The sequence below is a fragment of the Kitasatospora sp. NPDC048715 genome (assembly GCF_043198905.1).
Taxonomy (GTDB): domain Bacteria; phylum Actinomycetota; class Actinomycetes; order Streptomycetales; family Streptomycetaceae; genus Kitasatospora; species Kitasatospora lactacystinica.
On sequence record NZ_JBICVH010000003.1, the window covers coordinates 110,220 to 160,202 of the forward strand.

The 49,983-nt window shown below is 73.7% G+C and carries 40 protein-coding genes (1 of these 40 cut by a window edge); 19 read left to right on the top strand and 21 right to left on the bottom strand.

Annotated elements, in window-relative coordinates:
- The 5 genes from ACGFSC_RS07220 to ACGFSC_RS07240 all read left to right on the top strand — a co-directional run.
- Positions 1–1,794, top strand: the 3' portion of a protein-coding gene (locus ACGFSC_RS07220; protein WP_359898770.1) for a M9 family metallopeptidase. It extends 498 nt beyond the left edge of the window; the window shows 1,794 of its 2,292 coding nt (coding positions 499–2,292); its start codon lies beyond the left edge, outside the window; the stop codon is at positions 1,792–1,794.
- 558 nt (positions 1,795–2,352) lie between these two features.
- Entirely contained in the window at positions 2,353–3,399 is a 1,047-nt protein-coding gene (locus ACGFSC_RS07225) for a cytochrome P450 (RefSeq protein WP_359898772.1), read from the top strand.
- Positions 3,400–3,458: 59 nt separating this feature from the next.
- Complete coding sequence (locus ACGFSC_RS07230; protein ID WP_359898774.1) at positions 3,459–4,505, top strand: JmjC domain-containing protein; 1,047 nt, start codon at positions 3,459–3,461, stop codon at positions 4,503–4,505.
- Positions 4,506–4,665: 160 nt separating this feature from the next.
- Entirely contained in the window at positions 4,666–5,130 is a 465-nt protein-coding gene (locus ACGFSC_RS07235; protein WP_359898776.1) for a DUF6193 family natural product biosynthesis protein, read from the top strand.
- Positions 5,131–5,211: 81 nt separating this feature from the next.
- Positions 5,212–5,757, top strand: a complete 546-nt coding sequence (locus ACGFSC_RS07240; RefSeq protein ID WP_359898778.1) for a histidine kinase — start codon at positions 5,212–5,214, stop codon at positions 5,755–5,757.
- A gap of 79 nt (positions 5,758–5,836) precedes the next feature.
- Here the strand turns inward: ACGFSC_RS07240 and ACGFSC_RS07245 are convergent, their stop codons facing one another.
- Complete coding sequence (locus tag ACGFSC_RS07245) at positions 5,837–8,218, bottom strand: FtsX-like permease family protein (protein ID WP_359898780.1); 2,382 nt, start codon at positions 8,216–8,218, stop codon at positions 5,837–5,839.
- Entirely contained in the window at positions 8,215–8,916 is a 702-nt protein-coding gene (locus ACGFSC_RS07250; RefSeq protein ID WP_359898782.1) for an ABC transporter ATP-binding protein, read from the bottom strand. The genes ACGFSC_RS07245 and ACGFSC_RS07250 overlap by 4 nt, the downstream gene beginning before the upstream one ends.
- 210 nt (positions 8,917–9,126) lie before the next feature.
- Here ACGFSC_RS07250 and ACGFSC_RS07255 point away from each other — a divergent pair, with 210 nt between their 5' ends.
- Both ACGFSC_RS07255 and ACGFSC_RS07260 read left to right on the top strand, forming a co-directional pair.
- Positions 9,127–10,365: a histidine kinase gene (locus ACGFSC_RS07255; protein ID WP_359898863.1), complete on the top strand. Its 1,239-nt coding sequence runs from the start codon at positions 9,127–9,129 to the stop codon at positions 10,363–10,365.
- Complete coding sequence (locus ACGFSC_RS07260) at positions 10,362–11,066, top strand: response regulator transcription factor (protein ID WP_359898784.1); 705 nt, start codon at positions 10,362–10,364, stop codon at positions 11,064–11,066. Before ACGFSC_RS07255 ends, ACGFSC_RS07260 begins: the two co-directional genes overlap by 4 nt.
- A gap of 58 nt (positions 11,067–11,124) precedes the next feature.
- Here the strand turns inward: ACGFSC_RS07260 and katG are convergent, their stop codons facing one another.
- A complete protein-coding gene (katG, locus tag ACGFSC_RS07265) occupies positions 11,125–13,341 on the bottom strand; it encodes a catalase/peroxidase HPI (protein WP_359898786.1) in 2,217 nt (738 codons plus the stop codon).
- A 299-nt stretch (positions 13,342–13,640) separates the two neighbouring features.
- Here katG and ACGFSC_RS07270 point away from each other — a divergent pair, with 299 nt between their 5' ends.
- Both ACGFSC_RS07270 and ACGFSC_RS07275 read left to right on the top strand, forming a co-directional pair.
- Positions 13,641–14,054, top strand: a complete 414-nt coding sequence (locus tag ACGFSC_RS07270) for a Fur family transcriptional regulator (protein WP_359898788.1) — start codon at positions 13,641–13,643, stop codon at positions 14,052–14,054.
- A gap of 179 nt (positions 14,055–14,233) precedes the next feature.
- A complete protein-coding gene (locus ACGFSC_RS07275; RefSeq protein ID WP_359898790.1) occupies positions 14,234–14,854 on the top strand; it encodes an L-threonylcarbamoyladenylate synthase in 621 nt (206 codons plus the stop codon).
- A 133-nt stretch (positions 14,855–14,987) separates the two neighbouring features.
- On the opposite strand, the gene ACGFSC_RS07280 is transcribed toward ACGFSC_RS07275, so the two are convergent.
- Complete coding sequence (locus ACGFSC_RS07280) at positions 14,988–17,240, bottom strand: MMPL family transporter (RefSeq protein WP_359898792.1); 2,253 nt, start codon at positions 17,238–17,240, stop codon at positions 14,988–14,990.
- A 254-nt stretch (positions 17,241–17,494) separates the two neighbouring features.
- Between ACGFSC_RS07280 and ACGFSC_RS07285 the strand changes: the two genes are divergently transcribed.
- Positions 17,495–18,763: a sensor histidine kinase gene (locus ACGFSC_RS07285; RefSeq protein WP_359898794.1), complete on the top strand. Its 1,269-nt coding sequence runs from the start codon at positions 17,495–17,497 to the stop codon at positions 18,761–18,763.
- On the top strand, positions 18,760–19,527 hold the full coding sequence (locus ACGFSC_RS07290; protein WP_359898796.1) for a response regulator transcription factor: 768 nt from the start codon (positions 18,760–18,762) through the stop codon (positions 19,525–19,527). The genes ACGFSC_RS07285 and ACGFSC_RS07290 overlap by 4 nt, the downstream gene beginning before the upstream one ends.
- On the opposite strand, the gene ACGFSC_RS07295 is transcribed toward ACGFSC_RS07290, so the two are convergent.
- Positions 19,524–20,927, bottom strand: a complete 1,404-nt coding sequence (locus ACGFSC_RS07295) for a cytochrome P450 (protein ID WP_359898798.1) — start codon at positions 20,925–20,927, stop codon at positions 19,524–19,526. The genes ACGFSC_RS07290 and ACGFSC_RS07295 overlap by 4 nt on opposite strands.
- Before the next feature lie 35 nt (positions 20,928–20,962).
- Between ACGFSC_RS07295 and ACGFSC_RS07300 the strand changes: the two genes are divergently transcribed.
- Positions 20,963–21,172: a hypothetical protein gene (locus ACGFSC_RS07300; RefSeq protein ID WP_359898800.1), complete on the top strand. Its 210-nt coding sequence runs from the start codon at positions 20,963–20,965 to the stop codon at positions 21,170–21,172.
- A 124-nt stretch (positions 21,173–21,296) separates the two neighbouring features.
- A complete protein-coding gene (locus tag ACGFSC_RS07305) occupies positions 21,297–23,372 on the top strand; it encodes a tetratricopeptide repeat protein (protein WP_359898802.1) in 2,076 nt (691 codons plus the stop codon).
- On the opposite strand, the gene ACGFSC_RS07310 is transcribed toward ACGFSC_RS07305, so the two are convergent.
- Positions 23,300–24,136: a helix-turn-helix transcriptional regulator gene (locus ACGFSC_RS07310; protein ID WP_359898804.1), complete on the bottom strand. Its 837-nt coding sequence runs from the start codon at positions 24,134–24,136 to the stop codon at positions 23,300–23,302. The genes ACGFSC_RS07305 and ACGFSC_RS07310 overlap by 73 nt on opposite strands.
- 74 nt (positions 24,137–24,210) lie before the next feature.
- Positions 24,211–25,071, bottom strand: coding sequence for a glucose 1-dehydrogenase (locus ACGFSC_RS07315; RefSeq protein ID WP_359898806.1), 861 nt, complete (start codon positions 25,069–25,071; stop codon positions 24,211–24,213).
- Between the two features lie 154 nt (positions 25,072–25,225).
- Here ACGFSC_RS07315 and ACGFSC_RS07320 point away from each other — a divergent pair, with 154 nt between their 5' ends.
- Entirely contained in the window at positions 25,226–25,888 is a 663-nt protein-coding gene (locus tag ACGFSC_RS07320) for an NAD(P)-binding domain-containing protein (protein WP_359898808.1), read from the top strand.
- 33 nt (positions 25,889–25,921) lie between these two features.
- Here the strand turns inward: ACGFSC_RS07320 and galK are convergent, their stop codons facing one another.
- Together galK and galT are read right to left on the bottom strand one after the other, a co-directional pair.
- Positions 25,922–27,049 carry a galactokinase gene (galK, locus tag ACGFSC_RS07325; protein ID WP_359898810.1) on the bottom strand — a complete coding sequence of 376 codons (1,128 nt, stop codon included), beginning with the start codon at positions 27,047–27,049 and terminating at the stop codon, positions 25,922–25,924.
- Complete coding sequence (galT, locus tag ACGFSC_RS07330; RefSeq protein WP_359898812.1) at positions 27,046–28,152, bottom strand: galactose-1-phosphate uridylyltransferase; 1,107 nt, start codon at positions 28,150–28,152, stop codon at positions 27,046–27,048. Before galT ends, galK begins: the two co-directional genes overlap by 4 nt.
- Positions 28,153–28,266: 114 nt before the next feature.
- On the opposite strand from galT, the gene ACGFSC_RS07335 reads away from it, so the two are divergent.
- On the top strand, positions 28,267–29,094 hold the full coding sequence (locus ACGFSC_RS07335; protein WP_359898814.1) for a DeoR/GlpR family DNA-binding transcription regulator: 828 nt from the start codon (positions 28,267–28,269) through the stop codon (positions 29,092–29,094).
- Here the strand turns inward: ACGFSC_RS07335 and ACGFSC_RS07340 are convergent.
- The 5 genes from ACGFSC_RS07340 to ACGFSC_RS07360 form a co-directional block, all read right to left on the bottom strand.
- A complete protein-coding gene (locus ACGFSC_RS07340; RefSeq protein WP_359898816.1) occupies positions 29,091–30,257 on the bottom strand; it encodes a LacI family DNA-binding transcriptional regulator in 1,167 nt (388 codons plus the stop codon). The two genes, ACGFSC_RS07335 and ACGFSC_RS07340, sit on opposite strands and share 4 nt — an antisense overlap.
- A gap of 136 nt (positions 30,258–30,393) precedes the next feature.
- On the bottom strand, positions 30,394–32,211 hold the full coding sequence (locus tag ACGFSC_RS07345; protein WP_359898817.1) for a glycoside hydrolase family 36 protein: 1,818 nt from the start codon (positions 32,209–32,211) through the stop codon (positions 30,394–30,396).
- Positions 32,212–32,213: 2 nt separating this feature from the next.
- On the bottom strand, positions 32,214–33,164 hold the full coding sequence (locus ACGFSC_RS07350; protein ID WP_359898819.1) for a carbohydrate ABC transporter permease: 951 nt from the start codon (positions 33,162–33,164) through the stop codon (positions 32,214–32,216).
- Positions 33,161–34,075 carry a sugar ABC transporter permease gene (locus ACGFSC_RS07355; RefSeq protein WP_359898821.1) on the bottom strand — a complete coding sequence of 305 codons (915 nt, stop codon included), beginning with the start codon at positions 34,073–34,075 and terminating at the stop codon, positions 33,161–33,163. Before ACGFSC_RS07355 ends, ACGFSC_RS07350 begins: the two co-directional genes overlap by 4 nt.
- Positions 34,072–35,418 carry an extracellular solute-binding protein gene (locus ACGFSC_RS07360; protein WP_359898823.1) on the bottom strand — a complete coding sequence of 449 codons (1,347 nt, stop codon included), beginning with the start codon at positions 35,416–35,418 and terminating at the stop codon, positions 34,072–34,074. The genes ACGFSC_RS07355 and ACGFSC_RS07360 overlap by 4 nt, the downstream gene beginning before the upstream one ends.
- Before the next feature lie 423 nt (positions 35,419–35,841).
- Here ACGFSC_RS07360 and ACGFSC_RS07365 point away from each other — a divergent pair, with 423 nt between their 5' ends.
- Positions 35,842–36,435 carry a hypothetical protein gene (locus ACGFSC_RS07365; RefSeq protein ID WP_359898825.1) on the top strand — a complete coding sequence of 198 codons (594 nt, stop codon included), beginning with the start codon at positions 35,842–35,844 and terminating at the stop codon, positions 36,433–36,435.
- Between the two features lie 71 nt (positions 36,436–36,506).
- On the opposite strand, the gene ACGFSC_RS07370 is transcribed toward ACGFSC_RS07365, so the two are convergent.
- The 5 genes from ACGFSC_RS07370 to ACGFSC_RS07390 form a co-directional block, all read right to left on the bottom strand.
- On the bottom strand, positions 36,507–37,733 hold the full coding sequence (locus ACGFSC_RS07370) for a radical SAM protein (protein WP_359898827.1): 1,227 nt from the start codon (positions 37,731–37,733) through the stop codon (positions 36,507–36,509).
- Positions 37,734–37,753: 20 nt separating this feature from the next.
- Positions 37,754–38,488, bottom strand: a complete 735-nt coding sequence (locus ACGFSC_RS07375; protein WP_359898829.1) for a hypothetical protein — start codon at positions 38,486–38,488, stop codon at positions 37,754–37,756.
- A gap of 205 nt (positions 38,489–38,693) precedes the next feature.
- Entirely contained in the window at positions 38,694–39,518 is an 825-nt protein-coding gene (locus ACGFSC_RS07380; protein WP_359898831.1) for a DUF2785 domain-containing protein, read from the bottom strand.
- A gap of 104 nt (positions 39,519–39,622) precedes the next feature.
- On the bottom strand, positions 39,623–40,987 hold the full coding sequence (gene lysA / locus ACGFSC_RS07385; RefSeq protein WP_359898833.1) for a diaminopimelate decarboxylase: 1,365 nt from the start codon (positions 40,985–40,987) through the stop codon (positions 39,623–39,625).
- 76 nt (positions 40,988–41,063) lie between these two features.
- Complete coding sequence (locus ACGFSC_RS07390; protein ID WP_359898834.1) at positions 41,064–41,237, bottom strand: hypothetical protein; 174 nt, start codon at positions 41,235–41,237, stop codon at positions 41,064–41,066.
- 308 nt (positions 41,238–41,545) lie between these two features.
- Here ACGFSC_RS07390 and kdpB point away from each other — a divergent pair, with 308 nt between their 5' ends.
- The 3 genes from kdpB (at position 41,546) to ACGFSC_RS07405 (ending at position 45,567) form a co-directional block, all read left to right on the top strand.
- Positions 41,546–43,717: a potassium-transporting ATPase subunit KdpB gene (gene kdpB / locus ACGFSC_RS07395; protein ID WP_359898836.1), complete on the top strand. Its 2,172-nt coding sequence runs from the start codon at positions 41,546–41,548 to the stop codon at positions 43,715–43,717.
- 274 nt (positions 43,718–43,991) lie between these two features.
- The gene (locus tag ACGFSC_RS07400; RefSeq protein WP_359898838.1) at positions 43,992–44,477 is read left to right on the top strand and encodes a universal stress protein; all 486 of its coding nucleotides are present in this window, start codon (positions 43,992–43,994) and stop codon (positions 44,475–44,477) included.
- A 628-nt stretch (positions 44,478–45,105) separates the two neighbouring features.
- Positions 45,106–45,567 (top strand): hypothetical protein, encoded by a 462-nt coding sequence (locus ACGFSC_RS07405; protein WP_359898840.1) that lies wholly within the window; start codon positions 45,106–45,108, stop codon positions 45,565–45,567.
- Here the strand turns inward: ACGFSC_RS07405 and ACGFSC_RS07410 are convergent, their stop codons facing one another.
- Positions 45,568–46,191 (bottom strand): hypothetical protein, encoded by a 624-nt coding sequence (locus ACGFSC_RS07410; RefSeq protein ID WP_359898842.1) that lies wholly within the window; start codon positions 46,189–46,191, stop codon positions 45,568–45,570.
- Positions 46,192–46,282: 91 nt separating this feature from the next.
- The gene (locus ACGFSC_RS07415; protein ID WP_359898844.1) at positions 46,283–49,960 is read right to left on the bottom strand and encodes an ATP-binding protein; all 3,678 of its coding nucleotides are present in this window, start codon (positions 49,958–49,960) and stop codon (positions 46,283–46,285) included.
- Positions 49,961–49,983: the final 23 nt, after the last annotated feature.

Genomic DNA, 49,983 nt, shown 5'->3' on the forward strand with positions numbered 1-49,983 from the left:
GCCGCCACCTACCCCGGCGACAACTCCACCTCCGCCGGGCAGCTGGTGCTCTTCCTGCGGGCCGGCTACTACGTGCAGTGGAACAACAAGGACGTCGTGGGCCCGTACGGCGACGGCCTCAAGAGCGCCATCCGCGGCGCGCTGGACGCCTTCTACGCCGCCCCGCACAGCAAGGACGCCACCGACGCCAACGGCGCCACCCTCGCCGAGGCCGTCACCCTGATCGACAGCGCCCAGGAGAACGCCCGCTACACCGGCGTCGTCAAGCGGCTGCTGAACGACTACACCGGCAGCTGGCCCGCCGCGATGACCAGCGCCGTCGCCAACACCGAGACCGTCATCGAGCGCGGCTTCGACCTGCCGGAGTTCGTCTCCGCCCTCCAGGCCGACCCGTCCTTCGCCACCACCGCGGCGTCCTTCGTGACCCGCAACAGCAGCCTGATCAACGGCGGCGACCTGGTCACCAAGATCGGCATCCAGCTCGGCAACCTGGTGGCCAACGACGCGCTGCGCGCCCAGGGCCGGCCGATCCTCAAGGACCTGATCAACCGCTACCCGCTGGTCGGCAACACCGGTCCGCTCACCATGAACCTGCTCTGGTTCGCGGAGAAGAAGGACGAGGGCAACTGTTCCCTCTACGGCACCTGTGACGTCCCGGCCAAGCTGGTCCCGCTGGTCCTCACCGTCGACCACACCTGCAACGCCAACCTGCGCATCCGCGCCCAGGACATGACCGCGCAGCAGCTCGCCGACACCTGCACCAGCCTGATCAACCAGGACGCGTTCTTCCACAAGGTCGTCAAGGACGGCGGCCCGGTCGCCAACGACAACAACACCAACCTCGAGGTCGTCGCCTTCGACGACTACTACAACTACAGCCTGTACGCCTGGGAGATGTACAAGATCGAGGTCGACAACGGCGGCATGTACGAGGAGGGCGACCCGGCCAAGGCCGGCAACCAGGCCCGCTTCATCGCCCACGAGGCCTCCTGGCTGCGCCCCCAGTTCCAGATCTGGAACCTCAACCACGAGTACACCCACTACCTCGACGGCCGCTACGACATGTACGGCGACTTCGAGGCCGGCATGACCACCCCGACCATCTGGTGGGTCGAGGGCCTCGCCGAGTACGTCTCCTACAGCTACCGCGGCGAGCACTACGACGCCGCGGTCGCCCAGGCCGCCAAGGGCACCTACACCCTGAGCACCCTGTTCGACAGCACCTACGACAACGCGGACTCCACCCGCGTCTACAACTGGGGCTACCTGGCCGTCCGCTACATGCTCCAGTCGCACCCGCAGGACGTCGACGCGCTGCTCGCCAAGTACCGCGCCGGCGACTGGAACGGCGCCCGCACCCTGCTGAAGACCACCATCGGCACCTCGTACGACGCCGACTTCGCCACCTGGCTCAAGCAGTGCGGCGCCGACAACTGCGGCTCGCTGCCCACCAACCAGGCCCCCCTGTGCACCGCCGCCGACGCCCGGCAGTTCGACAAGAACTGCCGCCGCGACAACGTGGCCGCCACCACCGGGAACTACAGCTACAGCTTCCTGAACCTGCCGGCCGGCGTGAAGCAGCTGACCATCACCACCAGCGGGGGCACCGGCAACGCCGACCTCTACTACAACGCCGGCTCCTGGGCCACCACCGGCTCCTACACGGCCAAGTCCACCACCAGTGGCAACGGTGAGACCCTGACCATCACCAACCCGCCGGCCGGTTACGTCTTCTTCAGCCTCTACGCCCAGCAGGGCTTCGGCGGCGCGACCGTCACCACGACCTACAACTGACCGACCGCGTCACAGGCGCCGTACGCACCGTACGCGCGCACCGTACGCACGGAAGGGCCCCGCGGCTTCGCGGGGCCCTTCCGCGTTCCCGTCCCCTCCCCCTCCCCCGCCGCGAATATCCACGGGTTATAACGATTCGACCATCGAATAGATCGTCAACACCCCGTAAGAGATCGCATATTCCTCTGTCGAGGGGGTGTCCGGACGGCGAAGTTTCGGTTAGTGTCCATGAACAGATCAACCGGTTCGGCCTCCGGCAACGGAATGCCGAATATTTCTGACGGCTCGGGTGCGGCATTCTCGCCGTACCCGCCAATCCCCGGAATGGAGAGTTAGTCATGAAGATGGTCAAGGCGCTCGTCAAGAAGTTCAAGAAGAACGACGACCTCGCGAACCACGCGTGGGTGCTGCACGTTATCTAACGTGGCCAGCCGCTGGCGGGGGCCCGGGTCGGCCGTGCCCCCGCCGGCGCCACGGCGCGTCCGGGATTCCCCCGCGCGCCGTACCGAACGCACTGACCAGCCATTTCGCATTGGAGGCCGGATTCCCGTGGAAGAAATGGCGACGGCAACCGCGCGCAGCCATTCCATCGTGTTCGCCCCGAGGATTCAGGAGCTGCTGGCCAGGGACGAGAAGGTGTTCCGGATCGACCCGGCGAAGGTCGGCGTCTCGGACTCCCGGCTGATGGCCGAAATCGTCGCGGCCCGCCCCGTCCTTTCCAACGAGCGCTCGGTCTACAAGCCCGCCGCCGGCTCCGACATCCCCCACGACAGCGCGACGCGCACCATCCGCGCACTGGGGCAGGACGCCATGGCGGGCATCCGCAAGCCCCCGCCGCCGGCGCGCGGCATGTCCGGCTCCTGGCCCTACGCCGGCACCTCCTACCTGCGCCGCTGGCTGTTCTCCGCCGACCCGCTGCCGGTCTCGCTGCTGTGGAAGCGCGGCGTCACCCGCTCCGACACCCTCTCCCGGCTCGCCGACCGCGCCGTGACCCGCTGGCCCGGCTCCGCAGACCAGGACGGCCGCACCGCACTCGCCGGGCTGATCCGCGACGCCGACGACCCGCTGGAGCGCAAGCAGGCCGTCGCGATGTACCGGCGGGCGACGGCCACCCTCTGCGACGGCGTGGCCGCGCTGACCGGCAACGCCCTGTGGCTGATGGGCCCGGAACGGGAACGGCCGGAGCACCGCGCCGACCTCACCGATGTCCTCTGGGAGACGCTGCGCCTGCTGCCGCCCGCCTGGATGCTGTACCGCAACGGCGGCGCGGCGTACACCGAACTCCACCCCGAGATCCGGCCCGAGGACGACGTCGCGCTCTTCCCGCTGCTGATGCACCGCCACCCGGACTACTGGTCCGACCCGCTGGAGTTCCGCCCCGGGCGCTGGGACGGCGTCACGGACCCGGAGAAGACGCCCGGGTTCATGCCCTTCGGCTTCGACGGCGCCCGCTGCTGGGCCAAGCACCTGATCGTGCCGCTGGCCGAGCAGCTGCTGACCGCGGCCCTGGACAACCGGCTGGTCGTCCGCAGCCCGCAGCAGGACGCGCAGGTGCCGCTGCGCTCCCTGCTCTCCGTACGGTTCGAGGCGCGGGTCGAAGCCTGACGCCCCGGCATCCCGGCATCCCGGCGCCACCGAACACCCCTGACACCACGGGACACACCATGGAATCGCCCACTCTGGCCGACTGGGTCGGCGACGTCGACGGCTTCACCGCCCGCCAGTGGCAGCGCGAGCCCGCGCTCTTCCCCCGGAAGGCCCCGGAGACCCCGGGGGCCCCGGCCGCGCCGGCCGGGCCGTTCGACCTCGACGAACTGGACGCCGCCTTCGACAGCGGGCTGCTGCGCACGCCCTACCTGGAGATGGTCCGCTCCGACAAGGTGACCATCCCGCCCGAGGCCTTCACGACCTCGCGCACCGTCAACGGCACGACGCACCACGGCTTCGCGGACCGCGCGAAGGTGCTCGCCCAGCTGCACCGCGGGGCGACACTGCTGCTGCGCTGCGTCGACCAGTGGCACCGCCCGACCGGCGAGCTGGTGGCCCGGCTGTCCGAGGAGCTCGACCGGCGGGTGGAGGCCTTCTTCTTCGTCACCCCGGCCGGCGGCCAGGGCCTCGCGGTGCACCGCGACGACGCCGACGTGTTCGTCCTCCAGGCCGCCGGGCGCAAGACCTGGTACGTCCACGACGCGCCGACGGCGGCGGACTGGCGGCTCGGCGAGCTCCCGGAGGACGAGCGCTCCCCGCTGCGCCTGCACGGCGTGCTCGAACCCGGCGGCGTGCTCTACATCCCGCGCGGCTTCGCGCACCGGGCGGTCGGCGCCGGGGGGCTGTCCGCCCACCTGTCGCTGACCGTCCGCGACCTCTCCGTGCAGGACCTGCGCACCACCCTGGAAGGGCAGTTGGCCGAGGGCCTCGACCTGCCCGCCCGCCCACTCGGTGAGGCCGCGATCGCCGACGCCTGCGCCGCCCTGCTCGACCACGCCCGGGCGAGGCTCGACGCGCTCGGGCCGGCGGACCTCCTGCGCGCCGCCCGCGCCGCCCGGACCGGCACCACCCACGCGCCGGCGGCACCGGCGGCACCGGCCGAGACCGTGGAGACCCTCGCTGCGGCCGCCCGCACCTGGGAGTCCGGGGCACCCGCCGACGGACGCACCGGACTCGCCGCCGTCGGCCGCACCTGGCGCCGGCTGCGCGGCGCCGCCGAGTAGCCCACGGCGGCGACGACGACCGCCCGGCGCACGGAATCCACTTCGATGATCCGACTGTCCGTCAGGAGTGGTCGGACCGGTCGAGGTTCGACCCGGGGATCCGGCCCGGCCCCGACGACCGTTTCCCTTCTGCGGAGGGCGCTGGGGCAGACTGCCCACCATGCGATCAGATGATCAGAGAGGCGCCCTGCCCAAGCCCGTCCTGCCGGACCTCGCCGCCGCCCGTGCGATCGGCCCCGAGGCCGCCACGGAGGCCCGCTGGGAGGGGCTCGTCCTGTCGTGGGAATGGATCCAGCACGACATCGGGCACGGCCCCGGAAGCTGCAACGACGGCCTGGTGCGCCTGCTGAAGGCCGCCCGCGCGGAGCCCCGGCTGCGCCGGCTCTTCCCCTGGACCAGCCACTACAACCTGCACTTCAGCCTGTCGACCTCGTTCCCGTGGGCAGCCGCGGGCGTGCCCTTCGCCGTGCCGCAGGACGGCGGCGGCTACCGGATCCACGGCCCGGGCGGCTCCGGGGTGCTCGGCACGCCCGCCACCGCGGAGGAGGCCGTCGCCCTGCTGGTCGAACACCTCCCGCCGGACCTCGGGCCGGTGTTCAACCACCCGGCGGACGGGCCGCGCTGAGGCCGCCGGGGTGGCAGCGCCCCGCACCGGGGGTCACGATGAAAGCCCGGCCACCTCCGGCCCCGGCCCGATCGGAGCGCGATGAGCGACCAGCACAACGTCGTCCTGCTGACCTTCCCCGACGCCGCCGCCTGGCGCCCGGCCTTCGACGAGGCGCAGCACCTGCCGGGCCTGCGGATGGTGGCGGCGATGGAGCGCAGCGCCGACGGGCTGCTGGAGGTCGCGGACACCTTCACCAGGGGCGCGGGGGTGGCCACCGTCGGCTCGGGTGTGCTGGGCGGCCTGATCGGGCTGCTCGGCGGGCCGGTCGGCGTGCTGCTGGGCTTCGCAGCCGGCGCGGCGATCGGCAACGCGGCCGAGGAGCACCAGGCGAGCGAGGGCGGCGCCGGGCTGATCCTGCTCTCGCCCCGGGTGCCGGACGGCGGGGCGCTGCTCGCGCTGGAGGTCCGGGAGTCCTCGCCCGCCCCGGCGGACGAGCTGGCGGCCCGGCACGGGGCCTCGGTCGAGCGGATCGACGCGCGCGAGTTCGCCGAGCAGGTCCGGGCGGCCGAGCAGAAGGCCGACGAACGGAAGGGCGACAAGCAGAAGGGCGACGAGCGGAAGGCGGACGGCGCGGGGGCCTCCTGAGCGCACCGGCCTCGCCGTCACTACCCCGCGCCGTCACACCCCGCCGTCACACCCCCGCCCGCCGTCACTCCGCCCGCCCTCACTCCGCCCGCAGCGCGTCCACCGTGCGCGCCCGCGCCGCCCGTACGGCCGGGAGCAGGGCGCCGGCCAGGGCGATCAGCACGCCGCCGAGGGCGAGCAGGACCAGCACCGGGGTGCCGAACACGTCCAGCGCGGAGGCCGGGAAGGTCAGCCCGGCGCTGCGGCCCATCGCGGGCACCGTCAGGCCGTGCAGCAGCAGGCCCGCCGGCAGTCCGACCGCGCCGCCGACGGCCCCGACCGGGACCACCGAGGCGAGGACGGCGCCCACGGTCTGCGCCGGGGTCATGCCGAGCGCCTTGGTGACGCCCGTGTCCCGGGTGCGCTCGCGGATCTCCAGGACGACGGTGTTGAACACCCCGAGCCCGGCGACCACGAGCAGCAGCGCGGTCAGGGTGGCGGTGAGCGAGTTCAGTGCGGCGATCGAGCCGCTGGAGCCGTGCGGCCCGCCGGTGTCGGCGGTCATGTGCTCCGGGGCGAGCGCGGCGCCGAGGGCGGTGGCGTAGGCGGTCCGGTCGGTGCCGGGCTTCAGTTTGACGGCCCAGAAGTCCGGTGTGGGGGCCGTGCCGGGCGGGTAGCTGGCGGCGTCGGTGAACAGCTCGTTGGTCTGCACGTGCGGGTCGAAGACCTCGCCGACGATCCGGACGGTGACCGGCCGGCCGTGGCTCGTGAAGGTCACCCGGTCGCCGAGCCCGACGGAGGCCTCGGTCAGGAAGGTGGCCGGGGCGACGGCCTCGCCCGGGCCCCGGTACCAGCGCCCGGTGACCATCCGGTAGCCCGCCCAGGAGGAGTCGCCGTCGAAGGCGGTCACCGTGGTGCTGCCGGCCACCCCGGGGACGGTGACGTCCTCGGTGCCGTTGCCGAAGTACGCGGCGGTGCCGGGCCGGGCGTCCAGCGCCGCGGTGACGACGGCCCGGTCGGCCGGGACCGGCCTGCCCGTCGGAACCGCCCCGGGCGGGCCGTCCGGGCGTGTCGGGTGCACCACGAGGTCCCCGGCGTCCCGTGTCTTCGCCTGCTGCACCCAGCTCATCGTCCCGCCCATGCCCACCGCGAAGACGGCCGCCGCCGTGCCGAACAGCACCGCCGCGAGCATCCCGGCCGCGCGGGCCGGGCGGGCGAAGGGCTGGGCGAGGCCGAGGGTCAGCGGGCGGGGCAGCGGCAGCCGGGCGGCCAGTGCGGCGGCCCGGGTGGCGAACGCGTCCCGCCGGGTGCCGCCCGCCGTACGGCCGACGGCGAGCGCGTCCACCGTGCGCAGCCGTCCGGCCCGGGCCGCGGCGGCCCAGGCGACCAGGGCGACGGCGGCCAGGGTGCCGCCCGCCACGGCGGCGTCGACCCGGGGGGAGAGGCCCGAGGCGGTGGTGCCGTAGAGCGATCCGGTGGTGGCGAGCACCGGGACGGTCAGGGCGTTGCCCGCGACCACCCCGAGCAGGGTGCCGGCGCCGGCCGGGATCAGCGCCTGGGCGACGTACGCGCGCACCACCTGGGCGGGGGTGCAGCCGAGCGCCTTGAGCACGCCGATCCGTCGGGTGGCGGTGCCGACGGCGCCGGCCACCACATTGCCCGCGACCAGGACCGACATGGCCGTCCCGAGCAGGCCGAAGGCGACCATGAAGGGCAGGAACAGGGCGGTGTTGCGGTCCGAGCCCTGCTTGGCGGTGAGCCAGGACTGCGCGCCGGTGAGCGCCCCGCCGGGGGCGGCCGCGGCCACGGCGGCCCGGTCGGCGGCCATGGCGTCGGCGCTGCCGGTGTCCGTGAAGCGGTAGAGCATCTCGTAGCCGGGGGTGCTGCCGGGTGCGGTGAGGGCGGCGATGCCGTCCGGGGTCACCCAGGCGTCCGAGGTCCGGCTGACGGAACGGGCGAAGCCGACGACCCTGAGGGTGGGCGCGCCCGGCAGGCCGGGCAGCCGCAGGGTGCCGCCCGGTTGCCGGGGCTTGTCGCCGTACCCGGCCTCGATCACCACCTCGCCCGGCTGCTGCGGCCAACTCCCTTGGAGCAGAGTGACGTCGTCGACCCCGACGGTGGCCGCGGCGCGGCCGGTGACGGTCATCGGCGCCATCGTGATCCCGGGCGGCAGGTCCGTGCCGGAGCCGGGCTCGGGGTCGACGGTGACGGTGCGGTACGGCCCGGCGGCGGCCGTCACCCCGGGGGCGTGCGCGGTGGCGGCGAGCTGGTCGGCGCTCGCCCGGGCGCCGTCGAAGCGCGCGGTGAGGTGGGCGCCGTGCTGGCCGTCGAAGGCCTGCTCGAAGGGGGCCCGGGAGGCGACCAGCAGCGAGCCGCCGAGGACGGAGCAGGTGGTGGCCACCAGCGCGGCCAGTCCGACGGCGACGGACTGCGTCCGGCGCCTGCGCACACCCGCGCGCACGACCCTGCCGAGCGCGGTCATGACGCCACCGCCGAAGCCGAAGCCGAGTCCGCCTCGACCCGGCCGTCCCGCATCCGGACCGTCCGGGTGGCGCAGTCCTCGGCCAGGGCCAGGTCGTGGGTGACGAGCAGGACGGTCTGCCCGTCCTCGTGCAGGTCCCGGAACAGCTCCTTGACGTCCTCGCCGGCGGCCGAGTCCAGCGCGCCGGTCGGCTCGTCCGCCAGCAGCAGGGCCGGCCGGTTCATCAGCGCCCTCGCCACCGCGACGCGTTGGCGCTCGCCGCCGGAGAGCCGGCCCGGGTGGGCGCGGGCGTGCCGGTCGATGCCGAGCGCCTCCAGCAGTTCGGCCGCCCGGCGCCGGGCCTCGGCGCGCGGGACGCCGGCCAGTTCGCCGGCCAGCACCACGTTGTCGGCCACGGTGAGGTCGTCCAGCAGGTTGAAGAACTGGAACACCATGCCGATCGTGCCGCGCCGGTAGCGGGCCGAGGCCGCCTCGCCCAGTCGGTCCACCCGCACCCCGGCCACGGTGACCGTCCCGGCGCTGGGCCGGTCCAGCCCGGCGACCAGGTTCAGCAGGGTGGACTTCCCGCTGCCGGACGGGCCGAGCACGGCCACCGACTCCCCTGCCCGCACGCTCAGCGTGACGTCGTCCAGGGCCGCCCGGGCGCCCTCGTAGTGGCGGCTCACGCCGCTCAGTTCGATCACCGGATCGCTGCTCATGTCCCCGCTCCTGGTCGCTTCCCGTCTGGTGCCGCGACGAAGGTACGGACGGGCGGCGCGGGTCCGCGTCCGCCGACCGCCGCAGGTTCCGTACCGCGTCGGGTGGACGGCCGCCGGCGTCATCCCTCCGGTGTAGTCGTGGGGAGTACCGGCCACCCCCCGGCCGCGGGGCTGTCCCGCGGGGCCCGTGGCCCCCACAATGTCCCGGTGATCAACCATCCGACGGTGCGCCGGCTGCGCGCGGCGGTCCGCCCGGCCGACGGCCCGGGCACCGCGCCGCCGCCCCGGCCGACCCGGCGCGGCCAGGCCTTCGACGTGGCCCTGGCCCTCTTCCTCGCCTTCACCGGCGGGCGCTACGCGACCATCGCGGGCGGCCCGCACGGGACGGCGCCGTCCTGGCTGCTGCTGGTGGTGCCGCTCGTCCCGCTGCCGCTGGTCCTGCGCCGCCGCTACCCGCTGGCGGTGCTGTGGACGGTGCTGCCGGCCGCGCTGCTGGTCCGGCACCAGTCGCAGGACATCGCGTACTCGGCGGGCGTGGCGGTGGTCGTCGCCGCGTACAGCGCCGCCGCGTACGGGCGCCGCCCCCGGGCCCTGCTGCTCGGCCTGCCGGCCGCCACCGCCGCCCTGGTGGTGCTCTTCTCCGCGGCCAAACTGCCGCACTTCCCCAACGGGGTGATCGCCGTCCTGCTCCTGGTGCCGGTGTTCGCGGTCGCGTACGAACTGCGGATGTGGCGCCGCCGGGTGGAGGAGGGGCGGGAGCGGCTCTCCGCCCTGGAGCGCGAGCAGCTGGCCGCGCTGCAGCGCGCGGTGGAGCTCGAACGGGCGAGGATCGCCCGGGAGTTGCACGATGTCGTCACCCACAACGTGAGCATGATGACGATCCAGGCCGGGGCGGCCCGCAAGATCCTGGACACCGCGCCGGAGAGGGCCCGCGAGGCGATGCTCGCGGTGGAGTCCGGCGGCCGCGCGGCGATGACCGAACTCCGGCACGTGATGGGCCTGTTGACCATCGACTCGGAGAGCGCCGACAACCCGGCCGCCGGGGCCGGCCTCAGCCCGCAGCCGGGCCTCGGCCGGCTGGAGACGCTGGTCCACGGCGTCCGGCAGGCCGGGCTGCCGGTCGAGCTGACCGTCCGCGGCGAGCGCCGCGCCGTCCCGCCCGGGGTCGAGCTGGCCGCCTACCGGGTCGTCCAGGAGGCGCTCACCAACACCGTCAAGCACGCGGGCGGCGCCCACGCCGCGGTGACCGTCGAGTACGCCCCCGACCGGCTGCTGGTGGAGGTCACCGACACCGGAGGCCGCCCCACCGGCGCCGCCGCCACCGGCAACGGACGCGGCCTGCTCGGCCTGCGCGAGCGCCTCGCCGTCTACGGCGGCACCCTGCACACCGACCCCCGGCCGCGCGGCGGCTACCGCGTCAAGGCCCTGATTCCCCTGGAGAGTTCATGACCGAGCAGCCGCTGCGGGTGGTGGTCGCCGATGACCAGGCCCTGGTCCGCACCGGGTTCCGGCTGATCCTGGAGTCGGAGGGCATCGAGGTGGTGGCCGAGGCCGAGGACGGCGAGCAGGCCGTCGCCGCCGTCCGCCGCTGCCGGCCGGACGTGGTGCTGATGGACATCCGGATGCCCGGCCTGGACGGACTGGAGGCCGCCCGCCGGATCCTGGCGGACGGCGCGCAGGAGCCGCCGCGGATCATCATGCTGACCACCTTCGACCTCGACCACTACGTCTACGCGGCGATGGCCGCCGGGGCCAGCGGCTTCCTGCTGAAGGACGTCACCCCGGAGCACCTGGCGGCCGCCGTCCGGCTGGTCCGCACCGGGGACGCGCTGCTCGCCCCGACGATCACCCGCCGTCTGGTCGAGCGCTTCGCCCGCCCGGAGAGCCCGGCCGGCCCCGCCGCCGCCCCGCACCGGGAGCTGGGCACGCTCACCCCGCGCGAGCTGGAGGTGACGGGGCTGCTCGCCCGCGGCCTCAGCAACGCCGAACTCGCCGCCCGGCTGGGGCTGTCCGAGGCGACGGTGAAGACGCACGTGGCCCGGATCCTCGGCAAGCTGGGCCTGCGGGACCGGGCCCAGGTGGTGGTCGCGGCGTACGAGACCGGGCTGGTCAGCGTGGGGTCCGTCGCCGATCCGGCCGGGGGCCGGTGACGCGCGACGGGAGCCCCGGGCCTTGCCGCCCCGGGCTCCCGTCGTCACGCGCCGCGGATCAGCGGAGGTCGAAGCGGTCCGCGTTCATGACCTTGACCCAGGCCGCGACGAAGTCCTCGACGAACTTCTCCTTGGCGTCGTCGGCCGCGTACACCTCGGCGACGGCCCGCAGTTCGGCGTTCGAGCCGAAGACCAGGTCGGCGCGGGTGCCGGTCCAGCGCACCCGGCCCGAACCGTCCCGGCCCTCGAAGGTGTGGGCGTCCTCCGAGGTGGCCTTCCAAGCGGTGTCCAGGTCCAGCAGGTTGACGAAGTAGTCGTTCGTCAGCACGCCGGGGGTCGCGGTGAGCACACCGTGCGTGGACCCGCCGTGGTTGGCGCCCAGCACGCGCAGGCCACCGACCAGGACGGTCAGCTCGGGCGCGCTGACGCCCAGCAGGTTGGCCTTGTCGAGCAGCAGGTACTCGGCCGGCAGCCGGTTGCCCTTGCCGACCCAGTTGCGGAAGCCGTCCGCCTTGGGCTCCAGCGCGGCGAAGGAATCGGTGTCGGTCAGCTCCTGCGGCGCGTCCACCCGGCCCGGCGCGAACGGCACCTCGACGGCCAGCCCGGCCGCCCTGGCGGCCTGCTCGATGCCGACGCCGCCGGCCAGCACCACCAGGTCCGCGAGCGAGACCCGCTTGTCGCCGGCCTGCGCGTCGAACTCCTGCTGCACGCCTTCCAGGGCGCGCAGCACCGTGGCCAGCCGGTCGGGCTCGTTGACCTCCCAGCCGATCTGCGGCTGGAGCCGGATGCGGCCGCCGTTGGCGCCGCCGCGCTTGTCGCTGGAGCGGAAGGAGGAGGCCGCCGCCCAGGCGGTGGAGACCAGTTCGGACACCGACAGGCCGGTGGCGTTGATCCGCCGCTTGAGGTCGGCGATGTCGGCCGCGCCGATCGGCCGGTACGTGACCCCCGGCAGCGGGTCCTGCCAGAGCAGGTGCTCGCTCGGGACCTCGGGGCCGAGGTAGCGGACCACCGGGCCCATGTCGCGGTGGGTCAGCTTGTACCAGGCGCGGGCGAAGGCGTCGGCGAACGCCTCCGGGTTCTCCAGGAAGCGCCGGGAGATCGGCTCGTAGACCGGGTCGAAGCGCAGCGACAGGTCCGTGGTGAGCATGATCGGCACGTGCCGCTTGGCCGGGTCGTGGGCGTCCGGGACGGTGCCCTCGCCGCCGCCGTCCTTGGGCTTCCACTGGTGCGCGCCGGCCGGGCTCTTGGTGAGCTCCCACTCGTAGCCGAACAGCGTCTCGAAGAAGCTGTTGTCCCAGGTGATCGGGGTGGGCGTCCAGGTGCCCTCCAGACCGCTGGTGATCGCGTCGCCGCCGACGCCGGTGCCGAAGCTGCTCTTCCAGCCGAGGCCCTGCTGCTCGATCGGGGCGTCCTCGGGGGCCGGGCCGACGCTGTCGGCCGGGCCGGCGCCGTGGGTCTTGCCGAAGGTGTGGCCGCCGGCGATCAGCGCGACGGTCTCCTCGTCGTCCATCGCCATCCGGTAGAAGGTCTCGCGGATGTCGCGGGCGGCGGCGATCGGGTCCGGGTTGCCGTTGGGGCCCTCGGGGTTGACGTAGATCAGGCCCATCTGGACGGCGGCCAGCGGGTTCTCCAGCTCGCGGTCGCCGGTGTAGCGCTCGTCGCCGAGCCAGGTGGTCTCCGGGCCCCAGTAGACGTCCTCGTCCGGCTCCCACTCGTCGACCCGGCCGCCGCCGAAGCCGAAGGTGGCGAAGCCCATGCCCTCCAGGGCCACGTTGCCGGACAGGATGATCAGGTCGGCCCAGGACAGGGCGCGCCCGTACTTCTTCTTCACCGGCCACAGCAGGCGGCGGGCCTTGTCGAGGCTGGCGTTGTCGGGCCAGCTGTTCAGCGGGGCGAAGCGCTGCTGGCCGCCGCCGGCGCCGCCGCGGCCGTCGCTGATCCGGTAGGTGCCGGCGCTGTGCCAGGCCATCCGGATGATGAAGGGGCCGTAGTAGCCGAAGTCGGCCGGCCACCAGTCCTTCGAGGTGGAGAGGGCCTCCTGGATGTCCCGCTTGACGGCCGGGAGGTCGAGGGTCTTGAAGGCCTCGGCGTAGTCGAATCCGCCGCCGAGCGGATTGGCCACCGCCGGGTTCTTCGCGAGGATCTTCAGGTTGAGCCGTTCCGGCCACCACTGGCGGTTCCCGCCGCCCTGGGTGGGGTGCGGCGCCCGCCCGTGGTTCACCGGGCAGCCCTCCGCGTTCGCCTCTACGCCGGTTGCATCGTGGTTGTCAGACATGGGAACCCTTCCCTCACAAGGCGGATCACGGTGTCTTCATCTGCTACCTACGGCACCTACTGCTGCTGTCTGGTCCTGGCGCGCCGCGTGTTGCCACTGCTGTCACTGCCCGCCGTCGCGCACGGCAGTGACGGGAGTCACATACTGCTGCCACCCAGGCTAGCGCCGGAGCCGATCCTACGATGGACGGAATCCAAGTCAAGAAAGACACCAAAGCCATATCCGATCGGGAACCGGAAGGCACCGGAGGTGAATTGGTAAACTCCGGTCCTCCCCTTGACCTGAATAGGTGAACCGATATGAGTGACCTGCTGGAGCGGCTGCGCGGGCGCGGCTGGCGCCTCACCTCCCAGCGGCGTGTCGTGGCCGAGGTCCTGGACGGCGAGCACGTGCACCTGACCGCCGACGAGGTGCACGCCCGGGCGGCGGAGCGCCTCCCGGAGATCTCCCGGGCGACGGTCTACAACACGCTCGGTGAACTGGTCACCCTGGGCGAGGTCGTCGAGGTGTCCACCGACGGGCGCGCCAAGCGCTACGACCCGAACGCCCACCACCCCCACCAGCACCTGGTCTGCACCGGCTGCGGCGCCATCCGCGACGTCCACCCGCGGGGCAATCCGCTCTCCGACCTTCCGGCCGAGCAGCGCTTCGGATTCGCCGTGGTGCAGGCGGAGGTCACCTACCGGGGGCTGTGCCCGGACTGCGCGGGCTGACCTCCCTGGCAACGGCCGGACGGACGCGGAACGGTGCCCGGCGGCACGGACCCGGGCAGCGGGGCCGCGGCCCCGGGCAACGGCGGCGGGACGCGGGCGCCGGGGGCGCGACCTCGGAGGCCGGCGGCGGGACGCGGCGGCTGCACCGGTCGACGACCGGGATCCCGTAGGGTCGGCCAATGGCGAAGTACTTCGACGTGCATCCAGAGTCCCCCCAGCCCCGCACCATCGGCACCGTGGCCGCCGGTCTCCGGTCCGGGAACCTCATCGCGTACCCGACCGACTCCTGTTTCGCCCTGGGCTGTCGCCTGGAGAACCGCGACGGCCTCGAACGGATCCGGTCGATCCGGCGTCTCGACGACCGCCACCACTTCACGCTGATGTGCATGGACTTCGCCCAGCTGGGCCAGTTCGTCCACATCGACAACGACGTCTTCCGCGCCGTCAAGGCCTCGACGCCGGGCAGCTACACCTTCATCCTCCCCGCCACCAAGGAGGTGCCGCGCCGCCTGATGCACCCGAAGAAGAAGACGGTCGGGGTGCGGATCCCCGATCACGTCGTCACCCGGGCCCTGCTCGCCGAACTCGGTGAGCCCCTGGTCTCCAGCACCCTGCTCCTCCCCGGCGAGGACGAGCCGATGACCCAGGGGTGGGAGATCAAGGAGCGGCTCGACCACGTGCTGGACGCCGTGCTGGATTCGGGCGACTGCGGCACGGTGCCGACGACGGTCGTCGACTACTCCAGCGGCGAGCCTGAGATCGTCCGGCGCGGGGCCGGCGACCCCGCGCGCTTCGAGTGAGGGGCCTGGCACCGCGGCGGCCATGACGCCGGGGACCCTTCGGGCCCGGCTCGGGGCCGGGCCCGAAGGGTCCCCGGGAGGGAACGCCTCGGTGGAGACCGGTGCGACCGGTGTGACCGTGCGACCGGTGTGCTCAGCGGGTGCCGAGGCGGTCCGGGGCCGGGCGCGGGGCGGCCACCGGGGCCGCGCCGGTGTCCGGGGCCGTCGTGTCCGGGCCCGTCGTGGTCGGGGCCGTCGTGATCGGAGCGGCCGGGGTGGGGCGCAGGGGCCACCAGAGGGAGCGGCCGAGGAGAGCGGCCAGGGCCGGGACCACGCCGAGCGAGAGGACCAGGGCGGAGAGCAGGATGCCGAGGGTCAGCGAGAAGGCGATCTGCTCGCTGCCCGGGGTGGTCGCCAGGGTGGCGAAGGAACCGGCCAGGACGAGACCGGCCGTGGCGACGGTCGGGGCGGTGTGCCGGACGGCGCGGGCCACGGCGGCGCGGGGCGCACCGGGCCGCCGCATCTCCTCACGGATGCGGTCGGTGACGAGGATGTTGTAGTCGGTGCCCAGGGCGACGACGAACAGGAACAGCACCAGCGGGAGCGTGAAGGCGACGCCCGGCTCGCCCAGGCCGTGCTGGAACAGCAGCGTGGCGGCGCCCAGGGTGGCGGCGAACCCGAGGCCGACGGCGAGCATCAGGACCACCGGGGCCAGCAGGCTGCGCAGGAGCAGCAGCAGGATCAGGGCGATCAGGGCGGCCGCGACCGGGAAGACCACGGTCAGGTCGTGGTCGACGGCGGTGGAGATGTCGGCGAAGACCGCCGCCGTGCCGCCGACGTGGGCGCTGGTCCCGGGCGGGGTGTGCGCGGCGACCGCGGCACGGACCGGGCCGGAGGCCAGGTCGCGGGCCCGCTGGCTCTGCGGGTCGGCGTTCAGGTAGACCTCGATCCGGGCGGCGCGGTGGTCCTCGTTGAGGACGGTCCGGCCCACCTGGCCGACGCCCTCGACCCCGGTCAGGGCCCGGGAGAGGCCGTCGAACCGGCCGGCGTCGAGGGTGCCGCCGTCCTGGGCGACGAGGTAGACGGCCGTCGGGTCGGAGACGCCGGCCGGCAGGGCGCGGGAGATCTCCGCGGCGGTGGCCGCGGCCGCCGTCGTGGAGCCGTCCGCCAGGCTGTAGTCCATCCGCAGCCCGGCCGTGCCGGCGGCCAGCGCGCCGAGCAGGGCGACGGAGGCCGCCAGCAGCGCCAGCGGCCGGCGGGCGACGAGGCCGCCGAAACGGGCGGCGACGCCCTCACGCGGAACCTGCCGCAGACCGCGCGAGGGCCAGAACATCCCGCGGCCGCAGGCGGCGAGCAGGGCGGGCATCAGGGTGAGGCTGCCCAGCAGCATGACCAGCACCGCGACGGCGATGGCCGGGCCGAGCGAACGGAACTGGCCGAAGGTCGCCACGCCCAGGGTGGCGAAGGCGGCGACGATGGTCAGCGCCGCGGAGGTGATCGCGGTGCCCACCCGGCCCGCCACCTCGGCGGCCGCCTCCCGGGCGGGCTGGTCGGGCCGCGCCCGCAGGTGCTCGCGGAACCGGAAGAGCAGGAACAGCAGGTAGTCGACGCCGATGCCGAGCAGGACCACGGAGATCAGGCCCGGGGTGGAGGCGTCCAGCTTCAGACCGGCGAGCGCCGCCGCGCCCGCCACGGCTCCGCCGGCCACGCCGCCGATCACGGCGACCGCGAGCAGCGGCAGCACGGCCGCGAGCACGCTGCGGAACACCAGCACGTTGAGCAGGACGATCAGCACCGTCACGAGGGCGCTGCCGATCATCGCGGCGGTCCGGTTGGCGTCGGCGCTGTCGGCGGCCTGGGCCAGGCCGCCGGTGAACCCGGTGCGCATCCCGAGCTCGGCGAAGCGCGCGCGGGCGTCGTCCCGGAAGGCCTTGTAGACGCCCTGCACCCCCTCCTCCGTCGCGTTGCCGGTCAGCTCGACCGAGAGCAGCTCGAAGGTCCGGTCGGGCGCCACCATGGCGGGCGCGATCCGGGGCGTCTGGGAGTGGTCGGGCACGAGGAACTTCGGCTCGTCCTCCTTCCTCGGCATGACGACCCGGCGCCCGGCGAGCTTCGCCGCCGCGGCCTCGACCTGCTGCTGGTCGGCGGCGGTGAGCGCCCCGCCGTCGGTCCGGGCGACCAGCACCGTGATCGTGGTGGCGTCCGGCTTCACGCCGAAGTTGTCCTCGGCGATGCGCAGCGCGGCGGCCGAGTCGTAGCTGCGCGGCAGGAAGTCCCCGCTCTGGGACCCGGTCACCCGGGACATCAGCATCGGTGCCAGGACGCTCAGCCCCATGCCCAGCACCGCCCAGACGGCGATGACCTTCCACGCGTGTCTGGTGGCGAATCCGGTCAGTGCGCGGATCACGATTCCTCCGGCTGATGGACGCGAACGTCGGTGTCGGCGCCGGGGGTTCCCGGCCTGTCTCCAGACCATCAGGGCGAGGGGGTCCCGGGCGTCCGGGCAGCGGACGATCCGCGCCGGGGCCCGCGGTCCTCCACGTGGGACGGAACCAGGACCGTGGTCCTGGTCCGCCCTCCCGGCGTCGGTCGCGGGGACCACGTCCGGGCTGGAGGGCCGGTGCCAGAATGGCTGCGTCAGTGATCAGCCGGGAGGACCAGATGAACGGGCGTCAGCGCGCCGGGGCGGTCGCGAGTACGGACCGCCCGCCGGGGGAACGGACGGCGAACGGCGTCGACGGGCGGCCGGGGCGGTGGACGGACGGGCTGCCGTGGACCCAGGGCGACGCCCTGGTGGCCGTCGGTGCCGGCACGGTCGACCTGCTCGGGTACCTGCTCCTCGGTCGGATCGCCGACGGCCAGGGCATCACCGTGCCGGTCTTCGTCCTGGTCGCCCTCTCGGGCCTGCCGCTGCTCGCCCGGCGCAGCCGCCCGGTGCCGGCGCTCGCCGCCGTCCTGGTGCTCCAGACGGCCGTCGAGCTCTCCACCGCCCCGGCCGGCGCCCGCTTCGGCGCCGTCCTGACCGTCGCCCTGTACGCGGTCGGCCGCAACTGCACCGTCCAGGTCACGGCGGCCGCCGGCGCGGCGACGGCGGTGGTCACACCGCTGAGCCAGGGCCACTTCCAATCCCTGACCTGGGAGGCGGTCATCGCCGCGCCCTTCTCCGCCGCCCTGGTGGGCGCCGCCGGTCTGGCGGTCTCGCGCTGGCAGCGGGAGGTGGCCGCCAACCGCCGACTGCTGGCAGACCGCGCGGTCGCCGAGGAACGCCGCCGCATCGCCCGGGAGCTGCACGACATCGTGGCCCACCACATCACCACCATGCAGCTGATGGCCGGCGGTGCCCGGGCCAACCTCGGCAGGCCGGAGGTGGTCCGGGACGCCCTGGTCACCCTGGAGTCCTCGGGACGGCTGGCCCTGCGCGAGATGCGCCAGCTGCTGAACGTCCTGCGGACCGGCGACGAACCGGACACCGCCCCGCCATTGCCCCAGCCCGGGGCGGACGAGCTCGACCGGCTGGTGGACGAGTCCTGCCTGGCCGGGCTGTCGACCGAGTTCACCGTCGACGGGCCCAGGCGCCCGCTGCCGCCCACCGTCGGCCTGACCGTGTTCCGGATCGTCCAGGAGGGCCTCACCAACGCCCGCAAGTACGCCGGCCCCGCCCGGGCCTCCGTCCGCCTGGCGTACCACCCGGACCGGGTCACCGTCGAGGTGCGGGACGACGGCGGCGGCGCGCCCCCGCCGGAGTGCGCCCCGGGTGCGGGCCGGGCGGGGTACGGCCTGATCGGCATGCGCGAGCGCGTCTCCCTGCACGGCGGCACCCTGGAGACCGGCCCGCAGCCGGGCGGCGGCTTCGCCGTGGTGGCCGAGCTGCCGCTGAGCTCCGCCGAATCGTCCGAGGCGGCCGTCCAGCACGGCGGGGCGGGCCGATGACCGACCCGACCAGCCGTGCCGACGGCAACGACACCGGCACCGGCACCGACGGCGCCGGGCCCGCCCCGGCGATCAAGGTGCTCATCGTCGACGACCAGCCGCTGGTCCGCCGCGGCCTGTCCCTGATCCTCTTCCCCGACCCGTCCTTCGAGGTGGTCGGCGAGGCCGAGGACGGCGAGCGGGCCGTCGCCGCCGCCCTGCGGCTGCGCCCCGACGTCGTGGTGATGGACATCCGGATGCCCGTCCTGGACGGCGTCGGCGCGACCGGGGAACTGGCCCGCGTCCTGCCCGGCTGCCGGGTGCTCGCCCTCAGCACCTTCGACATGGACGAGTACGTGGTGGCCGCGCTGCGCGCCGGTGCCCACGGGTTCCTGCCCAAGGACGTCTCCCCGGAGGAGCTGGCCACCGCGATCCGGACCGTGCACGCCGGGGAGGCGGTGGTCGCTCCGCGGCTGCTCACCCGGCTGATCTCCGCCTACGTCCGGACTCCGGGCGCCACCGCCGCGCCGCCGGCCGCCGCCACCGGCACGGACGACCTCACGCCCCGGGAGGTCGAGGTGTGGCGGCTGATCGCCACCGGCCTCGACAACACCGCGATCTCACTGGCCCTGGACATCAGCGTGTCGACGGTGAAGAACTACATCACCAGCATCTTCGGCAAGCTCGACGTCCGGGACCGCGCCCAGGCGGTCATCGCGGCCTACGAGTCCGGCCTGGTCACCGCCCGCACCGGGAACGGCGACCAGGCCGGAGGGCGCGCCTAGCCGAACGGCCGCGCGGGCCGCGACCGGCGGCCCGGGGGCTCACCGGGCCGCCGCCTCCGGGAGGCACCGGCCGTCCCGGCCGACGAGGCGCATCCCTTCCAAGTCCACTGGACCGGCAGCGACTTGAGGCCGTTCTGGAAGTTGGAGACCAGGTGCCGCGGCGGCCGGCCCGGGACCAGCGCGAGCCCGGGCAGGCGCTCGATCAGCCGGCGCAGCATCGATCGCAGCTGGAGCCGGGCGAGTTGGGCACCGAGGCAGAAGTGCGGGCCGTGGCCGAAGCTCACGTGGTCGTTCGGGCTGCGGGTGATGTCGAAGCGGTCCGGCTCGGGGAACACCTCCGCGTCCCGGTTGGCGGAGGCGTGGTAGACCACCACCTTGTCGCCCCGCCGGATCGTCCGGCCGCCCAGCTCCACGTCCCGCGTCGCCGTGCGGCGGAAGTCCGTCACCGGCGCCCAGTGGCGCAGCATCTCCTCGACCGCGGAGGGCACCAAGTCGGGATTAGCGCACAGCAGTTGGTACTGCTCCGGGTGGCCGAGCAAGGTGTACAGGCCGCCGGGCAGGCCGTTGCGGACGGTCTCGTTCCCGGCGACGGCGAAGAGGAAGAACATGGTCTCGAACTCCTCGGCCGTCAGGCCCGCTTCGAGCGTCCGGGAGAGCAGGCCGCCCGGGGCGGGCCGCCGGGCCAGGCCGTGGGCGTAGGCGAACATGTCCGCCAGCGCGGCGCGGGAGCGGGGGTTGACCGGGCGGCCGTCCGGGGCGGTCCGGGTGGTGGGGCGGTGGGCGAGCGCGGCACGGCCGAGCTCGGTGAGTGCGGCCGGCTCCACGGTGCTGGAGTGGGCGTAGTCGGCGTCCTGGTAGCCGATCACCCGGTTCGCCCAGTCCAGCAGCAGCAACCGGTCCTGCTCCGGCACGCCCATCACCCGGGCCAGTGTCCACACCGGCAGGTCGGCGGCGAGCCGGACGAAGTCCGCGCGACCGGCCGGCCGCACCTCCTCGATCAGCTCCCGCACCCGGCCGTCGACCGCCTCGGCCAGTTCCGCGAGGGCGCGCGGGGTGAACGCCGCGGCGACGATCCGGCGCAGCCGGGAGTGGTCGGGCGGGTCCTGGTTGAGCATCATCGCCCGGGCGAACTCCAGGTCCGCCGGGGTGTCGGGGTCGCGGATCTGGGTGGCGCCCAGGTGCGAGGAGAACAGCTCGGGGCTGCGCAGCACCTGCTTCACGTCCCCGTGCCGCAGCACCGCCCAGTACCCGGGGCCTCCGGGCCACCCGCCGATCGGAGGCTCCTCGACCCAACAGACGGGAACGGACTCGCGGAGTTTCCGCAAGAGTTCGTGAGGAACGCCGTGGGCGTAGGTGTCCGGGAGGAAGATCTGGTTGACGTACGCCTGATCGAGGGTCACATGGACGGACGGTACGTCAGGGTCATCACGATGTCATGGACGGTGAAAAGGTGTTCGAGTTCAATGGGATGGTCGGTCCGGACGATCGCCGCCTCGACGACGGCGGCGAGCGCTGGACCACGCAGCCGACCGGCGGGGCCACGACGGGCCACACGCCGGCCGACCGGTTCCGGCCCGCCACCGAGGACGAGGCCGGACAGGCACTCGACGGCGGCCGGAGCCGCGAGGCGCGCACGTTCTGCTAGGCACGGTTCGATGTCGGCGCCGAGCGCGGCGAGGAGGCCGGTGACGCGCCGGTGACGAGGGCACGGAGGGCCGGGCCTTCCATAATGGTGCCCATTCGACACGCCGGGCGGTGGGGGCGAGCAGGTGCAGGGCTGGCAGGTCAGGAACGGCATCGAGAACAGCACGGTCAACGGCAGCACCTTCCAGGCGCGCGAACTGACCGTCCACCAGTACGCCGCGCCGACCGCCGAGGTGCGGTGGCCGGTGGTGATCGGGCGGATCCCGCCCAGGGCGACGGCCTTCCAGCCCCGGGCGGAGCTGCGCCGGGCCATCGACGAGGCCCGCGGGGAGTACGGGACGGTCGTGCTGAGCCAGGTGCTGGCGGGCGGTGGCGGCGTCGGCAAGTCGCAGCTCGCGGCGCACTACGCGCGCGCGGCCGTCGAGGCGGGCACCGACCTGGTGCTGTGGGCCGACGCGGCCGAGCCGTCCGCCGTGACCGAGCTGTACGCCCGGGCCGCCGTGGAGCTCCGGGTGCCCGGGGCGAGCGGTGAGGCCGAGCAGGACGCGGAGCGCTTCCTCGCCTGGCTGGCCGCCACCGACCGGAGCTGGCTGGTCGTCCTCGACAACACCACCGAGCACACGCCCGAGGAGCTGTGGCCCGTCACCAGCCGGGGCGGGCGCGGACGGGTCATCGCGACCACCCGTCACCGGGGAGCCGCCAGTACGGGCGGCGACCGGACCCTCGTGGACGTCACCACGTACTCCCCCGCCGAGTCCGCCGCCTATCTCGCCGAGCGGCTGGAGCGGGCCAAGTGCGCCCGCTTCCTCGACGAGCACGCGGAGGAGCTCGCCGAGGCGCTGGGCCACCTGCCGCTGGCGCTGGCCCACGCGGCCGCCTGCATGGTCAACACCCGGCGCGGTTGCGGCCGTTACCTGGAACTGTTCCGTGACCGCTCGCGCAGCCTGGACGCCGTGCTGCCGGCCCGCTCCGGTGCCGACGGCTACCGGGGGCCGGTCGCGGCGGCGCTGCTGCTGGCCCTCGACGCGGCGCAGCAGGAGGAGCCGGTCGGGCTCGCCGGGCCGGTCCTCCGGTTGGCGGCGCTGCTGGACCCGGCCGGGCATCCGCAGGAGCTGTGGGGCACCGGGCCGGTGCTGGAGCATCTCGGCAGGGTCCGCGGCGCGACCGTCACGGCCGACGACGCGATGGAGGCGCTCGCGCTGCTGCACAACTACAGCCTCGTCACCCTCACCGAGACCTCCCACCGGGAGGTGACCCTCCATGCGCTCACCGCCCGTGCCACCCTCGACACGGCTCCCGACTCGACGCGGGCGGGCATCGTGGTCGCCGAGGCCCTTCTCGAACTGTGGCCGACCGCGGACTACGGCGTGCAGGGTCTGGCCGCGACGCTCCGGGCCAACACCGACGTGCTCACCAGGCACGGGCCCACCGGCCTGATCCAGCGGCCGCTGGGGATGCACCTGCTGCTGTTCCGCTGCGGCGCGAGCCTCGTGGAGGCGGGCCTGTACGCCACCGGCATCCAGTACTGGACGCATCTCGCCAGCACGAGCGAGCGCGTCCTGGGAGGCGACCATCCCGACACTCTCGCGGCCCTCGGGAACCTCGCGCAGTCGTGCTGGGAGGCCGGACGCACCGACGAGGCGATGAGTCTCCAGGAGCAGGTCCTCGCCGACCTCCAACGCCTCCACGGCAGTGACCACCCCACCGTCCTGATGGCCCGCAACAACCTGGCCGCCACCTACTCGGAGGCCGGACGCGTCGAGGACGCCATCGGCCTCCAGGAGCAGGTCCTCGCCGACCGCCGGCACGAGCTGGGCGCCGACCACCCCGACACCCTCACGTCCCGCAACAACCTGGCCGCCACCTACCTGGAGGCCGGACGCGTCGAGGACGCCGTCGGCCTCCAGGAGCAGGTCCTCGCCGACCGCCGGCGCGTCCTCGGCGGCGACCACCCGGACACCCTCACGTCCCGCAACAACCTCGCGGTCATGTACCTGCACGCCGGAGACGTGGAGCGAGGGGTGGAGATGCTCCGCCGGGCGGCGGCGGACCTCGACCGCGTCCTCGGGCCGGACCATCCGTCGACCGTCCTGGCCAGGGAGAACCTGCTCGAAGTGACGGGGGAACCTCAGCCCGAGGCCGCCCAGGACAGCAGCAGCCGCAGCCCGTCGTCCGACGCCGAGCCCGGGTCGGCGGTGTAGGTCACCAGCGCCTGGCCGGGGTCGTCGGCCGGCCGCAGGGTGTCGTACACGAGGTCCAGCGTGCCGGCCAGGGGGTGGCGGAAGGCCTTGCGGCCCGAGGTCTTGTCGGCGACCGGGTGGTCGGCCCACATCCGCTGGAACTCTTCGCTGCCCAGGCAGAGTTGGCCGATCAGCTCGGCGAGCAGCGGGTCGTCGGGGCGGCGGCCGGCCTCCAGGTGGAGGAAGGCGACGTTCTCCCGGGCGCACGCGGCCCAGTCGGCGTAGAGCTCGCGGGAGGCCGGGTCGAGGAAGGTGATGCGGGCGATGTTGCGCTCCTCGACGGGCAGGGCGCCGTAGTCGCCGAGGAGCGCGACGGCGGCGTGGTTCCAGGCCAGGACGTCCATCCGGTGGCCCATCACCAGGGCCGGGGTGTGCGGGAGCTGCTCCAGCAGGCGCAGCAGCGAGGGGCGGGGCCGCTGGCGCTCGACGGGGCGGCGGGGGCGGGCCGCGGGCCGGGCGAGGCGGTGCAGGTGGCCGGACTCGTCGGGGGCCAGCCGCAGGGCGCGGGCGACGGCGTCGAGGACGGCGTCCGAGGGGTTGCCGACGCGGCCCTGTTCGAGGCGGGTGTAGTAGTCGACGCTGACTCCGGCGAGGTGGGCGAGCTCCTCGCGGCGCAGCCCGGCGACGCGGCGGCGGCCGCCGTAGTCGGGGAGGTCGACGTCCTCGGGCCGCAGGCCGGCGCGGCGGGTGCGGAGGAATTCGCTCAGGGCGCTGCTCGGGTTCACGTCATGGATTGTCACCCGGACGGGTGCCGCCGTGCCTGGCCCTGTCAGGACCAGGCACGGCGGGGCCGGGGCGGTCAGCCGGTCAGGGACGGGAAGGCCGGGACGAGCCCGCCGTCGATCACGATGTCCTGCCCGGTGATGTACGAGGAGCGGTCGGAGAGCAGGAAGGCGACCGTCTGCGCGACGTCCTCGGCGGTGCCCAGGCGGCCGAGCGGGACGTGGCCGCGGACCGCCTCGTGGTCGGCCGGGTCCGGGAGGGCCGCGTGGAACATCTCGGTGACGATGTAGCCGGGGCTGACCGAGTTGACCCGGATGCCGCGGCCGGCCAGTTCGCTGCCGAGGGTGCGGGCGAGGCTGAGGACGGCGGCCTTGGTGGCGGCGTAGACGGCGGCGCCGGGCAGGCCGCGGTGCGGGGTCCAGGAGGCGTTGAGGACGACGGATCCGCCGCCGGCGGCGTCCAGCAGCGGCAGGGCGTGCTGGACGGTGAGGAACACGCCCTTGAGGTTGACGGCGACGATCCGGTCGAACTCGGCCTCCGTCACCTCGTCCACCGGCTGGAAGCCGGCCACGCCGGCGTTGGCGAAGACCCCGTCGAGCCGGCCGTACCGCTCCCGCACGGTGTCGGCCAGCCGGGCGAGGTCGGCCGCCACGGAGGCGTCGGCGCGGACGGTGAGCAGCCGGTCGCCGGCGTCGAGGCGCGCCGCGGCGCGGGCGAGCCGCGCGTCGTCGCGGCCCGTGACGACGACCCGGGCACCGGTGGCGAGGAGGTGACGGGCGGTGGCGAGGCCCATGCCGCTGGTGCCGCCGGTGACGAGGACCGTGGCGTCGCCGGGGACGGTGGCGTCGGGGGTGGCGGCGGCGTCGCCGGGGACGGTGGCGTCGGAAGGAGCGGTGGCGTCGGAAGGAGCGGTGGCGTCGGAGGAAGTGTGGCTCATGCCGTTCACCTTCGCGACCGGTGCCGGGACGGCACCAGGCCCGCCTCGACCGTGGGTCCCGGAAAACCACCCTGCAAACCGGGAATCGGCGCGATCACCGGACGGTTGGGCCAGGGCGACGGTCCAATACGGCACTCGCGAAGAGGGACTTCCCATGAAGATCGGCATCATCGGCGCGGGCAACATCGGCGGCAACCTGACGCGACGGCTGACGTCGCTGGGGCACGAGGTATCGGTGGCCAACTCCCGTGGCCCGGAGACGCTCAAGGCACTGGTCGAGGAGACCGGCGCGACGGCGGTGACGGTCTCCGAGGCCGCCCGGGACGCGCAGGTCGTGGTGGTGACGGTGCCGCTGAAGCGCGTGCCGGACCTGCCCGCCGGGCTGCTGGACGGCGCCGCCGAGGGCGTCGCGGTGATCGACACCGGCAACTACTACCCGAAGGAGCGCGACGGCCGGATCGACGCGATCGAGGACGGCGGGCTCACCGAGAGCCGGTGGACGGAGCAGCACCTCGGGCACCGGGTGGTGAAGGTGTTCAACGGCACCTACGCCCAGGACCTGCTGGAGCGCCCGCGCCCGGCCGGGGACCCGGAGCGGATCGCCGTGCCGGTCGCGTCGGACGACGAGGCGGCCAAGCGGGTGGTGCGGGAGCTGGTCGACGCGTTGGGCTTCGACACCGTGGACGCGGGCGGGATCGACGAGTCCTGGCGCCAGCAGCCGGCCACTCCGGTGTACGGGCTGCGGGCCGGGGTCGAGGCGGTCACCCGGGCGCTCGCGGAGGCCTCCCCGGAGCGCCCGGCCGCCCACCGGGCGTAGGGCCTGTCCCGAGCCCCCGCCCGGCGGAGCGGTTCAGCGGAGCCGGCGCGCCCCCTCCGCCGGGACGGCGGTGAGGGTGCGCGGCTCGGCGTACCCGGCTTCGCGGAAGGCGGCGGTGACCTCGGCGGCGACGCGCTCGGCGGTGTCCGCGTCCACCAGGGCGATGACCGAGCCGCCGAAGCCGCCGCCGGTCATCCGCGCGCCGTGGGCGCCGGCGGCCAGGGCCGCGTCGACGGCGAGGTCGGTCTCCGGGCAGGAGACCCGGTAGTCGTCGCGCAGCGAGGCGTGCCCGGCGGTGAGGATAGGGCCGAGCGCGGCGGGGTCGCCGGCGTCCAGACGGGCGACGGCGGCCTCCACCCGGGCGTTCTCGGTGACCACGTGGCGCACCAGGGGAACCAGGTCCTCGGGGAGCCGGGCGAGCGCTTCGGCCAGTCCGGACTGCTGGAGCGAGCGGAGCGCGGGCAGCCCGAGCAGGGCGGCGGCGCGTTCGCAGCCGGCCCGCAGCGCGGCGTAGGCGCCGTCGCCGAGGTCGTGCTTCACCCGGGTGTCCAGGACGAGCAGGGCGAGGCCCGCGCCCGCGAGGTCGACGGGTACCTGACGCATCGTCAGATCACGGCTGTCGAGGAACAGGGCGGCCCCGGGGCGGCAGCACATCGAGGCCATCTGGTCCATGATTCCGCAGGGCACGCCGACGAAGGCGTTCTCGGCCCGCTGCGCCAGCACCGCCAGCTCCGGGCCCGCCAGGCCCAGCCCGTACAGGTCGTTGCAGACGGCGGCGACGACGCACTCCAGGGCGGCCGAGGAGGAGAGCCCGGCGCCGCCGGGCACGTCGCTGTCCAGCCGGAGGTCGGCCCCGCCGACCCGGTGCCCGGCCTCGCGCAGCGCCCACACCACCCCGGCCGGGTAGCCGGCCCAGCCGGGCACCGAGCCGGGGGCGAGGTCGTCCACCTTCAGCGTCACGAGGGCGCCGCCCTGGGCGGACCAGAGCCGCAGCAGTCCGTCCTCCCGCCGGGCGGCCTGGGCGCGGACGGTCCGCGGCAGGGCGATGGGGAGGACGAACCCGAGGTTGTAGTCGGTGTGTTCGCCGATCAGGTTGACCCGGCCGGGGGCGGCCCACTCCCCCTCGGAGGGGCGGCCGTACAGCTGCTCGAAGGTGTTCATGCGGCGACCTCCCGCAGCCGGCGGGCCGCGTCCTCGGGGGTGACGTCGTTGACGAAGGCGTCCATGCCGGATTCCACCCCGGCCAGGTACTTGAGCTTGTCGGCGGCGCGCCGGATGGTGAACAGCTCCAGGTGCAGGGCGAGTTCGTCCCGCTGTCCGGCCGGGGCCTGGTGCCAGGCGGAGATGTACGGGGTCCGGCCGGTGCCGAAGAGCCGGTCGAAGCGGCGCAGCAACTCCAGGTAGAGGGCGGGGAATTCGTCCCGCTGTTCGGCGTCCAGCGCGGTCAGGTCGGGCACCCGGCGGTGCGGGTGGAGGTGGACCTCGTACGGCCAGCGGGCGGCGAAGGGGACGAAGGCCGTCCAGTGCGTCCCGGCGAGCACGATGCGGTCGCCGTGGGCGCGTTCGGCGGCGAGCAGGTCCTCGAAGAGGTTGCGGCCGGTGGCGGCGCGGTGTTCGGCGGCGCGGGTGGCCATCCGGGCGGTGCGCGGGGCGGTGAAGGGCAGGGCGTAGACCTGGCCGTGCGGGTGGGCGAGGGTGACGCCGATCTCGGCGCCCCGGTTCTCGAAGCAGTAGACCTGCCGCACGCCGGGCAGGGCGGAGAGTTCGGCGGTGCGGTCGGTCCAGGCGTCCAGGACGAGCCGGGCGCGCTCGGGGGTGAGGTCGGCGAAGGAGGCCTCGTGGTCGGCGGTGAAGCAGACCACCTCGCAGCGCCCGGCGCCGGGGCCGCTGGTCCACAGGCCCCCGGCCGCCCGGACGGGCTCCGCGGGCGGGCCGGCCAGCGAGGGGAAGCGGTTCTCGAAGACGGCCACCTGGTAGTCCTCGGCCGGGATCTCGCTGAGCCGCCCGTCCCGGGACGGGCAGAGCGGGCACTCCTCGGCCGGCGGCTGGTAGGTGCGCGCCTGGCGGTGGGCCGCGATGGTGACCCAGTCGCCGGTGGCCGGGTCCAGCCGGACCTCGGAACCGGGGGTCTGCGGGTCGAGCGGCCGTTCGTCCACCGCGCTCCGGGGGGCGGCGGTGCCGCCGTCGTAGTAGATCAGCTGCCGACCGTCCGCGAGGGTGGTCACTGTCCTGACGGTGGGCTGGGTCAGGGACGTACCGGGCATGGCCCTTCTTCCTCCGAGTGAAGCCATTGGACATGGGTAAATCAACAGAAAGCTACAATCTCAAACATTATCCACCATGAGCACGTGGCCGAAGTGCTCGAAGGAGGCCTCCCGATGGCTGACAGCGCCCAACCGCTCGCCGGACAGCGCCGCGTGCTGATCCTGGAGCAGATCCGCGAGCGCGGCGGGGTCCGGGTCACCGAGCTGGTCCGCGACCTCGGGGTCTCCGACATGACGGTCCGGCGCGACCTGGACGCGCTGGCGCGCCGGGGCCTGGTCCACAAGGTGCACGGCGGCGCCGTCCGGGTCGAGGCGCCGGCCACCGGCGAGCCCGGGTTCGAGACCAAGGCGCACTGGGAGCTGCCCGCCAAGGAGGCGATCGCCCGGGCCGCCGCCGCGCTCGTCCCGCCGGGTTCGGCGGTCGGGCTGGCCGGCGGGACGACCACCTTCGCGGTCGCCCGGCACCTGCGCGCGGTCGAGGGCCTGACCGTGGTGACCAACTCGCTGCGGATCGCCGAGCTGCTGGAACAGCCCGCCGAGGACGGCACGCCGGCCACCGCCACGGTGATCCGCACCGGCGGCGTGCGGACCCCCTCGGACGCGCTGGTCGGGCCGGTGGCCGACCGGGCGATCCGCTCCCTGCACGTCAACCTGCTGATCCTGGGCTGCCACGGGCTCTCCCCCGAGGCCGGGCTGACCACCCCGAACCTCGCCGAGGCGGAGACCAACCGCGCCTTCCTCCGGTCGGCCCGCCGGGTGGTCGTGGTCGCGGACCACACCAAGTGGAACGCGGTCGGCCTGGCCACCTTCGCCGACCTGGACCAGCTGGACGTCCTGGTCACCGACGACGCCCTGCCCGCCGAGCAGCGGGCGGCCGCCGCGGGCATGGTCGGCGAGCTGATCGTGGCGGCGACGGCGGACCGCACGAACCGGCCCGGCTAGCCCGACCGGTCCGGCCGCCCCGACTCACCCGACCGGCCCGGCTCGCCGAACCAGCCCGACCAGCCGGGTCGCTGCGTCCCGCCGGAGCGGCCCGAACTCCCCCGCACCACCAGCTCGGTGGGCAGCTCCAGCCCCTCGCCCGGCGCCGCCCGCCCGCGCACCTGGTCCAGCAGCCGGCCGACCAGCGCCGTGGCGATCGCCCGCAGCGGCAGCCGGACCGAGGTCAGCCCGGGATGGAGGTGCCGGCAGAGCGGCGTGTCGTGGAACCCGGTGACCGCCACCCCGCCGGGCCCGATCACCAGCCCCTCCGCCCGGACCGCCTCGTACACGTCCAGTGCCAGCAGGTCGCTGCCGGCCGCGACGGCGGTCGGCCGGTCGGGCCCGCGCAGCAGCGCCCGTACGGAGGCCGTCACGGAGCCCCCGGCCGCTCCCCCGGCCCCGTCACCGGCTCCGTCAACGGCCCCGGCCCTCGCCGTGCCCGTCGCCACCGCGGACAGGCCGAGCCGGTCGGCCTCGGCGAGGAACCCGGCCCGCCGCGCCGCCATCCAGGGCAGCTCCTCGGCGGCCCCGAGGTAGCCGATCCGGCGGTGGCCGAGCGCCGCGAGGTGCCGCACCACCTCGGCCATCGCCGCCTCGTTGCCGATGTCCACCCAGTGCTGCGGCTGCCCGGGCCCGGTCCGTCCGAAGCTGACGAACGGGACGCCGAGCCGGGCCGCATGGGCGATCCGGACGTCCTCGTGCAGCACGTCGGCCAGCACCAGTCCGTCCACCTGGCGGGCCGCCACCAGTTCGTCGATCGCCGCCGCCGGGTCGGCCGCGCCCTGCCCCGGCCGGAACAGCAGCACCCGCTGCCCGGCCGCCCCGGCCGCGTCGACCAGGGCCTCCAGGAAGCCGGCCATCAGCGGGTTCGGGTCGAGCGGGTCGTCCACCGGGGCGAGGTAGCCGATGGTGCGGCGGGCACCGCTGCGCAGCGAGCGGGCCGACTGGTCGGGCTGGTAGCCGAGTTCGCGGATCGCCGCGTTCACCCGCTCCAGGGTCTCCGGGCGGACCCGCTGCGGCGCGTTCAGCGTGTTGGAGACGGTCTGCCGGGAGACCCCGGCCGCCCGGGCGACCTCCTCGATCGTGGCGGCGCCACGGCGCGGCCGGTGCGGTCCCTCGGGCATGCGGTCCTCCAGGGGTGGTCGGGGCTCGGGACGACGGGGCCGGCGCCGGTCCGCCGCCCCGAGCGGGTCGGGCCCTGCGCGGGACCGGGCCCGACGCGGGGTCAGGGCCCGGCGCAGGGGCAGGCCCGACGCGAGGTCAGGCCCGGCGCAGGGTCAGCAGTCCGCCGCGCGGCACCACGATCGCGTCCGCCCGGTCCAGCTCGACCTCGCCCTGCCGGACGATACGCCCCCGGGCGTCCTGCACCGTCACCGCCACCTGCCCGCGGCCGCCGGTGAGCCGGACGTCCGGGTCGGCGTCGGCGTTGGCGACCAGCAGGGTGTGCCAGTCCCCGCCGGAGACGTCCACCGGCAGTGCGGCGTAGCGGGCCACCGCCACGGTGTCGGCGCCGCGCGCGGTGACCATCGGGTAGCCGAGGTCCGGGCGGGCCGGGAGCAGTTCGCCGAGCTGGAGGGTGGCGGTGTGCTCGCGGAAGACGCCGAGCCAGAAGGCGATGGTCTCGCGCTGGGCCTCGCTCTGCGCGGCGAGGTCGACGGAGATCTGCGGCACCGAGAACAGCACGTTGATCAGGTGGCAGGCGACCTGCTCCGGCGGCTCGCCCGGGTGCCACATCAGCATGTCGGCGTGGACGGGGACGGGCCCGGCCGCGAGCCGCACGTCGACGGTCCGCTGCCGGTTCTCCTGCGGGCTGAGCGGGCAGTCGGTGGCGCGGATCATGGTCGCGTACGGCCACAGGCCGGGGCTGACGTACGGCTGGCGGTGCTCGATCATCGCCTCCGGGTCGGCGGCGGTGATCCGGCCGCGGATCCCGGCGAGCAGCCGCTCCACGCCCTCGTCGACGGTCGCGCAGTCCGCGCCGGGGCGGGCCGGCGGGGCGTCGGCGCTCTCGGCGGCGCGGGCGAACCAGTCGACGAAGTCCACCTTGAGGCCGTCCATGCCCCACTCCTCGACGGCCCGGGCGAGCCGGTCGATGAGGAAGGCCCGGACCTCGGGGTGGCGCGGGTCGGCGACGATCGCGCCCATGTGGGCGGCGTCGGCCAGAGCGAGGTGGCCGATCTCCCGGTACGCGGCGCTGTCCTTGCCGATGAACGGCAGCGCGTACCAGAGCATGTAGCGCACGCCGAGGTCGTGCACCCGCCGCACGTGGGCGGCGGTGTCGGGCAGCGAGACCGGCTCCCAGTCGCCGCAGTGGGCGTAGCCGCGGGTGCGGTCGGCGGTCATCCAGCCGTCGTCCACGATGATCACGTCCAGGCCCAGCTCCTTGCCGAGCGCGGCCTGGGTCTCGACGCCCTTGGGGGTGATGTCCTGGTGCATCGAGTACCAGGTGGAGTACGCGGGGCGGCGGGCGGCGTCCGGGATGTCGGCCGTGCGGCCCTCGCCCCACCAGGCTGCGAGGTCGGCCAGGGCGCGCCCGAAGTGCCGGCGGGAGGTGTCGATCCGGACGGTGAGCCGGTCGGTGGCCTGGGCCCAGAACCGGAACTCGCCGGTCTCCTCGACCACTCCGGCCCCGGTCAGCACGTCCGGACGCCCGGCGGCGAAGGCGCACAGGGCGACGTCCCCGGTGCCGACCAGCGCGGCGATCGGCGCGCCGTTGGCCAGCGAGGTGCGGCGCGGGGCGCTCCAGGCGGCGGGCAGCCGGCCGGTGCCGCGCGGCTCGGGGGTCCACAGGGCGGTGGCGTCCACGCAGGGCACGCGCCACTCGATCCGCACCTCGCCCGCGCCCTCGGCGGTCACCTCCACCACCCCGTCGGCGATGCCCCGGGCCGTGCCGGTGCCGCTCACCCGCAGGTCCAGCCCGTCGGCGTACAGCCGGCGCAGGCCGCCGGCGGCGGTGGGGGCGTGCGGCTCCCAGACGTCGTCGGTGCCGGTCGTCGTCCCGCCCGTGCTCCCGCCCGTGCTCCCGCTCGGGCTCCCGGTCGTGCTCTCGTTCCTGTTCTCGGTCGTGCTCTCGGTCATGGTCAGCCCTTCGTGGCGCCGGCCAGCAGGCCGGAGATGAACTGCCGCTGGAGGACCAGGAAGAGGACCATCATCGGCAGGGTGGACAGCGCGGTGCCGGAGAGGATCGCGCCGTAGTCGGTGTTGGACTTGTTGCCGTGCAGCGTCGCCAGGGCGACCGGCAGGGTGTGCATCTCGGGGCTGCGCAGGGCGATCAGCGGCCAGACGAACTGGTTCCAGGACCCCAGGAAGAGGAAGATCGACAGCGCCGCCAGCACCGGCCGCATGACCGGCACCACCACGCTGAACAGCACCCGGATCTCGCCCGCGCCGTCGACCCGGGCGGCGTCCAGGAGTTCGTCCGGCAGGCTGCTCAGCGACTGCCGCATCAGGAAGATGGCGAACGGCACGCACAGGCCGGGCAGGATCAGCGCCTGGTAGGTGTCCAGCAGGCCGAAGTTCGTCATCATCTTGAACAGCGGTACCAGCGTGACCTGTTCGGGCACCACGAGGGTGGACAGCAGCAGTGCGAACAGCAGGGTGCGGCCGCGGAAGCGGAACTTGGCGAAGGCGTAGCCCGCGAGCAGCGCCACGACGAGGGCGCCCAGCGTCTGGACCCCCGCCACCAGCACGGAGTTCCCGATCACCCGGAGCAGGCCGATCTTCTGCTGGAGGTGGCTCAGGTTCTCGCCGAGGCTCCCGCCGGGCAGCAGCTTGGGCGGCCAGTCGAAGACCTCGGTGTCCTTGCGGGTGGCGGAGACCACCAGCCAGTAGAAGGGGGCGATCGACAGCCCGGTGATGCCGGCCAGGAAGAAGGTGAGCGGCCAGCCGCGCAGCTTCTTGAGGGGGTTCGCCCTCCTGGGGGTCGCGCCCCCGGGCGCAGCGCTCCGGGGTGTCGCGCCCTCGGGCGTCGTGATCCCGGGCGTCGTGGTCCCGGGCGTCGTGGTCTGGGGGGTGGTGGTCTTGGAGGTCACTTGTCGCGCTCTCCCATCAGGCGCATCTGGAGGGCGCCGAGCACCGACACGATCAGGGTGAGCGCGTAGGCGATGGCGGAGGCGTAGCCGAAGTCGAAGTACCGGAAGCCGTTCTGGTACAGGTACATGGAGACGGTCAGGGTGGCGTTGTCCGGCCCGCCGCCGGTCAGCACGTACGGCTCGTCGAAGAGCTGGAGCGTGCCGATGGTCGAGAGCACGACCGTGAACAGCAGCACCGGGCGCAGCGCGGGGACGGTGATCGAGGTGAAGCGGCGGATCGGACCGGCGCCGTCGACCATCGCGGCCTCGTACAACTCCTTCGGGATGGACTGGAGTCCGGCGAGGTAGATGACGGCGTTGTAGCCGGTGTAGTGCCAGGTGAGCACCACCACGACGGCCATCCGGGCCCAGACCGGCTGGCCCAGCCAGTCGACGGAGGGCAGGCCGACGGCGTTCAGCACCCAGTTGACCGCGCCGTCGTCGGACTTGAGCAGGTAGGCGAACATCACGCCGGTGGCGACCAGGCCGGTGACCGAGGGCATGAAGACGCCGAGTCGCCACACCGTGCGCCAGCGCACCACCGCGGAGTTGATGCCGACGGCCATCAGCAGGGCCAGTCCGAGCATCAGCGGGACCTGGACGACGAGGATCTCGCCGGTGTTGCGCAGGGCCGTCCAGAACAGCGGATCGTCCAGCAGCCGCTGGTAGTTGGCGATGCCGGCGCTGCGGGTGGCGGCGCCGGCGCCGGTGGTGAAGGAGAGCCACAGCGACTCGATGATCGGGTAGGCCTTGAACACGCCGAAGGTGAGCAGGGCCGGGGCGAGCAGCAGGTACGGCAGGGCGGTGCGCCGCCGGCGGCTCGGCCGGGCCTTCCCGGCGAGGGCGGCGGAGGTCGGGCTGGCGGCACTCATGCGATACCGCGCCCCGTCTGCTGGGCGAGCTGCTTGGCGGCGTCCTGGAGGACGGCGGCCGGGTCGGCGCCCTTGAGGAGGACCTTGGTCTGGGCGTCGCTGACGAGCTTGAGGGCGCGGGCGTAGTCGCCGGAGTAGTTGGTGGGGTCGCCGCCCTCGATGGCGAGGTCGGTGAAGGTCTTGAGCACCGCCTGGCCCCCGTAGAAGGCGCTGGGCGCGGCGTACATCGGGTCGGCGTAGGCCTCGGTGAGGGCCGGGAAGACGCCGCCCGCGTTGAACATCGTGTTGACCGAGGCCGTGCGGGTGAGCGCGTACTCGACGAACTTCCAGGCGGCGCGGCGGCGCGGGCTGGAGGCGGCGACGGCCAGGTGGGTGGAGTTGACCAGCGCGGTGCGCTTGCCGCCGGGGGTGACCGCCGGGGGCTTGGTGAGGCGCCAGTTGCCGCTCTGGTCGGGGAACTTCTTCTCCAGGTAGTGCGCGACCCAGGTGGGCATCGCGGCCACCGCGAGCTTGCCGCTCTTCATCACCGGCTGCCAGCTCTGGACGCCGGGGGTGTCACCGATCAGCCCGGCCTCGTCCAGCCGCTTGATGATGGTCAGGGCCCGCACGGCCGGCTCCGAGGCGACGGTGATCTTGCCCTGGAGGTCGAAGTAGAAGGCGCCCTGGAGCTGCATCAGGCCCTGGAGGAAGTCCAGGTCGGGGGTGGGGTTGGCGGCCCGGTTGACGCCGATCAGCGCGATGCCGGGGTTGGCGGCCTTGAAGCGGTCGGCGACGGCGAGCAGGTCGTCCCAGGTGGCGAAGGTCTCGGGGTCGATGCCCGCCTTGTCGAAGTAGTCCTTGCGGTAGAAGAAGCCCAGCGCGTTGACCTCCCAGGGCAGCGCGTAGGCGTGGCCGTCCTTGCCGGTGACGACCGGCCACAGGCCCTTGGCGAACTTGTCCTTGTGGGCGTCGGCGCCGAGCGCGGAGAGGTCGGCCAGGCCGCCGGGGAACTTCTCCTGGTAGCCGGGCAGGTAGTCACAGCCGATGTGGAGGACGTCGCCGAGGCCCTGGCCGCCGGCCGCCAGACCGACGGTGATCTTGTCCCAGATGGCGGGCTCGCCGATGTCCTGGACGTCGACCTTGATCCCCGGGTTGTCCTTCTCGAAGGCCGGGACGATGCCGCGCAGGGCGTCGGCGGCGGTGGCCCAGGACCAGACGGTGATCGTGCCGGTGTCGGCGTCCCCGCCGGCGGCGCCTCCCGAGCCGGAGCCGCCGCCGCAGGCCGCGAGGGTGCCGCCGGCGGCGACGGCCAGCAGGCCGGCTCCGGAGGCGCGGAGAAGGTCGCGACGAGAAAGGTGTGACATTGCATTCCTCTCGGTGGGGTGGCGCCGGAAGGCTGTGATGCGCAGGGGGTGGTGGGTGTGACAGGTGCGGCGGGGGTCGCTCGGGTCCGTTTGAACGTTCAAACACACAAAACAGACCAGAACCAAACAGGTTCGAACGAGCGGACACAGCAAACGCCCGCCCTCCCCGTGCCGTCAAGCCCTGGAGAGGGGAACGGCGGGCTCCGCAACCGTTCCGTTATCAGCGGGTGACTCGACCCGGCGGGAGGGGTCCGGGTCGGTTTCCGGCCAGGTTTGTCATGTATTCGTCCAGTCTCGACCGGCCCCACCGTCCGTCCGACTAGGGTCGGTCCAGCTCCGCGGCACGGCGTCGTACGGCCATCGCGCGGCGCTTCGCGGACCCGTCGATTGGACTGGTGAGAAGTGAACATCAAGTATCGCCACGTGCTCGGTCGTTCATGGACGGCGGCAGTCCGGGGCCGGCTCGCCGCCGCGGTGGGGGTGGTCACCCTGCTGGTGGCCGTCCTCACCGGCACGGCCGCCGGCACGGCCGGTGCGGCACCGGCGGCGGCACCGGTCGCCGCCGCCCAGGCCTCCCCCGGATGGGTCTGTCCCGGCACGCCCGTACCGGACGGCTACGTGATCACCCAGCGCCAGCCGAGCGGGTGCAACAAGGCCGGCGCCTGGTACATCCAGCCCGTGCAGAACGGCATCTGGACCTGCGCCACCTCTCCGATTCCCCCCGGCTACGTGATCACCCTCCACAACGCCACCGGCTGCAGCGGCATCGACTACTGGTACCTGGAGCTGCCCCGCGACGGCCAGTACACCTGCGCGGGTTCGCCTATCCCGCCCGGCTACGTGCTCACCGGCCACATGAACTCCGGCTGCGGCAACATCGGCTCGTGGTACCAGCAACTGGCCCGCGTCGGCGAGTACATGTGCCCCTACCAGCCCGTTCCGGCCGGCTTCCGCGCGGGCACCTACAACGCGAGCATGTGCAGCGGCCTCGGGGGCTGGTACCTGCTCGCCGCCTGATCCGACCGCCGCCGGCGGGCACCGCGCAGCACCCGGTGCCCGTCGGCGAGGGGGCAGGTCCGGTCCGCCGCCTACGGGGCGCCCCCGTCGGCGCCGGGGAAGCGCGTTCCCGGGGTGACCGGGATCCCGCGGGACATGGCCTCGAAGTCCAGGATCGGGTGGGTCAGGATCTCCTCGACCTCGTCGGTCAGGAGGTTGCCCAGGATGAACTCCTCCTCCGCGCCCGACCCGAAGGTGACGACCTGCCCGCTCGACTGGATCATCCAGTTCAGCAGCTCCCGCTCGCTGCTCTCCGCGAGGTGGATCTCCCGGCCGGGGTGGTCGCGCCGGATCCCGTCCACGACCGCGCGGACGTCCTCGACCGCCACCCCGAGCCTGCGGACCGTGGCCGGCGACGCCCGCCGGCCCCACCACTGGAAGATCACCCACTGGGCGACCGAAGGGTGGGACATGATCTCGGCGGCGAGCTCCGGCAGTTGGTGGAGGTTCTCGGCACTCGCCACGGTGTGCACCCGCACCCGGTCGAAGCCCTCGGCGTCGCACAGGGCGAGGGATTCCAGCAGCGCCCGGAGGAGGTCGGCGTCCGGGCTGCGGCGGAACGCCCGCTGCACGTCCGCGGTGACGGCGTCCAGCGGCAGCCGCAGCGAGGACAGGCCGCGGAGGCGGTCGAGCTTCTCGGCGGTGAGCGTGTATCCGGTGGTGTCGAGGCCGACCTTGAGGCCGGCGGCGATCGCGTGGTCGACCACGTCGAAGATCGGCGGCCACAGCAGCGGGTCGCCGCCCGCCAGCACCAGGTCGGTGGTCCCGTGCGCGGCCAGCTTCGCGATGATCCGGTCCGCCTGGGCCAGGTCGATCTGCTCCGCGGCGAACGGGTTGTAGCAGCCCTGGCAGGACATCGGACAGCGGTTGTTGATCGACCAGTTGACCCGCCGGACGCCACGTCCGGTGCGCGGCCGGCCGGCCCGGCTCCGGATCCCCGCCACCAGGTGGGCCAGCCGCCGGCTCTGCGGGAGGACGGCTCCGGCGAGCAGGTCCTCGGCCCGTTCGACGGCGGCCGCGGTGGCGTTGTTCTGGAGCAGCAGGAACGCCAGGCGCCAGCGCATGGCCTCGTCCGCCGGGTCCCGGCCCAGGGCCAGTTCGACCCGCTCGGTCAGGGCGCCGAGGTAGCCCGGGTTGAAGTTGGCGGGCTCCAGGCGCCGTTGGAAGTCGTCGGCTATCGACCCGCGTTCCAAGGACCTGTCGTAGCCGGCCCGCAAGGGGTGCGGGGGCAGGATCTCCACGTGCTGCCGGGTGGACATGAGGTGCTCTCCGGTGGTGGTCAGTTCGGGGCGGACGGCAGCAGGACGACCATCGAGTCGGCGGACGACAGGCCCATGCTCTCGACGAAGACCGCGTCGCGGACGAGCTGCGCGACGGCGGGGTGGGTGGGGGTGGCGAGGTAGCGCGCGGTGGATTCGAGCGGGGTGACGCCGCGCTCGGCGATCAGGGCGCGCAGGGCGTGCGGGAGGTCGTCGAGGCCGTCGCGCACCCCCTTGAGGTCGAACCGGTCGGCCAGCCGCGTCGCGGCCCTGCGGGCCTTGGCGAGGTTGGTCGTCGGGTCCACGGCCGTCGCCTTCGCCAGGTAGTAGGGGACGGGCTGCATCATCCAGGCCAGTGCCCCGTGCGGGTCGCCGTCGTCGCGGCCCGGCAGGTCGAAGCCCTCCGGCCCGAGTGCGAGGCCGTCGCAGAACCACTCGGGCCTCATGCTGATCCGGTAGTGGGCGTGGCCGGCCAGCCGGAACGCCGGGAGCCTGGCGATGACGGACGTCGTCTCGATCCGGAAGGTGTCGGAGATCCGCCGCATCCTCCGTCCCACCACGTCGCGGACTTCCGGCACGTCCGCGTCCTCGGCCACGACGTGTACCAGGTCGAGGTTGGAGACGACGTCTCCGCTCGGCCCGGTGCGGTGGTCGCCGCGGGCGAGGGAACCGGTCGCCGCCACCGACATGTCGGTGACGTCGGCGAACTCGCGGGCCAACTCCTGGAACAACAGGGGGACGTCTTCGGGTCTCACGTGGCTCCTCGGGTGTCGGCGGCGGCGGCGAAGGAGCGATCCTTCACCCTCTCTTCCAAGTCCTTTTACATCGTGGAGAGTTCGTATTCAGTCGCGCAGCCTAACAGCGGCCCGCCACAAATGGTCGAGTTCGCATCAATTACCTCATGCGTCAGGGATGACAAACCGACAGAAGCTGTCCTGTTCAGTCACATTGGGGGACGCGTCAGGCGCCCTCGGACCGGGTGGGGATCCCGTCCCCGGCCTGTCGGAGCGGCAGGCGCAGCACCTCGGCCACCCGGGCCTTGACCACCTCGCCGTGGGCGAGCGGGACGGGGCGGCCGCCGCGCTCCGCGCAGACCCCGAGGTCCGCCAGCAGGTACAGGGCCCGCAGGGTGCGGACGGCGTTGGAGGCCCAGACCGGCATCGGCCCGTACTCGTACGGGCCGAGGGCCTCGGCGATCGGTGCCAGCCAGGCGGTCGACCGCTCCGGCGTCAGGTCGGGGCGGGTGAGGACGAGGGCCACCGCCTTGGCGAGCCGGTCGTCCTCCCGCTCCGCGAACAGGTACTCCGTCGGGGCGAGCAGGCGCTCGGCGGCGAGCCCGAGCAGCGGTCCGGGGTCGACCTCGGGCCGCAGGCCGAAGGCCCCCAGCAGGTCCGCGCCGTGCGCCACCGCGTGCAGCCAGCCGAGCGTGTCGTCACGGCCCCGCAGGTCGGCCTCCGCGCGGTACCAGGCGGCGAACGCGTCGAGCCACCCGGGCCCGGCACCGCCCCGGTTCACGATCATCCTCAGGACGAGCGGGGCGAAGGTCCGCGCCTCGATCCGCGGATCGGTGAAGCGCTCCGCCATCAGGTCACCGAGCGCCAGACACCGCTCGCGGTCGATCACCCCGCTCCGTATCCAGGCGTCCAGCACCGCGTACGGGTAACCGTCCCTGATCTCGGGGTCCGGGCTCCCCAGAGCCTCCGCCAGCTCCGCGGTCAGGTCGTCCAGCCCGCGCCCCGGGGGGAGTGCACAGTCGTTCTCGTGGATCTCGCGCCAGTTCGTCACGGGGCGGGACCCTATCAACGGCGGACAGGGCCTCCCACCTGCTTTTTCCGCGCGGGAAGTCGGCCCGGCCGACTTTCCGCGCAACCGCCGTCAGCCGTCAGCCGTCAGCGGCCGACCTCGCGCAGGCGGAAGTCCTCGACCGTCTCCCGCCGGATCAGCAGCCGCGCCCGGCCGTCCTTCACCGCCACCACGGCGGGGCGGCCGACCAGGTTGTAGCCGGACGCCATCGACAGCTGGTACGCACCGGCCGCCGGCATCGCCAGCAGGTCGCCCGGGCGCAGGTCGGCGGGCAGCGCCGCGTCCCGCACCAGCACGTCCCCGGCCTCGCAGTGACGGCCCACCACGTCCACCCTCGCCTCCCCCGCCTCCGAACGGCGGCCGACCAGCCGCACCGCGTACGGCGATCCGTACAGCGCCGGGCGCGGGTTGTCGCTCATGCCGCCGTCCACCGCGACGAAGCAGCGGCCGTCGGCCGAGTGCTTGACCGACAGCACCCGGTACACGGCCACCGCGGCCGGACCGGCCACGGCGCGACCGGGTTCGACGATCAGCCGGGGCACCTCCAGCCCGGCCTCCGCGCAGCGCACCGCCAGCCGGTCGGTCACCCGCACCGCGAACCCGGCGAGGTCCAGCGCCTCGTCCCCCGCCAGGTAGCGGATGCCGTGGCCGCCGCCGAGGTCCAGCTCCGGCAGTTCCACGCCGTGCCGCTCCCGCACCTCGGCGAGCAGCCGCACCAGCGCGTCCACCGCGAGCAGGTACGGCTCGACCGAGGTGATCTGCGAGCCCAGGTGGCAGTGCAGTCCCGCCAGTTCGAGGCCCGGCTGGTCTAGCACCCGGGCGACGGCGTCCGCCGCGTCACCGCCCTCGATCGGGAACCCGAACTTCTGCCCGCCGACCCCGGTGCGCACCGCCGCGTGGTGCCCGGCGGCGATCCCGGGAACCACCCGGACCAGCACCTTCTGCGGTGTGTCCGCCGCCACCAGCGCGGCCAGCCGGGCGATCTCCGCCGGGCCGTCGATCACGATCCGCCCGACCCGCAGCCGCCGCGCCAGCCGCAGCTCCTCCGGGGACTTGGCGTTGCCGTGCAGCAGGATCCGCTGCGCCGGGAAGCCGGCCGAGACGGCCAGCCAGAGCTCGCCCGACGAGCAGACGTCCAGCCCCAGCCCCTCCTGCTCCACCCAGTCGGCCATCGCGCTGCACAGGAAGGCCTTGGCCGCGTACAGCACCTCGGCGTGCGGCAGCGCCCGCCGGTAGGCCCGGGCCCGGCCCCGGACCTCGGCCTCGTCCAGCACGTACAGCGGGGTGCCGAACCGCTCGGCGGCCTCCGCCAGTCCCACACCGCCGACCAGCACCTCGCCTCCCCGGCCGGGCCGCGCCGAGGCGGGCCAGGGGCCGCCGAGCGCATCGGCGGAGGTGGTGACGGACGTGGGGGCGGGGGCGGTGACGGGCCGGGCGACGAGCTGGGTCATGGCGGCTACTCCTGTGGGCGGGCGCGTGGGCGACGGGGTGCTCCGGCGGGTGTCGGTCCGGGTGTCGGTCCGGGTGTCAGTCCTCGTAGTGCATCGCGAACCGGCAGTGCGCCGGACGGGTGCGTTCCCGGTCCGCCGCCGGGGCCGGTTCCGGCGGCCCGGGGCGGTCCCGGCGCCAGGCGACGGCCACCGGGCGGATCGTCCGCTCCAGCGGCTCGTCGACGTCGACGACGGCGGTGACAGTGGTCATGGCAGGTCCCTTCCAGCGGCGGCCCGTACGGCCGGACACCTCCAGTGGAGACCCTCCGCACACCGACCGCACCCGTCCTTGACGCATGACGTACGTCCCGGGCCCGGTCCTTGACGCCCTCCTGACAGTGGTCCTGCGGCGGCCCGTCCGCGGTGTCAGGAGTCTGTCAAGGACGGCCGCCGCGCCGCCAAGGCCTCGTCAAGGCGGGCATGTCCCCCGGTGCTCCGGTGGTGGGCTGTCCGCCGTCCCCGCAGCCCCACCGAACCGCCGCCCCACCCGACCGGGCGGCCCGGAAGGTCCCCGAGACGATGCGCCGTTCGGCCCTCACCACCCCGGACACCACCGACCAGCAGAACCTGTTCCGGCGCCCGGACCGTGCGCCCGGGCCGCCGCTCGGCCACCGGCCCACCTCGCCGGGCGTCCGCCGCCGGCTGATCACCCGCCGCCAGCTGGCCGAGGCACTGCCCGCCGCCGTCCGCAAGCTCCACCCGCGCACCATGACGCGCAACCCGGTGATGCTGGTGGTCGAGTGCGGCTCCGCGCTCACCACCGTCAGCGCCGTCCTCCACCCGAGCGTCTTCGCCTGGGTGATCTCCTTCTGGCTCTGGCTGACCGTGCTGTTCGCCAACCTGGCCGAGGCCGTCGCGGAGAGCCGCGGCAAGGCGCAGGCCGAATCGCTGCGCCGCGCCCGGTCCACCACCACGGCGCGACGGCTGCCGCACTGGCGGGTCGGCACCCGCGACCTGCGCCACGAGGTCGTTCCCGCCGAGCAGTTGCTGCTGCACGACATCGTCCTCGTGCCGGCCGGCGAGGTGATCCCGCGGGACGGCGAGGTGGTCGAAGGCGTCGCCGCCGTCGACGAGTCCGCGATCACCGGGGAGTCCGCGCCGGTGCTCCGGGAGTCCGGCGGCGACCGCACCGGCGTCACCGGCGGGACGAAGGTCCTCTCCGACCACCTGGTCGTCCGGGTCACCTCGCGGCCCGGGCAGAGCTTCGTGGACCGGATGATCGCCCTGGTCGAGGGCGCCGACCGGCAGAAGACGCCGAACGAGGTCGCGCTCAACATCCTGCTGGCCTCGCTGACCATCGTCTTCCTGCTGTCCGTCGTGTCGCTCCAGCCGATGGCCATCTACGCCAACGCGCCGCAAACCACCATCGTGCTGGTCGCGTTGATGGTCGCCCTCATCCCGACCACCATCGGCGCCCTGCTCTCCGCCATCGGCATCGCCGGCATGGACCGGCTGGTGCAGCGCAACGTGGTCGCGCTCTCCGGCCGGGCGGTGGAGGCCGCCGGGGACGTGGACGTGCTGCTGCTCGACAAGACCGGCACCATCACCCACGGCAACCGCCGGGCCGTCGCCCTGCACCCGCTGCCCGGCGCGACCACCGAACAGCTCGCCGAGGCCGCCCAGTTGGCCTCCGTCGCGGACGGAACACCGGAGGGGCGGTCACTGGTCGAACTGACGAACCGTCAGTACTGGGTGCCGCCGCGCTCCCCCGGCGAACTCGGCGAACAGCGGCCCGTGCCGTTCACCGCGCACAGCCGGATGAGCGGCGTGGACCTCACCTGGCCGGACGGCACCACCTGCCTGATCCGCAAGGGCGCCGCGAGCGCCGTCGCCCGCTGGGTGGTGGACTCCGGCGGACGGCTGCCGATGGAGGCCGAGCCGCTGGTGGACCGGATCGCCGGGTCCGGCGGCACCCCGCTGCTGGTCGCCGTCCACGACCGGCACGGCGCACGGGCGTTGGGCGTCGTCGAGCTCAAGGACGTGGTGAAGGAGGGCATCGCCGAACGCTTCGCCGAGCTGCGGCGGATGGGCATCCGTACGGTCATGGTCACCGGGGACAACCCGCTGACCGCGCGCACCATCGCCGATGAGGCCGGGGTGGACGACTTCCTCGCCGAGGCCACCCCGGAGGACAAGCTCGCCCACCTGCGGCGCGAGCAGGCCGCCGGGAACATGGTCGCGATGACCGGCGACGGCACCAACGACGCCCCCGCGCTCGCCCAGGCCGACGTCGGCGTCGCGATGAACTCCGGCACCCCGGCCGCCAAGGAGGCCGGCAACATGGTCGACCTCGACTCCAACCCGGCGAAGCTGATCGAGATCATCCGGGTGGGCAAGCAACTCCTCATCACCCGAGGCGCGTTGACCACCTTCTCGATCACCAACGACGTGGCCAAGTTCTTCGCGATCATCCCCGCGATGTTCGCGAACGCCTACCCCGGGCTGCACCACCTGAACATCATGGAACTGCACAGCCCCACCTCGGCGATCGCCTCCGCGATCATCTTCAACGCGCTGATCATCGTCGCCCTGATCCCGCTCGCCCTGCGCGGCGTGCGCTACCAGCCGGCCTCCGCGACCGACCTGCTCCGGCGCAACCTGCGGGTGTACGGACTGGGCGGGCTGGTACTGCCGTTCCTCGGCATCAAGGCGATCGACCTGCTGATCCAGTTCGTCCCGGGGCTGGGCTGAGACACCGGCCGGGAGGCATCGGCCGGGAGACACCGGCCGGGAGGCATCGGCCGGGAGACACCGGCCGGGAGACACCGGCCGGGAAATCCCGCCGCACCGCCGCCGACGGGCCGTGTCAGAAGGCCGTCAAGATGTGTGCGACCTGCGTCATGGTGGTGTCAGCGGCGGTACGGAGGCGTCCGTTCCGGGGTTCACTTGAGTCATCCGAAGCAAGGAGTGCCGAACCGGCGGAGCCCGATGGAGAGAGTCGCCGGAGAGACGGAGGCGAACGGCCATGACCGGGACCACCCGAGTGATCGTCGGCCTGAGCGGGTCACTGAGCAGTCTGGCCGCCCTCTACCACGCCGTCGGCGAAGCAGCCCGGCACGAAGCGATGCTGGTGCCCGTCGCCGCCTGGACCGCGATCGAGCGGGACGGCCGGCGCCCGCCCTCCGAACTGGAGCACGCCGCCCGCCGGCGCCTCGACATCGCCTTCGAACAGGCCTACGGCGGCTACCCGTCCGGCCTGGTCATCCACCCGCTGGTGGTCAACGCCGAACCCGGCCCCGCCCTGGTCGGCGCCGTCACCGGCCCGGAGGACCTGCTCGTCCTCGGCGCCGCCACCCGCCGCCGCCTGGACCGCCTGCGGCACGGCTCCGTCGCCCGCCACTGCCGCCACCGGGCCGGCTGCCGGGTGATCGAGGTCTCGCCCTCCGCCCTGCTCACCCGCCTCGAACTGCCCGCCCGCACCGGCGCCCCGCTCCCCCTGCTGGCCCGCTGACGACGCGCCGCCCCGCGCCCGAACGCCCCAGCCGTCCCACCTGCGAGCGCCCCACCCTCAGCGCCCACCCGCGCGCCCCGGCCACCACGCCCGGGCGCGCGGGTGGGCGCTCGGCCATGCAGGGCGGCAGACGGGGCAAGTACGCTTCCTCGCCGCCGAGTTGGAGGTGTCGCAGCAACCTGCGAGCCCCACCGGCCCCGGCCTCCCCACCTCCGTGGCCCCGACCGCGGAAACGGAGCTCCGTACTCAAAGTAGCCGGGCCACCACCCCTCGACATGCCCACCGGCAGCCCGGGTTCCGCACCTTCGACAAGCCTGTCGAAGGTGACATGCCCGGGCTATGCTGACCCGAAGCCCGCCCGCGGTCGGGCCCCTCGCCCCGTCGACGAAAACGCCACCCAGGCGCTCCCGACCGGAAGGAGGCGCGGCCCCGACCTCCGCAGGACGGCCCACCTGCCGCGGCCAACCTGCCGCCCACATCGCATACTTGACGGCCCGTCAATGATGATCCGCGATTTCACCGCCTGAGCCGTGACGCGTGCCCCGGGCCGCCCACCGCCGTTGTACGGAAGGTGAATCGCCGCGCCCGCCCGAAACCCCCGGCCGCCCCGCCGAGGAAGAGGTTCCGCATGACGACGTCCCGGACCCACCCGCGCCCCGCCGAGGCCGCGGTACTGCTCACCGTGCTCGGCCTGCTCGTCCTGGAGGAGATCGCCCTCGGCATGGCCGAGGAGGAGGACCGCCCCGTCATCGGCGGCATCCTGATCGGCGCCTCCGGCACCGGCCTGCTGGTCGTCGGCGCGGTGCTGCTCAGCCGCTGGATCGACCTCCGCCGCCCGCTCCCACTGCCCCCACCCGGCCCCAACGGCCGCGAGTACAGCGCCCGCGCCCTCGAAGGCTTCCCGATGGAGGCCGTCCGCCCCCTGCTGCTCGCCGAGAACGCACCCCAGCTCGGCCACCTGTACTCCGCCTGGATGCTCGCCCGGGCCGGCCGCCCCGCCCCCTGGATCGCCCGCCGCCTCGCCATCCCCCCGGACGCCGCCCAGCTCCTGGTCGACGCCGCCCGCTCGACGAGACTCGACCGGGCCTGATCAGCGCCGCCGACCGGTCTCCGCGTTCGCCTGCGCCACCAGGTACGGCACCAGCCCGCGCTCCGCCAGCGCCGACCGCCAGGCATCCCGCGCCAGCACCAGCTCCCCCGGCCCGTCCGCCGCCTCCCCGGCCTCCGCACCCCTCGCCCGGGCCGCCCCCAGCAGCCCCAGCCCGCCCACCAGCAGACTCACCGCGGCCACCCCGGCCGACACCCAACCGGCCTCCACCAGCGCGTGCGCCAGCACCTCCAGGTCCTCCACCAGCCCCAGCACGAGGCCCAGCAGCAGGAAGATCACCGCCGCCGTCACCGCGATGATCGGCACGACCACCCCCAGCACCCCCCACCACCCCGACGCCCGCTCCCGGGGAGGCGCCGCCACCGGCAGCCGCGCCACCGCATCGGCGTCCGCCCGCAACGCCGCATACCGCTCGTACTCCGGCGCCGCCGCGGCCAGCACGAACTCCGCGTTCTCCCGCGCCGTCCGCCGCAACCGCTCCACCCCCCGCAGCTCGTCCCCGCCCGCCCGCAGAGCCGCCCGCACCTGCGGCGCGGAGAGCGCTCGCCCCAGCTCCGTCTCGAAGTCCGCCCGATCCTGCTGCGGCAGCCGAAGCGACCTGTCCATGCTCGTCCCCGATCACCGTTCGTTCAGTTCTACAGAACTGTAGAACAAGGAGGGGGAACACAGCAGCCCTGTTCACGGGTGGATTCGGTGCTCAGGACGGGTCGGCCATGGGGACGCGGGCGAGCGCGTCGCGGATCGACTCGGCGACGTCGGGGACGTCGATGCCCCACTCGCGGTACCAGTCGACGATCTGCGCGATCGGCCGGCCGGTTCGCCGGGAGACCTCCAGGAGAGTCGCCAACGAGATGCCCTTGCCGACCATGTGCGGGCTGTTGTCGAGCTCTCCGACGATCTCCAGGGCCTGCCGGTGCGTCAGCTCCCGAGGCAGGTCGTCGCAGGAGACGGCAATCCCCCGGGACCTCAGATGGCGGGCCAACTCCCCCGGACTCCGGTCGAGGCGGTACCCCGCCGTGATCAACTTGGCGAAGGGAACCGTCTCCCCCATCGCCAGGTCATCCCAGTCCATGACGCTGCCGGGCTGGAAGAGCGCCCGATCGAGACGCGTGGCCGGGCCCGGAAGGAATACCGGCGATCCGTAGGCGCGGTACCGCTCGACCAACTCCTCCAAGGAGATGGCGTCATACCTCAGCAGGGAGAACGCGAACCGGAAGTGGACGTCCACGGGATCGCCCCACCCCGATGTTCCGTCGAAGAGGAACAGATCCTCCGTCGTGGCATCGCTCGGCAGCCGAGGGATCGGGAACCCGAACCCCGCGAAGGACCTGAGCACCTCGGCGATCCCGCTCCCCGTCCTGTCCGCCACCCGCAGCACATGGGCGACCGGAACGGGGTGCGCCCGGCTCAGCCACGGCCACGCCCCGTCGAGGTGGCGGCTGAGCACCACGGCCACGTCGTTCGACGGCAGGTCGGGAAGTCCCGTGGGATCGGCCTCCAGTCCGTACGCCGCCATGGCCTCGGCGATCTCGGCGACGGGGACACCCAGCACGGCGCCGGCCTTGGCCAGGTACCCGGGGGCGACGGCCTCACCCGGCTCCGGCCACCCGCGGAACCTCCGTCCCTCGTCGGTCTCTCTCAGGAACACCCGGTCCGACTCGACGGCAAGCGCCAGGTCGAGCACGGCCCGGGGAACGTCCACCCCCGCTCGCACCCAAGCCGCGGCCACCACGGCTACCGGGTCGGCCCGCTCGTCCGCCGCCGTCACCAACTCGGTGACCGTGACCGGCCGACCGTCCGTCGCGGGGACGCCGTCCACCCGGCCCGCCTCGTGGAAGCGCTTCCAGCGACTCATGTTGCGACCACGGACCACTGTCATGGCGAGCTGATCGGAGGGCTTCGCCACACGTCCACGGCCAGCAGCCAGGAGTGGCGGCCAGATCTCCGCGAGTTCCGCCAACTCCTGCCGCCGGTCGTGCGCCAGGAGCCTCCAGAGGACCACGCAGTCGTCCGGCGCACCGGACACCGGCCCCATCCCGCTGGTTCCAACGGGTTGTGGAATTCCCACCGCGCCGAACAGGTCGACGTCCACGGGACAACACCCCGTCCGTCGGGTGTCGAACTCGAATCCGTGGTACTCGAACCGTTGCCCCTGCCGGACGCACTCGGCAGCCACGACATCGGCGACGCCGACATTCCCGAGCGTCAGGCCCACGAGCCACTTCATGCTCAGCAACGTCGAGTCGGTCCGAACCAGATCGACCGCCGCCGATTCCAGGAGTCGACGAACGTGGTGGGACACGTCATCGATGACAAGGCGCCGGTCGACCGAAAGCTTGCCCGGCGACCACGCTCCCGAGAGGTTCACGACGACCCCCGCCAGGCCCTTGGTGGGGCTCACCAACTCCCCCGACGCCGAAGGCCGGACGAACAGACCGTCCACCAACAGGGCTCCGCCGTGCTCGCACCACGTCACCTGCGCGCCGTCGGGAGCGTGCTCCCACGGAACGACCGTGCCCGTAGCCTGGAACCCGAATTCCTCTTCCGACCGCATCCATCTGGTCCGCAGCATCCCGGGCTTCCACTCGGCATCCCGTTCGCCGTGCACCGCCGTGGTACGGAACTCCGCGATGCCCAGGAGGCGTTCGAGGACGTCGAGGGCCGACCAGGACGAGCCGAGGTCGATGTCCTCCCGCAGGTACAGCCGCACCGTGGTACCGGGCTTCCGAGCCGGCTCGGGCAACGGGAGGATCCGGAAGAGGTGTCCGGGACCGTAGATGGAGACGCCCAGGTTCGGGCCCAGTAGGCCCTCCTTGTCCATGCGGCACGTCGTCACCCGGATCTCATCCGCGAGCATGAAGTAGCTCAGGACTCCGATGCCGAAACGGCTGTTGGGGTGGAGTTCGACGGGCGGGTCGACCTTTCGCCACTTGGCGCGTTCCAGCTTGAAGTCCAACTGCTCGGCGAAACGGGCGCCGGCGTTGGAGAAGACCCCTCTCAACTCCTCCTCCCCCATGCCGACGCCGTCGTCCTTGCACTCCAGGTAGGCGCGGCCGTCCTCGTCCACGTCCTGACGGAACTGGATGAGCCCGTCGTAGCGGAAGTCGGCCAGCGGGTGGGTGCGGTCCAGGAACTCGGTGCGGGCGCGCCGGTAACGGCAGGCGTCGAGGGCGTTCTGGTAGAGCTCGCGGACGGCCAGGTCCCGGTCGCGGTAGAGCTCGATACCCATCAGCAGGCTGCGCACCCGGCGTTCGTCCAGGCGGAACCTCGCCCAACTGGTGAAGGCCTTGCCGGCCGAGGCAGCGTCGTCGGCGCTGAGCCGGGCGGGGAGCGGGTGATCGGTGAGGACGCAGCGGACGGTGTGGAGGAGTTGGTCGGCCCGTGCGGTGTACTCGCGCAGGCTCTCGACCACCGCCTCGTGGTGGCATTCGGCGCGCAGGACCGGCAGGTCGTAGGGGCCGCCCCACACAGCCTCGTCCAACGTCCGGCGCAGGTCGGCGAGGTGGACCTCGTACTCCTCCGGGATACCGATGTGTTCGGCGACGATCTCGGGCAGAGCGGTCATCTCGATGGCGGTCCCGTACGCGAGCGCCAGCAGTAGCGCCAACCGTGGCTCCCGAACGTACTGTTCGCCCGGCGCTCGCAGGTGGTTGTCCGCCCTGAGGCCGGACATGTAGTCGTGGTGGCCGACGTCGGGGCCCCGGCGCAGGCCGTGCAGCAGTGCGCAGACGCGCTTGGGCGCGAAGGTCTCGCCGAGGTCGGCGAGCATCGGGAGTCGGTCCAGGATCTCGCCGACGCCCTCGGGGTCGGCGAGATCCTCGTGCTGGTCGAGCCAGCGGTGGAAGAGCCACCAGCCGAGGGGGACGGCGGAGGCGGGGCGGGTTCGGGTGCGGCCCACGAGCAGGTCGTAGGACTCGATGAACTGCTCGTAGGCCGATCGGTCGGCGTCGGGCTCGGGTGACGGCGCCAGGTCGGTCGGCCCGACGGCGGACCGCGCCGCCGCCAGGTTCAACGACCGGACCCGGTAGAGGAACGGCAGCACGGCCAGCAGTGCCGCCTCGGCCGGGTAGAGCTTCAGCGGCTCCTCGCCGAGCAGCCAGCCGACCCGTTTGGCGAAGCGCTCCGCGATGCCCGGGTCCTGCCAGGGGTCGTCCGCCATCTCGACCGAGTCCCGAAGCCGGGCCAGCTCGCCGACGGCCTCCAGTACGACGCGCTTGTAGGGCTCGGTGTCCTGGTCCTCCCGTACGTGCCGCCAGGTGGGCGATTTCGCGACGAGATCCACCCACTTGTCGGCCCGGACGGACGCTGCCGGGGGTCGGCTCCCGTCCAGGAAAAGGTTCTCGATGTTCCCGGCCTGCACGACCGTCCCGTGCACCGGGCCGTTCACCGTATTCGCCG

Excerpts from the sequence above, each read along its gene's own strand:
- ACGFSC_RS07225 (WP_359898772.1), top strand. The coding sequence starts at position 2,353 with ATGGCGACGGCAACCGCGCGCAGCCATTCCATCGTGTTCGCCCCGAGG.
- ACGFSC_RS07230 (WP_359898774.1), top strand. The coding sequence starts at position 3,459 with ATGGAATCGCCCACTCTGGCCGACTGGGTCGGCGACGTCGACGGCTTC.
- ACGFSC_RS07235 (WP_359898776.1), top strand. The coding sequence starts at position 4,666 with ATGCGATCAGATGATCAGAGAGGCGCCCTGCCCAAGCCCGTCCTGCCG.
- ACGFSC_RS07240 (WP_359898778.1), top strand. The coding sequence starts at position 5,212 with ATGAGCGACCAGCACAACGTCGTCCTGCTGACCTTCCCCGACGCCGCC.
- ACGFSC_RS07245 (WP_359898780.1), bottom strand. The coding sequence starts at position 8,218 with ATGACCGCGCTCGGCAGGGTCGTGCGCGCGGGTGTGCGCAGGCGCCGG.
- ACGFSC_RS07250 (WP_359898782.1), bottom strand. The coding sequence starts at position 8,916 with ATGAGCAGCGATCCGGTGATCGAACTGAGCGGCGTGAGCCGCCACTAC.
- ACGFSC_RS07260 (WP_359898784.1), top strand. The coding sequence starts at position 10,362 with ATGACCGAGCAGCCGCTGCGGGTGGTGGTCGCCGATGACCAGGCCCTG.
- katG (WP_359898786.1), bottom strand. The coding sequence starts at position 13,341 with ATGTCTGACAACCACGATGCAACCGGCGTAGAGGCGAACGCGGAGGGC.
- ACGFSC_RS07270 (WP_359898788.1), top strand. The coding sequence starts at position 13,641 with ATGAGTGACCTGCTGGAGCGGCTGCGCGGGCGCGGCTGGCGCCTCACC.
- ACGFSC_RS07275 (WP_359898790.1), top strand. The coding sequence starts at position 14,234 with ATGGCGAAGTACTTCGACGTGCATCCAGAGTCCCCCCAGCCCCGCACC.
- ACGFSC_RS07285 (WP_359898794.1), top strand. The coding sequence starts at position 17,495 with ATGAACGGGCGTCAGCGCGCCGGGGCGGTCGCGAGTACGGACCGCCCG.
- ACGFSC_RS07290 (WP_359898796.1), top strand. The coding sequence starts at position 18,760 with ATGACCGACCCGACCAGCCGTGCCGACGGCAACGACACCGGCACCGGC.
- ACGFSC_RS07300 (WP_359898800.1), top strand. The coding sequence starts at position 20,963 with ATGGACGGTGAAAAGGTGTTCGAGTTCAATGGGATGGTCGGTCCGGAC.
- ACGFSC_RS07315 (WP_359898806.1), bottom strand. The coding sequence starts at position 25,071 with ATGAGCCACACTTCCTCCGACGCCACCGCTCCTTCCGACGCCACCGCT.
- ACGFSC_RS07320 (WP_359898808.1), top strand. The coding sequence starts at position 25,226 with ATGAAGATCGGCATCATCGGCGCGGGCAACATCGGCGGCAACCTGACG.
- galK (WP_359898810.1), bottom strand. The coding sequence starts at position 27,049 with ATGAACACCTTCGAGCAGCTGTACGGCCGCCCCTCCGAGGGGGAGTGG.
- galT (WP_359898812.1), bottom strand. The coding sequence starts at position 28,152 with ATGCCCGGTACGTCCCTGACCCAGCCCACCGTCAGGACAGTGACCACC.
- ACGFSC_RS07335 (WP_359898814.1), top strand. The coding sequence starts at position 28,267 with ATGGCTGACAGCGCCCAACCGCTCGCCGGACAGCGCCGCGTGCTGATC.
- ACGFSC_RS07340 (WP_359898816.1), bottom strand. The coding sequence starts at position 30,257 with ATGCCCGAGGGACCGCACCGGCCGCGCCGTGGCGCCGCCACGATCGAG.
- ACGFSC_RS07345 (WP_359898817.1), bottom strand. The coding sequence starts at position 32,211 with ATGACCGAGAGCACGACCGAGAACAGGAACGAGAGCACGACCGGGAGC.
- ACGFSC_RS07355 (WP_359898821.1), bottom strand. The coding sequence starts at position 34,075 with ATGAGTGCCGCCAGCCCGACCTCCGCCGCCCTCGCCGGGAAGGCCCGG.
- ACGFSC_RS07360 (WP_359898823.1), bottom strand. The coding sequence starts at position 35,418 with ATGTCACACCTTTCTCGTCGCGACCTTCTCCGCGCCTCCGGAGCCGGC.
- ACGFSC_RS07370 (WP_359898827.1), bottom strand. The coding sequence starts at position 37,733 with ATGTCCACCCGGCAGCACGTGGAGATCCTGCCCCCGCACCCCTTGCGG.
- lysA (WP_359898833.1), bottom strand. The coding sequence starts at position 40,987 with ATGACCCAGCTCGTCGCCCGGCCCGTCACCGCCCCCGCCCCCACGTCC.
- ACGFSC_RS07390 (WP_359898834.1), bottom strand. The coding sequence starts at position 41,237 with ATGACCACTGTCACCGCCGTCGTCGACGTCGACGAGCCGCTGGAGCGG.
- kdpB (WP_359898836.1), top strand. The coding sequence starts at position 41,546 with ATGCGCCGTTCGGCCCTCACCACCCCGGACACCACCGACCAGCAGAAC.
- ACGFSC_RS07400 (WP_359898838.1), top strand. The coding sequence starts at position 43,992 with ATGACCGGGACCACCCGAGTGATCGTCGGCCTGAGCGGGTCACTGAGC.
- ACGFSC_RS07405 (WP_359898840.1), top strand. The coding sequence starts at position 45,106 with ATGACGACGTCCCGGACCCACCCGCGCCCCGCCGAGGCCGCGGTACTG.
- ACGFSC_RS07410 (WP_359898842.1), bottom strand. The coding sequence starts at position 46,191 with ATGGACAGGTCGCTTCGGCTGCCGCAGCAGGATCGGGCGGACTTCGAG.